Raw genomic sequence first — 57,671 nt, 5'->3', positions numbered from 1 at the left:
AATCAATACCTCACCTGCGCGCTCTGCTCGTCCCGCCCGACCGGCTACCTGCATCACTTGCTGCACCAGGGTTTCGGTACCCCGATAGTCTACCGAGTACAGGCCGGAATCCGCGTTGACTACGCCTACCAGTGTTACGCCCGGGAAGTCATGGCCCTTGGACAGCATTTGTGTGCCGACCAGAACATCCACATCGCCGTTTGCCATATCAGCCAGGCAACGCTCCAGTTCACCGCGTCTGGTCGTGGTATCCCGGTCCAGGCGTCGAACCCGGGCCCCCGGTAAACGTTGCGCCAGGCTGGCTTCCAGTTTTTCCGTACCCTCGCCGATGGGGTTAAGGTTCTTTCCACCGCAACCGGGGCACTGTTCAATCGCCGGCACATCGTGACCGCAATGATGGCATCGTAGACGTAATGAAGACTTGTGAAACACCAGGCGCGCTTCGCATCGCGGGCACTGGCTGATCCAGCCGCAGTCATAACACATGGTTACCGGGGCAAAGCCACGGCGGTTCAGGTAAACAATACACTGGCCACCACCTGTAATGGTTTGTTCCATGCGCTCAACCAACTGCGGCGACAAGCCGTCCGGGGACGAGGTTTTGCGCATATCCAGCAGCCGTATTGCCGGCAAACGGGCATTTCCCGCCCGATCACTCATGGCAAGATAATGATATTGACCGACCTTGCATCGGTGCATGGACTCCATGGACGGCGTTGCTGAACCCAGCACAATCGGAATAGCATCTCTATAGGCGCGCATTACCGCCACATCTCGGGCATGGTAACGCACGCCGTCCTGCTGCTTGAGGGAAGCATCATGCTCTTCATCAACCACGATCAGGCCGAGTCTGGGCAATGGCACAAACACGGCCGAACGTGTGCCGATAACCACATCGACATCACCGGCACGCGCACCCAACCAGGCGTTCATGCGCTCGGTATCGGTCAAGCTTGAATGTAATACCACGATCCTGTCGGGGCCCAGCCGTTGACGAAACCGCTGCATGAGTTGCGGTGTCAGGCCGATTTCGGGCACCAGCACCAGCACCTGCCGATCGGCTGCCCGGAGTCGCTCAATCAATGACAGGTAGACTTCGGTTTTGCCACTACCGGTCACACCATGCAAAACGTGACAATGATAACCATCCAAACGCGAGCCTATGCGGTCCACGGCGACCTGTTGGCCAGGCATTAGCGCCGGCGGCGCCAAGGTGCTGACTATGTCACCGGTTTCAGGCACCGGTTTTAATTCCACTGACTCCAGCAGGCCCAGGGCTTCGAGCCGGGCAATGGCCCCACGCGCGCCGCCACCGATTTCCAGCAGCAGCTGTTGGGCAACAGGACCACCGCGCAGCCTTGCAACGATGGCTGCCTGAACCGGGGCCCGTTTGAATTGGCTGTCTTCCGCTTGCTCTCCAGCAGCGCTCAGGCGCCAGGCGCGCATCGTCGCCAGCAACGGCTCGGCCTCGCGCGGTTGCCGCAACAACCGCGGCAAAGCCGCTTCGTACACCTCGCCGGGCGGCGCCAAATAATACTCGGCAACCCAGTCAAGCAAGGCACGCACTTCACCATCCAGCAGGGTTTCGCTGTCCAACAGGCTGATTACGGCTTTAATTCGGCGCGCATCCACGTCAGGCCGAACATTAGACGCGACAACAACCCCGACGAGTTGTCGACGCCCGAACGGGACCAGCACCCGTGAGCCCGGCTCAGGATCGGGCATGGCGGCTGGCACAGCGTAATCAAAGAGCTGTCGCAACGGTGCCGGCACCGCGACGCGGCAATATCGCTCTAGTGGTACTTCAGACATAAACTACCTTGGTCAGCGTGGAACATATCCCGGATGCGTTCCACATTGAGATGGCAACGAGGTTTACCAGCTAACTGCTTGTTTCGAAACCAATTCAGTAGTTGCCCACAGATGCTGTGGATAACTCTGTGAATGAAATGGCGACAGCTGCCAAAAAAGCCTGTAAACAAGCCAATTTTGTTAAATTGCTGAAAAATTAGGCGAAGTGCTTTCTCTTTTATTTTCAATAAGTTGCACTGTAATTCAAGTATGGGTAATGAATATTTGTGACATTTCATTTGAGTCTTATAGATTCCGGCCGAAAATGTGAATAACTTGGCGCAAAATCAGATTCGTCATTCGCTGTCAAGGCCCACATTGACTCTCTTTTGCGACTGACCCCGAATCAGGTCTCGCGCCCACATGTCGTTAAATTGAGCCAAAAACCAGTCCTGGGCACCACCCAGGCTGCCGCTGCGCCAGATCAGATTCAGAATGACAGGCGACTTTCCTTCCAGCAAGGATTTTTCCACCAGCTCACCGGATTCAATGGCGGGTGCTGCCAAATGCTGCGGCAAATAGCCAACGCCGATTCCGTCCAGCTGGGCGCCAAGCTTTGCCTGCTGGTTGGGCACGGTCAACACATCCTGGCCACCCAATAACCCGGAGCTACGCGGCGGCAAAAATCGGGAACTGTCTGCTGCGGACACGGCCCGGTAGGGTCGAATCTGCTCCGGGGACAACGGTTCGGGCATGTCGGCCAGCGGGTGTCCAGGCGCAACAGCAAAAACAAAATCCACCTCGGTGAGCATGCGCTGGTGAAAACCGATGGATTGCGGGCCTTCTCCGGGCGCACCGACTACGATATCAGCGCGCCCGGACGCCAGGGCATCCCAGCAGCCACCATAAACTTCCTCCAGCAACTGGATCTGGGTCCGGCCACCCTGGGCATAGAACTGCTGGACCAAGGGGTACACCCATGGCAGTGGAATCAGGTCAACTACAGCAATACGTAACCGATTCTCCCAGCCGCTGGCCAGGTAACGCATACGCTCTTCGGTATCGGCCACCTGTTGCAGAATCACGCGCCCCTGGACCAACAGTTCCTTGCCCGCCTCGCTTAACCGCGGCCGGTTACGGCTGCGATCAAATAATGCCAGGCCGAGATCGGACTCCAGCCTGGCCATGGTATAGCTCAAAGCAGAAGGCACACGATGCAGGGATTTCGCTGCAGCGCTGAAACTTCCCTGCCGATCGATGGCATCCAGAACCTGGAGTGCGTCAAGACTCAGTTTCATATTCAAAATATTTGAATGTTATATGCGATATTATTTACTGGATTTTGCCTCAAAATCCAGATTATTGTAGCTATCAATTTCAAATATTTTGACAGAAGCGACCCTAATTCATGGCTATTGAATTACGCCCGGGCGCCGAACGCGGTGAAAGCCGTTACGGTGGCTGGCTACACAGCTATCACACTTTTTCCTTTGCCGACTATGTTGACCCGGCACATGTGCACTTTTCGGTTTTGCGGGTCATCAATGACGACACGGTTCAGGGTGGTGGTGGATTCCCGCCGCATCCGCACCGGGACATGGAAATAATCAGTTACGTTACCCAGGGCGGGCTGGCGCACCGGGACAGTATGGGCAACGGCTCCGTTATCCGGGCTGGCGAGTTTCAGCGCATGACCGCCGGCACCGGTGTCGTGCACAGCGAATACAACGTCTCGGCAGACGAGGCGGTCAAATTTTTCCAGATCTGGATCGTGCCCAACCAGCGCATGTTGCCGCCTTCCTACGATCAGCGGAAATTTGAAGTTTCGGAAAAACAGAACCGGTTATGCCTGGTTGCTTCCGGGAATCCGGATGATGATGCGCTGCATATCCACCAGGATTGCCGGCTGTACCTGTGCCGCCTCGACCGAGGCGCCAGCGTTGTCCACAACCTGGCTCACGGACGCTGTGCCTATATCCAGGTAGTGGAAGGAACGCTGCAACTGAATGATATCGACATGCAGGCCGGGGACGGTGCGCGCGTACACAACACGGATCAATGCCGGTTCTCGGCAACGACTGAAACCGAATTCTTGTTATTTGATCTGCCCTGAACAAACGCAGGACAGTATCAAAACTCACACACAACATATCATTACAGGAGGTTTCAATATGTCTTTTTTATGTCAACTTACAAAGCAGTACGGACCATTGGCAGGCCGGTTTCTGCTGGCACTGATTTTTGTCACGTCCGGATTTGGCAAAATTGCCGGTTTTGCCGGCACCGCCGGTTACATTGCCAGCAAGGGCTTGCCAATGCCGGAAGTGCTTACGGTGCTGACCATTATCATTGAACTGGGTGGCGGCCTGATGATCATGGTCGGCTGGCAGGCACGATGGGCGGCTGCAGCCATCTTCCTGTTCCTGATCCCGGTGACCTTCATCTTTCACGCGTTCTGGAATGTAACGGATCCGCAGGCCCAGTTTGTTGATCGCATCATGTTCATGAAGAACCTTGCCATCATGGGTGGCATGCTGCTGGTAACGGCCTGGGGTTCAGGACCATTGAGCATGAAGAATGATAACTGCTGAGCAATATCGGAATCCGGTTTGGAGATATAATGGGTTTACTGATAGATGGCACGTGGCATAACACATGGTATGAGCCGGATGAAGACGGCAAATTCGTACGACCACAAACTCGTTTTCGCAACCGGGTCAGTGCTGATGGTTCGTCCGGCTTCAAGGCTGAGGCCGGACGCTACCACCTGTATGTATCGCTCGCCTGTCCCTGGGCGCATCGCACCCTCATCATGCGCAAACTCAAGCGACTTGAATCAGCTATCACGGTTTCCGTGGTAAACCCTGACATGCTTGAGAACGGCTGGAGTTTTGATCCAGCTGACGGCGTGATTGCCGACAGCCTCCACAATGCGCGTTACATGCACGAGGTCTACACACGTGCCGATGCACACTACACCGGCAGGGTGACGGTTCCGGTTTTATGGGACAAACGCTCGGATATTATCGTCAGCAACGAATCACGCGAAATCCTGCGCATGCTCGATACGGAGTTCGATGATATTGCAGTCAACCCGGCAAGCTTTTACCCGGATACACTGGCAAAACTCATCGATGAGACCATCGACGCCATTTATGAGCCTGTTAACAATGGCGTCTATCGTGCCGGTTTTGCTGTCAGCCAGGAAGCCTATGAACAGGCTGTAACCGAACTGTTCCAGGCGCTTGATTATTGGGATGCAATACTGGGCAGGCAACGTTTTCTTTGCGGTAATGTTGTCACTGAAGCGGACTGGTGCCTGTTTACCACCCTGTTTCGTTTTGACGCAGTATATTTCGGGCACTTCAAATGCAACCTGAGACGAATTACCGATTACAGCAATCTCTGGCCCTATGTCCGTGACCTGTACCAGCATGAAGGCATTGCCGACACCTGCAATATGGACCACTGCAAGCGTCATTATTATTACAGTCACGACATGATTAATCCGACCCGCATTGTCCCTGCAGGACCGGAACTGGATTTCATGTTGCCCCACGGGCGCGACCAAAAATTCGGCTGCGGCTAACAAGCCGGGTTGACTATAATCACCCGACAGAGGCCAGCTTCCACGCGCCCAGCGCCAGCCAGTGCTCGAATTCATCGATGGGTAATGGTCGCCCGACATGGTACCCCTGGGCGGCATCACAGCCTATTTCACGCAGGCGTCCCAGCACGCGCGCACTCTCGACACCTTCGGCCACTACCTTGAGTCCCATGTAATGGGCCAGGTCGACACTGGCACGCACAATGGCATCATCATTGGCGTCCACGTCCATACCTATTACAAACGACTTGTCGATCTTCATGGCCTTGGCCGGAAATTTTTTCAGGTAAGACAGTGACGAATAGCCGGTACCAAAATCATCAATGGTAATGCTCAAACCGGCCTCGGAAAGTTTTTTCAGCATGGCCAGCGCACGCAATGGATCAGTCATGACCGAGCTTTCTGTAATCTCCAGGTCGAGCACACTGGCGGGCAACTGGTAATAAGTCAGCAAATCAAAAATCACGGTAACGATATCGGATACCTGCAGGTCACGAACTGACAGGTTTACCGATACGGTCAGGGGCTTGCCGGCATCGCGCCACTTCCGCGCCTGCACCAGGGATTGCTCAATCACCCAGCGGCTGAGCTCGGTAACCTGGCCAGTCTGCTCAAGCATGGGAATAAAAATATCCGGTGGTACAGATTTTTTGCTCCCACGCGGCCAGCGTACCAGGGCTTCAACTGACGTAATCATGTTGCTTTTTATGTCGAGCTTCGGCTGGTAGTGCAATATGAACTTGCGATTGATCACCGCGTCGCGCAGATCACCGGCCAACGCCAGTCTTTCCGGGTTGTGCTGGTCAAGCGCCGTATTGTAGACACCGAAACCGGTTTTCGCGCCCTTGGCTGCGTACATGGCCACGTCGGCACGCTGCAGCAGTTCACTCGCTGTTTTTCCGTGCTCCGGAAACAGGGCGATGCCGATACTGGCGCCAAGATAGAAACTGTGATCCTCCACCTTGATTACCTGTTTCAGCTCATTCAGCAGATCACGCGCCATTCGTACGGCGGCTTTCTCATCGGCATGGTGCATCAGTACGGCAAATTCATCGCCACCGAGCCGACCCATGGTATCGCCAAGCTCAAGCCTCGAATTCAGCAGCACGCCGACCTGCTGCAACACCAGGTCACCCATCTGGTGGCCGAGCGTGTCATTAATCTCTTTGAACCGGTCAAGATCGAGAATCATCAGGGCAAACGTCCGCTTGTTCTGGGCCGCGGACAACAAGGTCTGTTCGAGCCGATCGCGCAACAATGCCCGGTTGGGCAAATTGGTTAACGGATCCTTGAAAGCAAGGCGCTCAAGACTTTCGTACATGGTACCAAGCCTTGCTGTCATTTCATTGATATTGCTTGAGAGCTCGGCCACCTCGGCATTACCGGTAATCCTGACATTGTCCCCCAGGTGACGTTGGTCGCCTTTTATCCTGCGGACATGCATGGTCAGCTTCTGCAACGGATCAATAACCGATTTCTGCAATATCGTTAACGCCATGAACAAGGCAATGATCATGATAGCTGCTGCCACCAGGGTAACCATATAGCTGATCTTGTCCATGCTCTCGTAGTAGGTCTTCATATCCTTGGCGACAACCATCTGCAGATCGCTGTCGTAGGGGATTGCCGGAACCATCAGGTCGCTAAGAAGATAGTGTTCAGACTGGCTCCGCGGCCAGCCTGGAGAATGATAAAAGGTTTCGCCGTTTACAAAACCGGCCTTGAGAAAGACACCCAGCTTTTCAGCAACCAGTCCCAATAACTGCATAGGCTCATGAACCACTTGCACGTAGGCTGAAGGTATACCGTCTCCGACTGTTACCGCGGTCATGTAATACACCGCCGCTTCTTCTATACAAAACCCGGACGCCACACCCTTGCCGGACTCAGAACCCGAGTTAACCGCCATGTTCATGATCGGACGGCAATGCCTTATATTGATCTTGCTTGATGACTGAACAAGCAGTGACTGGCTGGCATCACTGACCGCAACAACCAGCGGGTTGCCCGCGCCGTCACGATTCCCTGTACGCTGACCGGCATTTCGTAATGTATTGCCGAGCAGGGTGCGCAGGTAATCAACGTCGGAACTGGCCACAGCCTTGGCAAACATCCTGTCGCCAAGCAGGCTCCCGGCCAACTCGACAGCATTACGCTCATGGCCATCAAGCACCTGATCCATGCGCGCAGCAAAAGCATCGCGAATCAGGCCCTGCTCACGCTGAATCGCATTCTCCCGGAAGATCCTGTCGCTGGCCGTCACCAGGCCAATGGCAAGCACTCCCATAATGACGATTGCCACCACCGGCACAACGCGAATGGATAAATGATCAATTATCAAGCACACCTCTTTCTGGATCTGCAGGCATGCAGACCGCATCCCCGTATTCGACCGCAATCACGGTTCCTTCACCTCAATATCATGGTCGCGTACCCGGACTAAATCTAGTACACATTTTATTTGTATGCTATTTATCCATACCGGCTTATAACTCGGCAACAGATTCACGAACCCCGATTTTTCTCGCCAGGAGACGCCTTGTGAGCCAGACCGATAACGATGCCTGGGCAGCCATTTTTTTCGATATAGAGCAGAAATCCGGGAGCAAACTCGAGCGCCCTCATTGCCGATCGGTCGGCGGCGGCTCCATCAATTCAGCCTGGATCGTCGATTCCGGTGAATTGCAATACTTTGTCAAAACCAATCGCGCGGACCGACTGGAAATGTTTATCGCCGAGTCCGAGGGTCTGAACGAGATGATAGAGAGCCAGAATGGCAATCATCCCGACCGATTGCACATTCCCGCCCCCGTCTGCGTCGGCGTTGCCGGTCACAGCAGCTATATCGCCATGGAGTATCTTGCTGTCGGTAGCGGTAACAGTAACAGCATGGTTCAGCTCGGCCGCGCCCTGGCCAGGATGCATCGGCAATCACAAACACAATTCGGCTGGCATCGCGACAACACCATAGGCTCGACACCGCAACCCAATAACCGGGAATCATCCTGGATCGAATTCTACCGACAACATCGTCTTGGCTTTCAGCTTGAACTGGCCGGAAAAAACGGCGCCGACAGGCGCACCCTTGAGCGCGGCCTAAGGCTATCCGAGGATCTCGACGGATTTTTCCAGCAGTACCAGCCCATGGCATCACTGCTGCACGGTGACTTGTGGTCCGGGAATTACGCCATATTGACTTCCGGCGATCCGGCAATATTCGATCCGGCAGTCTATTATGGGGATCGGGAAGCTGACCTCGCCATGACCGAGCTATTCGGCGGATTCTCCCGGGACTTTTACAGCGCCTATAACGAAGCCTGGCCCATAGACACAGGTTATAAAACCCGGAAAAACCTGTACAACCTGTACCACATTCTCAATCACTTCAATCTATTTGGTGGTGGATACCTGGGACAAGCGACGCACACGATCGACTCCCTGCTCGCCGAATTGAACTAAATCCAAACATGTAATCAATGGACGGGTATTTGCCGGTTATGTTTTTTATTCCAACAAAAACACGTACAAACCTCATGGGCAAACTATTTGCACGATTTTACAAAGTTTTTACATAACCGGATTGCAACGAGGTATGGCATAATGTTTACTGAATACATGGTAATGAGCTGACGGTTTTCACAGAAAACTTTTAAGGAAACATCATGAAAATCTCCACTAAAGCTAGATATGCTGTTATGGCCATGCTGGAACTGGCACTCAATGATAACAGCAGCCCGATCAACCTGACCGACATTTCCCGTGCCCAGGGTATTTCCCTGTCGTACCTGGAACAACTGTTTGCCAACCTTAGAAAAAGTGGGCTGGTGAAAGGTCGTCGCGGTCCTGGCGGTGGATATCGCCTCGCTGCAGCACCTTCGGACATCACGGTTGCCCAGATCGTTTCAGCGGTCAATGACAACACCGCCGCCATGGAGCGCCGCTCGACAAAAGGCGAGTATCTCCCGGCAGACCTGTGGGATCGGCTCAGCGACAAGATCGGTATTTACCTGGAAGGCATCAGCCTCGCCGAATGCATGGAAAACGTGGAAACTCTCGAGAGCCTGGAGCAAAAGGCAGGCTAGCGAGGAAACTTGTTTTTGTCGCCGGAACGCATAGCCATGCCGCCCGGTGGCTCGGACAGGGTGATCACATGATCACTCTGCTCTGGAACTGGTCTCAAAACAAGCTTCACATTCACCCGCATCTGGACGACTCTCGATCGAGCCTGACCGGCAATACCCCGGTCACTGCGATGGCGTTCAGCCGGGGTGGGGCCACTACCGCCATAATCTCCACACCCTCTTTCCGGGCGCGTTTCAAGCCTTCGGCGTAATCTGCATCAACCCAATCTGCCGCGCCAACCCTGGTGACGTCATCGCGCTGAACACAAAAACACAACACCGCCCGATCACCGGCCTGCACTACCTTAATCAGTTCACGCAAATGCTTTTGTCCGCGCATACTGACTGCATCGGGAAAATAGCCTGTCTGTCCCCGAACCAGGGTAACGTTCTTTACCTCGATATAGCAGTCCGGACGAATGCGGCTGCTGAGCTTGAGATCAATACGGCTGGCCTCGTCGCCATAGCGCTGTTCACGCTGCAGCGTTTCATAGCCATTCAACGAGGGCAGCATTTTGCCGGTTATCGCCTCCTCCACCAGCGCATTGGCACGCAAGGTATTGATGCCGATCAGGGCTCCGGTGCCGGTTTCAACCAGTTCCCAGGTATACGGGTACTTGCGTCCGGCCTTATTGGCAATACTCAGCCACACGCGGCTGCCCGGCTCGGCGCAACCGGTCATGGCGCCGGTATTGGCGGTATGCGCCGTTACCTGCACCCCTGTATCCAGCCAGACATCGGCAAGGAATCGCTTGTAGCGGCGAAGCAAGCGCCCGCGCACCAGCGGTTGATCAAACTTCATTATACGACCAGGCGCTTGCGGATAAGTCGTACAGCTACCACGTAGCCGAACACCGTATAGATACACAAAACCGTACAATGCAGAACAAGGTCAGCCGGCCACTGTCCGGCCATCAGTGGTCGCACCAGCTCAACAGCATGGATCAATGGCAATAACTGGATTAACTGTTGCAAAACGAACGGTAGTCCATCAACCGGGAAGAATACACCTGACAGCATGGTCATTGGCATCAATATCAGTGTCTGATAATAATTAAAGAAATCGTAACTGCTGGCATACGCTGTCATGATAAGTGCCGGCCCGGCGAAACACAGGCCAATAAAGAATGTTGCCGGAATCACCCACAATGACAGCCATGAGCTGGCAATACCCAGCGACACCGCAACCAGGAGTATGGCACTGCCGTTAATCAGGCTCTTGGTTGCGCACCAGACCAACTCACCGGCAAGAATATCCGGCACTGACAACGGGGTCGCCATCATGGCATCGTAGGTGCGCTGCGGCACCATGCGTGTATACACCGAATAGTTGGCTTCAAAACTCGCTGCTGTCATGGCTGACGCGGCGACAATACCAGCGGCCAGGAACGACAGATAAGGCATGCCGTTCATGCTTTCAATAAAGCGCCCCAACCCGTAACCCAGGCCTAGCAGATACAGCAAAGGCTCGCCAAAATTCACCAACAGGCTCGGCCCGATCAGCCGTCGCCACACCTTGATGTTGCGGCGCCATACCGCCAGAACACCGGTCAATCCTGTTGGCAACAATGGGTTCAATCGCGCAACTCCCGGCCCGTCAATTTCAGGAATACATCTTCAAGATTCGCCGGTCGATGCACATAATTCACGCTGGCGTATTCGTCTACCCTGGCAAGCAGTGCCTTCACTTCCCGACCATAAACATAAAGTGTATCGCCAATGAGCTCGGCTTCAACATCTGGATATTCTGGGAGCAGGTTCTGCACGGTTTCGTATTCACTCCTGACTTCCACCACTTCCGGCAACACGTGCCGGCCGATCAGTGCTGATGGCGAGCCCTGGGCAATAATGAGACCATTCTCCATAATCGCCAGCTCATCACACAGGCGTTCGGCTTCTTCCATATAGTGCGTAGTCAACAACAGTGTTTTGCCCATAGCCACCAGGTCGCGCAGCTTGCGCCAGATCAGGTGACGCGCCTGCGGGTCGAGACCGGTCGTTGGCTCATCCAGCACAATCAACTCCGGATCATTGACCAGGGCACGGGCTATGGTAAGCCGGCGCTGCATACCGCCGGACAAGGTATGAATGCGTGAGTCCGCCTTGTCACGAAGGTTGACGAAATCAAGCAACGCATCAAGTCTTGGCTGGACTTCATGAACAGGTATGCCGAAAAAACTGGCGTAGACCAGCAGGTTCTCGGCAACGGTGAAATCCGGATCCAGGTTATCCAGTTGTGGAACCACTCCAATACGGCGACGTGCCAATGACGCAGAACCTGGCATGGGCAGATCAAATACTTTGAGCTCACCGCCGGTTGGGGGAGACAGCCCCAGGGTCATTTTCAGGGTTGTGGTTTTGCCGGCGCCATTCGGACCGAGCAAACCAAAACAGCTGCCTGGCGCAACAGCAAAATCAATTCCCTTGACGACAGCATTGCGGCCAAAATTCTTCTTCAGTTCACGGGCAGCAATTACACTCATAGTCGCGCATTAGAGTTTTTCCTGTCCGCCAGGTCAAGCCCGGTCGGTAAACGCGATACGCCGGCAATTTTCAGGTACGCCAAGTTGGGACAACAAAGAAACAACCTCCGACAGTGCTTCGGAGTTTCCGGACAGGTACCAGGTTGCCTCCTTAAATACCAGTGGCTCAGTCGCAGGCAAGGCTCGTAGTTCTGCAAGCCCATCAGCACTGGCAGGCAAGTAGCGATAATCCTCGAAAGCATCTGCCCATGATCGGCAATAATTTTCAAGGTATCGCTCCGAAAGTCTGTTCCTGATCCAGTACAATCTCACCGGGTACGGCCAATCCAGCGCTATAGCATGCTCAATAATACTCTTGGCTGCAGCAAAGCCCTCATCAACACAAACAAATACTGCTGGCCCCGGGTTGTTTTCGTTCAACGTGCATTCGCCGAAAGGGCCCTCCAGGCCAAGGACGAGGCCTTTTTTTGCGCGCTCTGCGAACATGGCATGTGCAGGCTCGTATCCGGGGGACAAATGAAACTGCAGCAACATGCCGTTGCACGGACAACTGGCCACCGTTGCCATCAGTAGCAGGCTGTCCAGATGCAATCGAACTGACTGCCCGGCCAGAAACCACAAGGTTCTGGAGCGCGGTGTACGCAGCTCTATCTGCAATATTTCTTCAGTCAGCTGCTGCACGCGATTGAGTTTCGCGCTGATCTGCTGAACCGGAACGTCAACCGAGCTGCGGGCCCGGCCCACATTCAAAACCACATCCTCTCCGCTATCCGAATTAATACCATTGCAACACATCAGGCATATGCCTGCGGCAGCCTCGTCACCGGATAGTGGCCGGTCAGCCTGGAACAAGGGAACCAGATTACCTGCCAGCAACCGCGCCTTGCACTTGCCACAACTGCCATTGTTGCACTGATAACGGACATTGGCGCCGGCGCGCAACGCAGCATCCAGCAAGCTTTCCTTGGGCAAGATCTCGAAAGTATGATTATCCGGTTCCAGCGTAATATTCATTTGGCAATCCTCACCGGCTTATCGGCCAATTTGTGCCGACGGTTTAACCGCCATTTATCGCCCGAACGCCGCCGAATAATTCGACACAGGCTGCCCGTTTTGGCAGCATAGGCTAGATTACCACTACAATTAATACGAGGAGGAGAACATGGCAGGAATCAACATACCAGCAACAACACTCAAGACCTTTTTCCAGTGGATCCAGGCAATTGGCTACACACTGGGCCCGGCAATCATCACCTACAACCTTGCGCATTTTCAAGTGTCCAAGTCCGGTTATTATTTTGTCAATTATCACAAGTATGGCCTCACTATTGGTGTACTGATGCTTGCCATCGCCATGTATATGCGTCGTAACAACAAGTGACCCGATACGTGGCCACTGCTTTGTCAGCCAGGCCTTCCCGTCAGCCGACGGGATATCCCCGGCTAGATCAATATCGCTCTCTCTGGAGGAACATAATGAAAACGGGTTGCTGTAACACAGGTTTTATGACGGGATTGATGTTTCTGTTCCTGGCCGGAACATCCATGGCAGACGAGACATCGACTGTCATTGCCGATGTCAGCATTGATAATTCGGTGCAAACAGCGTCTGGCTCCGCGCTTGTTCTCAACGGAGCCGGAATTCGCAAAAAAGCATTTTTCAAGGTTTATATAGGCGCACTGTATGTCAAGGAACGAAGCCAGGATGCCGGCAAGATATTGTCCGCCGATATGGAAAACCGCGTACTGATGCATTTTCTCTACAAGGAAGTTTCTGCCAGCAAATTGACCGACGCCTGGCATGACGGTTTCAGCGCCAACCTTCCCGAAAACGATTACAAAACGATGAAGCCGAGAATTGATCAACTGGCCGCAATGTTTCCTGCCATGAAAACCGGTGACCGCGCAGTTCTCGAGTATTCGCCGGACACCGGTACCACGGTCACCATCAACGGTCAGTCTCGAGGCAGTATTGCCGGCGCCGATTTCAACCGGGCATTGCTAAGTGTCTGGATTGGCGAAAAACCCATCACCGGTTCATTGAAAGCTGCCATGCTTGGCGGAAAATAAACGGGGCAATCGCTCGCTCCGGAAATTAATGCTGCAACGGGCCAACATGACCGGTACGACCGGTTATGCGGGCCCATAGTCGCGCCGAATGCAGCCAGTGGACATAGTAGCTTTCAGCCAGCACCTGCCCCAACAGGGTCGGGCCGGGCTCCAGCCTGGGCTCAGCCGCGCACAGTTCATGAGGGATACCAAGACTGTTCGCCAGGCCACGCGCCCTGGCGAGATGGTACCTGCTGGTAACAATCACTACCGGCTTGCGGGTTCTTTCTCCGAGCAAGGTGCGGGCATTCAGCATGTTTTCCAGCGTGTGCAGGGATTCCTGTTCGAGCAATATTCGCGATTCGTCTATTCCCGCATTTAACAGGTAATCTCGGCCGAGCCGGGCCTCGCTGATGGCAACACCTCGCGGCTTGCCACCCAGCACCAGGATACGGCTTTCCGGGTACTGCCGCGCCAGGTCTACGACCTTGTCCAGGCGGCGCTCAAATTCACGGCGCACATGGCGACCCAGCACCATAATCCAGTCAGCCGCTTCGACATGGTCAGGTGCGTTGCGGGCGATGAAATAGACCTCGCGCATACGGACCAGGAGAATCAATCCGCCTGTTAAAAGGACGAGCAGATTGGCTAGAACAAAACTGAAAAATCCTTCACGACCGAGACTGAAGGCACGAGTCCGCTGAAAGCGCGGACGTATAAATGCCTTGTAGAAACCAACCGGGTGCATCAATCTCGACGTCATGCGCCATCCGACCATTATGGTAATTCGCACAATATCCAGCACCGGACGAAAATGGCTTGGCCGCGCATGATCCTTGTAAATGGCTTCGATCGGAATGCTCAGACTGGTAATACCGAGACGCGCGGCTTTTATTAAAATTTCGCTTTCAAACACAAATCCATAGGCGCGGGTCTTCTTGATGGTCAGCTTCTTGAACAAGTCAACCGGGTACAGGCGAAAACCGGACTGGGAATCCTGTATCGGATAGCCAGCGGTCCAGGAAATCCAGAAGCTGGCAATACGGTTGGCATAGTATCGCTTGGCCGGAAATGCCGCCTTGTTGGCCATGCGCGAACCAATAATTATCTTGTCCGGATTGGCCAATGCTGCTTCGATAAATCGCGGGATATCCTCCGGTTCATGCTGACCATCGCCATCAAGGGTGATGACATAATCCAGGCCCTGTTCCAGTGCCCAGACGATACCCCGTGACAATGCCACGGCCTTGCCTTCATTTTCCGGGTTGCGCAACAACACCACGTCCAGCTTCTCGACAAGCTCAACAGTATTATCTGTTGAACCATCATCTATCACGACAACGTGATCACAATACCGGCGCGCCCGTAACGCGATATCGGCGATACTGCCAGACTCATTGTAGGCCGGGATGACAATGCAAAATTTTTTCACAGGATCGACAACTTGATATTGGGTAACAGCTCAGGGAATTCTGCAGTGATTGCTTGCGCGCAGTGTAGCGCATTACGCGACCTTGCCGAAACAAAACAAGTGCTACCCCGCCGGCGCCAGGAACAGGTTCTGACTGTTGCCCCGTTGTTGGGCAAGATACAGGGTTCTGGCCGCGCGTTTCAGCAAACCTTCCGGGTCCTCGCCGGGCACATACATGGTCAACACACTGGAAAACCCCGGTACCCGGTGACTGACCCCGGATATCTCAAACGCGAGTTCAGTCGCACGCTTTTGGAGTTTTGCCAGGGTTTTTTCGGCCCCGGCCCTCTGGGTGTTTGGCAACAGTACGGCGAAACGCTGCTCGTCATAACGCACTGCCACGTCATAGGCCCGCAGCATGGAAAACACTTCGCGGCCATAGGCTCTCAGCACCTCCTCAGCGGCAGCATCACCCAGGTCCCGGGTCAACCGCTCCAGGCCATCAACCCCAAGAATTCCCAGGGCGACGGAAAAACCGTAACGCTGGGCCCGACCCACTTCAGCCCGTAGTTGACGGTACAAGGTATCACGCTGAGGCAGGCCGGTGACCTGGTCCAATGGTGAATGCTGGGCTGCCTGGCGCACATGCTGCTCCAGTTGCTGCTTTTCACGCTCAACCTTCTCCAGCCAGCCCGAGGTTTCTCCCAGCTGCCCACCCAGCTGCCCGGCACCAGCCAGCAGGTCTTCCATGCCCTTGACCAGCAACTCTTTCAAATCCAGCAAGTCTTCTGCACTTTCGGCCAGTTTCAACGCACGCAGATTTGATCGTAACAGGCGGTTAAAACCATCATTGGCTTCAATGGTCTCAGCAATACGGTTCACCAGTTCATGCTTGGCCTGGCTTGAGGCATCGGCGCTATCCGGTTCCGCACTGTCGGCAACAGCATCCGCCGGGGTCCGGCTTTGCACCAGTTCTCCATGCAACGCCGGGCTGGCGCTGGTGGCAGGCTCCTGCCTGGGCAACGGTTGGGTGATGCCTACAGCCGGATGGTCCCGTGGCCCGGAGTCAGCGGCGGGAAGGTGGACCAGGAGATATTGCTGAATCAGTCGCGCCTTGACCCGGGTGACCGGGTTGGATCGCTTGTCGTTTGCGTACCGGCCCAGCACCGTGTGCATGAAACGGATGAAGTTACCGGCCACCGGCCCGTCGGCAACCCCATGCTTGGCCAGGCCGCGCTCAATCATCCGGTACAACAGGTCGCCGTCGACGGTGCGTTTCAGACCCTCGAGATGCACCCGGATATCTTCTAACAATAAGTCGGTGGTCTGATCCATGACCGGACTATAACAACTTTTCAGTGATTATCACTATGAAATCAGGCGGTTTCGGCACGTTCCGGCGACAGGCGCTGCTGTTCGCCGGCGACGATTTCCAGTGCCCCGGAGCCCTTGCGGGACGCACTCCTAAACGCTGTCTCCGCCCGGTGCAATAATTCATCAGGCGCGTCATTAGGATGCATGGTCGCAACACCACCATGAAACGACGGCAACACGATGGCGTCTCCGCCTGACTGGCTGCTTCGTGCTGCCCGATGCTGCGCCTCTTCCAGCGCCCTGAACGCACCTTCGGCCCCGGTTCCCGGCAACAGGATGCCGAACTGCAATTCACCAGTCCTGGCGACAATATCGTAGGCCCGAAATCGACTGATAACATTGTCGGCATAGACAACCAGTGCCTCGACCGCACCATCATCCAGGTGACCTGTCGCACCGAGGTCCAGCCCGATCAAGCACACTGACAAAGGATGCCGGAACCGCCGGGCCCGCTGCATTTCGCCATACATACGCCGCAGAAATGCATCCCGGTTCGGTAACCCTGTTGATTCATCAGTCTGGGTCAGCTCACGAACCTTGTTGATTTCTTCATGCAGCCACACGCTGCCACTGCGAGCGGTATCAAGAAACTCGTTTGCCTCGCTTAACTGTTGCATCAGCGCTTCCTGCCACTCGGTAATCTCGTCTATGGCCGCCAGTAATACCGGCCTTAACTCATCCACATCGTTTCCGGCATTCTTGTCATTAATTGCCAGGCGTACAGTTTTCAGGTTATTCAGGAAATCCCGGTTTTGTCTTTGGCTGTGCTCAAAACTCGCACGCAGATCATCATAATGCCGGTCCAGCTCCCGCCTTCCGGACTGGAGATCGGGCAACATCAGGTTCCGTGCAGACGGGTTATATCGCGCTTGCTCAGCTTCCATTTCGCGGGACTTTTCATTCGCAGCCTGGTTCCACAGTTCGACACTCGCTACCTGCGCTACAACGCCGGCCATGTCCGCACCCAGGCCCTCCAATCCAGGATCAGTTACCCGCCAATTCTGCGCCAGGAAAGGCGCCAGCCTTCGGCGGATCAGGCGCACTATCAGGCGGGTGGACGGTTCCAGGTCTTCACCTTGGCAGGAGCAGGCCAGTTCATGATCGAGATACTGGAGAAATCGTTGCTCAAGCTGCTGGCCAAAGTCCTCGCAAACACGCGAGCCACGCTCGATACGTCGATACACGGACTGGCCATCAGGGGTTTGCAGTAAACGGCGCATCAAGCCCAGCAACTGCTGCAGGCTGGTTCCACTATCTGCAAAGGTTTGTGATTCTGATGCCATAACTCGTTCCCTTGTCCTGGCCTGGTGTCACTTTAACTTCCCGGCAATATCGACACAAGCGCTCAGAACATGGCTACAGTCGCGCCATACACCTTGGTTTCATCTGTATCAAATGCGTAGGCGCAATCGAGGCGCAGATAGGTTTTGACAAAGGACTGTAACTTCCAGCGAAATCCAAGGCCGACGCTGGCCCGAACATCGCCAAGATCAATGTAGCGCGCATTCTTGTAGGCATTGCCGATATCAGTAAACACAACATAACGAAATGCCGGGTATCCCGGCCACGGCGCGAGATACTGGATATTGGCCAGGAAAAACGCGTTTCCGGTTATGCTGCCACGATCATAGCCGCGCAAGCGTGAACTGCCGCCAAGATCATATGTCTTGTTTCCATCAAGACTGGAAACACCAACTCGCCATTGTGTATTGATGTTCCTGTGAGGGGTGTCGGACACGGGCCGATAATCTCGAACAAATATCTCGCTGGTTGTTGCAGTTTCATCAGCACCGATTGTCTCCAGGGACTGCGATACATCATAACCAAACTCATAGCCGAAACGGCTAAACTCGGTTTCATGAAGCTGGTGGTATGACAATGAACCCAGCAGGGATACCATGGTACGATCGACAAGCACATCGGGATCACCGGATATATACTCGTAATCGGATTCGGTACGCGCAGCGCCAAATCCACTCAGCCAGCCCCGAGTCGCTCCGGAACGTGTCCACCAGCGCGAAATGCGAAGCCTGGATTCTGTGGTCTCTTCATCAAAGACAGACAACACGCCCAGGTCGCTGGTCGCCTCCTGCTCGGAATGCTCTATGGAGTACTTTAGATCAACGTTATAGAGCGTCTGCCTGATGCGGGGGTAGTCATAATCTATCCTGAATTCGTCACGATCATTCTGGGTATTATCGGAATACTCGGTTCGATCCAGGGTCATCCTGATCGTCTGGTTCAGGCCGGCTACGTTGTTCCAGCGCAGCTGCGCCCCATACTTGATGTCGCCGTCTGCGTTTCGATTCAACCGTGGTACCGGCAACAGGAACAGCTTTTCCTTGACGTCTATGATCAGCTCAACATCATCATCCACCGACCTGACGTTGACGGTCACGGATGAAAACAGACCGAGATCACGTATCGCCTGGGTCGATCGCTCAATTAACCCGGCATTAGGCGGGTCACCCACGCCCAAGAGCATTTCCTGCAAAATGATTTCTGGCCGGGTGACTTCATTACCCGTTATGACAATGTCGGTAATGATCGCGGAATCGGCAACAGGCGCAGTGTATGCCTCCAGGGCGGAAGCAGGCCAGGACAGGATCAATACGGGCACAAGCAGGATCACTGGCAGCATTCTCATCCCCAATCTCCCTGCCAGGGCTGGGCAGCAGGCTCCAGAAGCTTCGTCTTGCCATCATCCTTTATCAATATTATGGCTAACCGCATCACTTGTCGGCCGCCAATATTTCAGTTTCCTGAGCCCGGGACAAAGCCCGGAAACATGGTATGTACCCCGCACACGCTATTGGCACGCTGGTATATTCATTTCCAGCCAGGGCAGGCCCGATTTCATCGCCGCGCAGACAACGACCGACTCCGCCAGGTGTCTCCTTCATTATGGGATGCCGCCCGGATTTCATAACCGAAATCATAGCCCAGTGCCGACCCCGGTTAAAGCAGGGCGGACCTGGTAATATCGTTCAGATGCTAATGGAAATCAGGTTGTTCTATGGAATGGCGCACTGAATTCGTGCACCGCATCGACCAGCACTTTGACATTATCCGGATCCACGGCCTGATGGATACCGTGGCCAAGGTTGAATACATGACCGGTTCCGTTGCCGTAGCTTGCGAGAACCTGTTTTACTTCGTCACGGATTCGTTCAGGAGATGCGTACAACACAGACGGATCCATATTGCCTTGCAAGGCCACGCGATCGTTCACCATGGCTCGTGCAACGGCCAGGTCAGTAGTCCAGTCCACGCCCAGCGCATCACAACCACTGCCTGCCATATCCGCGAGCCATTGACCACCGTTCTTGGTAAACAGTATTACCGGGACCTTGCGGCCATCGTTTTCACGTGTCAGGCCACTGACAATCTGGCTCATGTAACGAAGCGAAAACTCCTTGTAATCGCGCGGGGTCAGGCTGCCGCCCCAGGTATCGAACACCATGACCGCCTGGGCGCCGGCCGCAACCTGTGCATTCAGGTACGAAGTAACAGATTGTGCAAGCTTGTCGAGCAGTGCGTGCATGAGTCTTGGCTCATCAAACAGCATGCGCTTGACCTGGGCAAAATCCTTGCTGCCACTACCTTCAACCATGTAGGTTGCCAGGGTCCAAGGGCTGCCGGAAAAACCAATCAGTGGCACACGGCCATCAAGTGCTGTACGAATGGTACGCACGGCGTTCATGACATAGCCGAGTTCGTCTTCCGGATCAGGTACAGGCAAACGGTCAATATCCGCCGCGCTGCGTACAGGGCGCTCGAAGTGCGGGCCTTCGCCCTTGGCAAAATACAGGCCCAGGCCCATGGCATCAGGGATGGTCAGGATGTCGGAGAAGAGGATTGCTGCATCAAGATCAAAACGCTCCAACGGCTGCAATGTGACTTCGCAGGCAAGATCGGCATTCTTGCACAAGGACATGAAATCACCGGCTTTTTCGCGTGTAGCCCGGTATTCCGGCAGGTAGCGTCCGGCCTGTCGCATAACCCATATCGGCGTGCGGTCTACAGGCTGCCTGAGCAGTGCACGAAGAAAGCGATCGTTTTTTAGTTCTGTCATTTGTCTTTCTCCGCATCCACACGCCAACTGGAACGATGAATGTTACTGAGCAGCTGGTATTAAACGAACCCCGGTTTTCAGGCCCGGATTGAGGCGGTCATGTCATGAAACCCAATCGACAATGACCCGCCCTTTATAGTGTGTGCAATGCTATCACACCTGGCATGCACTTTTAGCATGCCTTTGAGCGGTTCGTTCCGGAAGCTGGTTATACGCCCAGGTAGTCCAGAATACCTTCGGCTGCCTTGCGCCCCTCGTAGATTGCCGTAACAACCAGGTCGGAACCCCTGACCATATCACCACCGGCGAATACCTTTGGATTGGAGGTCTGGTAGGCGAATTCTCCGCTGGCCGGCGCAACAATACGATCACGATCATCAAGCTCAATCTTGTGTTTACCCAGCCACTCGGGCGGACTGGGCCGAAAACCAAAGGCAATGATCACATGATCGGCAGGAATAACTTCTTCGCTGCCCGCGACCGGCTCCGGGCGACGGCGGCCGCGCTCATCGGGTTCACCCAGTTGCGTGGTAACCACCTTGACGCCCTCAACCTGGCCATCACCAACGATTTCAACCGGTTGGCGGTTCCAAAGGAAATTGACACCCTCTTCCCGGGCATTGGCGACTTCACGTGCCGAACCGGGCATATTGTCTTCATCACGACGGTAGGCACAAGTCACCTTGCTTGCACCCTGGCGAATGGACGTGCGATTGCAATCCATGGCGGTATCACCGCCACCCAGGACAACAACGCGCTTGCCCTGCATATCAATACGATCAACGTCATAACCCATCAGGTAACGGGTATTGGAAACCAGGAACGGCAGCGCATCATAGACACCGTCCTTGTCCTCGCCCGGGAATCCGCCGCGCATGAAGTTGTACGTGCCCATACCAAGGAACACGGCATCATGCTTCTTGATCAGATCAGCCATGGAAATATCGGCGCCGATTTCCGTGTTCAGTACAAATTCCACGCCCATGCCTTCAAGCACTTCACGGCGACGCTTGATCACTTCCTTCTCCAGCTTGAATGCCGGTATACCAAATGTCAGCAGACCACCAATTTCCGGGTGCCGGTCATACACTACCGGTTTTACACCGTTGCGAACCAGGATATCTGCACAACCGAGTCCGGCCGGACCGGCGCCGACAATGGCAACCGTCTTGCCGACTGGTTGCACCGCTGACATGTCCGGACGCCAGCCGGAATCCAGCGCGGTATCGGTGATATATTTCTCCACCGCGCCAATGGTCACCGCACCAAACCCATCGTTCAGGGTGCACGCCCCTTCACACAACCTGTCCTGGGGACAGACACGACCGCAAATCTCGGGCAAGCTGTTGGTCCGGGCCGACAGTTCGGCCGCTTCATTGATATTTCCACGCGCAACCATCTCCAGCCAGTCAGGAATATAGTTGTGCACCGGGCAGCGCCACTGGCAATACGGGTTACCACAGGCAAGACAGCGTGCCGCTTGCGCTGCCGCGGATTGAACATCGAAGCCTTCATAAATCTCGGCAAATTCACGCTTGCGCGAGTCGGCTGGTTTCTTGTCCGGGTCCCGTCGTGGAATTTCCACGAACTGCATTACATTGACTCTACCCATAACTGATTTCCTAAACCCTTATGCAGCTTCACGACGCAAACATGCAAGCAACGTATCAAGATCCGCTGCTTTTGGCTTGATCAGCCAGAACTGGCTTACACGATCCTGAAAGTTTTCCAGGATTTCCCGGCCTCGTTCGCTCCCGGTATCGGCAACATATTCCTCGATCAATTCACGAAGGTGTGCACGATAGGCTTCCGTGTTTTCTGTGGTAATACGATGGATATCTACATCGACATTATGTCGGTCAACAAAAACATTGTTCTCGTCCAGCACAAAGGCAAATCCACCGGTCATACCGGCGCCAAAATTAACACCGGTTTCGCCCAGCACTGTAACAACACCACCGGTCATGTATTCACAACCATGATCACCAACGCCTTCAACAATAGCGGTTGCGCCGGAGTTTCTTACGGCAAAACGCTCACCGGCCCGGCCACTGGCATACAATCGGCCTCCGGTTGCACCGTATAAACAGGTGTTGCCGATTATGGCTGCTTCGTGACTGACAAAAGCACTGTTCTTGGGCGGACGGACCACCAGCTTGCCGCCGGTCATGCCCTTGCCAACATAATCGTTGGCATCGCCTTCGAGATACATGTGCAGACCACCGGCATTCCAGACTCCAAAACTCTGGCCGGCGGTACCGACAAAGTGCACGGTTACCGGTGTATTGGCCATGCCCTGGTTGCCATGATGCTTGGCAATTTCACCGGAAATGCGCGCACCAATAGAACGATGGGTATTCCGTATCCTGTAGCCAAATTCGCCACCGGTCTTGGTCTTGATCGCGGTACGCATATCGGCAAGCATTTGTTCAGCCAGCTCACCCTTGTCAAAGGGTTCGTTGCGAGGCTCAGTGCAGGTATGGGGCAACGAAGGATCCAGCCCGGCATCGGAAATAATGGCATCAAGGTTCAATCGCTTCTGGCGCGCAGTCTGGCCTTCAACAACACGAAGAAGGTCAACGCGGCCAACCAGTTCTTCCATGGTGCGTACACCCAGCTGCGCCAGGTATTCCCGCACCTCTTCCGCGATGAAACGGAAATAGTTCATTACCATTTCAGCCTCGCCACGGAAGTGCTTGCGGCGCAACACATCATCCTGCGTGGCAATACCGGTTGCACAATTGTTCAGATGGCAGATTCGAAGATACTTGCATCCCAATGCGACCATCGGGCCGGTACCAAATCCAAAACTTTCTGCACCGAGTATGGCGGCCTTGATCACATCCAGCCCGGTTTTGAGACCGCCATCAGTTTGCAGCCGCACCTTGTTGCGAAGGTTATTGGCCCGCAATACCTGGTGGGTTTCGGTCAAGCCCAGCTCCCACGGACCGCCGGCATACTTGACCGACGTCAGCGGACTGGCGCCGGTACCACCGTCGTAACCGGAGATTGTAATCAAATCGGCATAAGCCTTGGCAACGCCTGCGGCAATAGTGCCAACACCGGCTTCAGCAACCAGTTTCACGGACACCAGCGCGTCGGGATTGACCTGCTTGAGATCGAAAATCAGCTGTGCCAGGTCTTCAATAGAATAAATGTCATGATGCGGTGGCGGTGAAATCAATGCCACACCGGGAACGCTGTAGCGCAGCTCGGCGATCAACTGGTTCACCTTGTGTCCTGGTAACTGTCCACCTTCACCCGGCTTGGCACCCTGGGCAATCTTGATCTGCAAGACTTCGGCACTGCTCAGGTAGTGCGGTGTGACGCCAAAACGACCTGAGGCAATCTGCTTGATCTTTGAACGGCGATTGGTGCCATAACGATCAACCGCTTCACCACCTTCACCGGAGTTGGATCGACCGCCCAGTGTATTCATGGCCACGGCCAGCGCCTCGTGAGCTTCGGGTGACAGTGCACCGAGTGACATCGCTGCCGTATCAAATCGCTTGAACAACTGTTCTGCCGGTTCTACTTCATCGATACTGACGGCCTTGACGTCATCGCGCAGGGCGAGCAAGTCACGCAATACCATGGCCGGCCTGTTGTTCACGGTTGCGGCGTATTGTTTGTAGCGGGCGTAATCACCGGTGCGCACGGCTTCCTGCAACTCGCTCACCACGTCCGGGTTATAGGCGTGGTATTCACCATCGTGCACATACTTCAGCAAGCCACCGTGACCGGTCTGCTTGCGTGGATTCCAGGCATCACGGGCCAGTCGTGCCTGGTCTTCGTTGATATCTTCGAAGTTGGCACCTTCAACACGATTTGTCGTGCCGCGGAAACACAGGTCAATTACGTCACTACTGAGACCAACGGATTCGAACAGCTGGGCACCACGATAGCTGGCGACGGCTGAAATGCCCATCTTGGAAATAACCTTGTACAGACCCTTGCTGATACCTTTACGGTAATTATGCATGATCCGGGCAACGCCATCCTTGCTGCTGCACAGGCCGGCGGAAATCATGTGGCACAGCGTGTTGTAGGCCAGGTACGGGTATACCGCAGTTGCACCATACCCAATCAGGCAGGCAAAGTGGTGCGGATCGCGTGCTGTGGCTGTTTCAACAATAATATTGGCATCACAACGCAAACCGGCGTTGATAAGATGGTGATGAACGGCACCGGTAGCCAGCAAGGCATGAATCGGAAGCCTGCCCTTGGCAACATCACGATCAGACAGGATGATCAGCGTCTTGCCGGCACGCACAGCGTTTTCTGCCGCTTCACGCACGGCAATAATAGCGTCGCGCAGGCTGGCGCCTTCTTCATAATTCAAATCAATTCGTACCGATGCATAACGTGGATCCTTGAGATCCAGCAACTGGTGGAACTTGGTAGCAGACAGTACCGGTGAGTCCACGATTATGCGCTGCGCATGGGCAGCTGAATCCTGGAACAGGTTCAGTTCCCGACCGAAGCAGGTTTCCAGCGACATGACAATCTGTTCACGTAACGGATCAATCGGCGGGTTGGTTACCTGTGCAAACTGCTGGCGGAAATTGTCGTAAACGGAGCGCACTCGCCTCGACAATACCGGAAACGGAGTATCATCACCCATGGAGCCGACGGCTTCCTGGCCGCTCTCGGCAAGCACACGCAATACCTGGTCACGCTCTTCGTGCGTAACCATGAACATTTTTTCATAAATCGAAAGCAGCTCCGGGTTCATGGTCGCACTGCAGGTTTCTTCGTCCTGCAGTTGCGACTCTATCCGGTACACGCTTTCCTTCAGCCACTGTTTGTACGGTCGACGCGATTTCAGGTCATCATCCACGTCCTGCGGCAGAATCAGCTTGCCGGTTTCCGTATCTGCGGCCAGCATCTGGCCTGGCTTCAAACGGCCCTTGGTGACGACGTCTTCCGGCTTGTAGTCATAAACACCGATTTCCGATGCCAGGGTAATATGCCGGTCCCTGGTGATAACATAGCGCGCCGGGCGCAGGCCATTACGGTCAAGTGTACACGCGGCATAGCGTCCATCCGTCAAAACAATTCCGGCCGGTCCATCCCACGGTTCCATGTGCATGGAATTGTATTCATAAAAAGCGCGCAGGTCGGTGTCCATGGTTTCGACATTTTGCCACGCAGGCGGGATCAGCAAACGCATGGCGCGGAAGATATCCATCCCGCCTTCGAGTAATGCTTCAAGCATATTGTCCAGGCTTGATGAGTCGGAACCGGTCATGGAGACCAGCGGCCTGACCTGGTCCATGTCCGGAATCATCGGCGTTTCAAACTTGTGCGCCCGGGCGACGGCCCAGTTACGGTTACCCTGGATGGTATTGATTTCACCGTTATGCGCCAGGTAACGGAATGGTTGCGCCAGGCGCCACTGCGGCAGAGTATTGGTGGAAAAACGCTGGTGGAATACAGCCAGGGCCGATTCCATGCGCACATCACCCAGGTCCTGGTAAAACACCGGCAGGTTGGCCGGCATCACCAGCCCCTTGTAGGAGATCACGCGCGCCGACAGGCTAGGCACATAAAACGTGTTATCTTTTCCCTGGAGCTGTTTTTCGGCAACACGCCTGGCAATGAACAGGCGGCGCTCAAAAATGGCTTCTTCCATGTCGGCAGGCGCGTTGACAAACACCTGCTCGATAACCGGCATGCTGGCAAGCGCCTCTTCACCACAAGCCGATGGATCAACAGGTACTTCACGCCAACCACACACAACCAGGCCCTGCTCCACCAGTGCCTGGTCAAGTATCTTTCGGGCATGAATTGCCAGCTTGCTGTCCCTGGACAGGAACACCATGCCAACGGCGTAAAGCTCGTTCATAGTCCAGCCAGACTCTGAAGCAATTGCACGCAGGTAGGAATCCGGCTTGCCCAGCAACAACCCGCAGCCGTCACCGCTCTTGCCGTCAGCGGCAACAGCGCCACGATGTGTCATACGCCCAAGCGCATCAATGGATGTCTGCACCAGCCAATGGCTTGGCTTGCCATCCATCTGGGCCATAAGACCAAATCCACAACTGTCTTTTTCGAATTCCGGTCGGTACAAACCGCCGCAGAACTGTTCTGCCTTCTTCACGTACTTCACCCGATGCTTGTTCATTCAGATTTGTTGTGCCCAGGCTTCGTGCCTGATCTGGGCCCGGCTCTCGTGCCACCCCGGGGCTGCTGATTTCAGCGATAGCGTAACGGCGCCCTGTCGCCAGGCACCCGTGGCCAGGACAAAGGGCGGGGCATTATACAGCCCGATTCCAGGCTATTCAAACCAGCAAAGGCGAAGGGAAATGCAAAGTCGATTGTCAAAAGTATCGAAAAAACAGAAGGTTATGGAACAGGGGATGCTTTAGCTGTCCGCGGACGGATCAAAAACCCGCTGGTATTCTCGAATTGCGTAGCGATCGGTCATGCCGGCGATGTAATCAGCGACGACGCGGGCGCGCTGAACAGCGCCGGATTCAGCAGCACGCCCCGGGGTTTCCCTGTGCAAGGCCTCCTGGTATTGCGGCGGCATAATTTTCGGGTCTTCAAAAAAGGCGGCAAATAACTGCTCAATCACACCAACAGATTTTTGTGTCATTCTTCGGACACGAAAATGGTTGTACAGGTTGGCACGCAAGAACCGCTTGAGCACAGTCATTTCCTCGCGCACCTCATCACTGAACGCCATTAATGGTCCGGGCGCACTACGCACATCATCAATACTGTTTGCACCTGACTGGCTTATACGCTGCTTGCTTGTCTCAACAAGATCGACAACAACATGATTAATCATGCGACGAATGATTTCATGCACCATTCGCCTTGAGGAGATCTGCGGATAGCGTTCATTTACCTCACGGTAATGACGGTCGAACAATGCCACTTCGCGCAACTGTTCAATGGTAATCAGGCCATAGCGCAGGCCATCATCGACATCATGATTGTTGTAGGCGATTTCATCGGCCAGGTTGGCCAGTTGCGCTTCCAGTGATGGCTGCTGTTTATTGAGGAAGCGCTCACCGATATCGCCAAGCAACCTCGCATTGGCCAGGGAACAATGCTTGAGTATGCCCTCGCGTGATTCAAACGTCAGGTTCAGTCCGGGAAAATCAGCATAGCGTTCTTCCAAAACATCCACCACCCGCAATGACTGCAGGTTGTGCTCGAAGCCACCGTAATCCTTCATGCAGGCGTTCAGGGCATCCTGGCCGGCATGCCCGAAAGGTGTGTGGCCAAGATCATGTGCCAGGGAAATTGCCTCGACCAGGTCTTCATTCAGGCGCAACGCCCGGGCCACGGATCGGGCGATCTGGGCAACCTCGATAGAGTGGGTCAAGCGGGTTCGAAACAGGTCACCTTCGTGGTTTACAAACACCTGGGTCTTGTATTCCAGTCGTCGAAACGCGGCGCTGTGAACGATGCGGTCACGATCACGCTGGTACTGGCTGCGATAAGATGGATCGGGTTCAGCATGCTGGCGACCACGACAGTTGGCATCAGTTGCAGCACAGCAATGGAGCTCGCGATCACTCATAAATCAGACCCGCATATCCTCTAGTGTCTGGCGCAGGTACTGCTCATCGTATTCATGCGTCAGCACTGCGTTGGCCAGCCCCTTCAGCAAGACCAGCTTGATCTGGCCGGCTTCCACTTTTTTGTCCACCGCCATTAATTCAAGCATGCGCTCGGCTGACAACGCCGTCGGTGCGCGCACCGGCAAACCGGCTTCGGCAATCAAGGCCTCGGCACGATCGCAGTCGGCATCAGTCAACCAGCCCATTCTCCTGGACAGGTCATTGGCCATCACCATGCCTGCGGCCACGGCTTCGCCATGGAGCCATGCGCCATACCCCATTCCGGCTTCAATGGCATGACCAAAGGTATGCCCGTAGTTCAGTAAAGCGCGATTTCCTGATTCCCGCTCATCTGCTGCCACTACTCGCGCCTTGTTGTCACAAGATCGGTAGACAGCCTCAATAACCGAGTCACTCTGGCGATTCATCAGCCCGGACATGTTGACCTCAAGCCATTCAAGGAAATTCAGGTCACGGATCAGGCCATACTTGATAACTTCCGCCAACCCTGCGGACAACTCGTTGTCAGGCAACGTCTTGAGGGTTTCTGTGTCGATAACAACGCAAGCAGGCTGGTAAAACGCGCCGATCATATTCTTTCCAAGCGGATGGTTCACACCGGTCTTGCCACCTACTGACGAGTCCACCTGGGACAACAACGTTGTTGGTACCTGGATAAACGGCACGCCACGCATGTAACTGGCTGCGGCAAACCCGGTGATGTCACCAATAACACCGCCACCCAGCGCTACCAGTGTCACCTTTCGATCACAGCGATTTTTCAGCAGCGCATCAAAGACAAGATTCAGCGTGTCGAGATTTTTATACTGCTCACCATCGGGCAAGACGATGGACAGGGGGTTCCACGGCGCCAGGGTTTCCAGCAACCGGTTGAGGTAAAGCGGGGCCACTGTGTCATTGGTGACAATAGCGACCCGCGTTCCCTTGACGTGCGGGCTGAACAGTTCTCGCTGATTGAGCAGGCCGACACCAATGTTGATGGGGTAGCTTCTTGGACCAAGATCCAGGCTTAGTGTCTTTGTATTGGCCGCTGTCATGAGTCCGCGCCTTGTTCCAGCTGTTTGACAATCTCCCTGGCCACGGATTGTGGAGATCGGTTGTCGGTATCAATAATATAATCCGCCTCTTGCCTGTATAGAGGATCGCGCACCGCCATTAGTTCCTCAAATTTCTTGCGCCTGTCCGTGTTCTGCAATAAAGGTCTGTTTTTGTCGTGGCGCGTACGCTCTACCAGGGTATCGATGGAAGCGGCGAGGTAGACAACAGTGCCGCGACTATGCAACATGCGGCGATTGTCTTCGGCCAGCACGGCGCCGCCGCCCGTGGCCAGCACCAGGTCTTTCAGCCGGGTTAATTCGTCAATTATGCCGGTTTCCCGCTTGCGAAACCCGTCTTCGCCTTCGATTTCAAAAATCAACGGAATCGAGGCACCGGTTCGGGATTCCAGTTCCTTGTCAGCATCAAGAAAGGTTTTCCGGGTCATCCCGGCCAAGTGGCGGCCAATGGTGGACTTGCCCGCCCCCATTGGTCCAATCAGAAATATATTGCCCGGCATATTCATGCCGGGCAGATATGCCAGTAACCGCCGATGAAATCAAGCGCAGCGATTATTGGGCGCCGGCCATATCGGACAGGATTTTCGGAGTCAAAAATATTAAGAGCTCCGTCTTTCTGTCAATAAGATCTTTGCTCTTGAACAACCAACCCAGCAGTGGCAAATCGCCGAAAAACGGGACCTTGGTATCGGTCGCATTCTTGTCCAGCTCGTAGATTCCGCCAATGACCACGGTCTCGCCATTATCTAACAAGACCTGTGTTTCGATATCCTTGATATTCAGCAAACCCTGCTCGGCGTCAGCAAAATTGTCCTTGCTGACGTTGACATCCATGATGACACGGTCGTCCGGGGTAATGCGTGGTGTTACTTCCAGCTTCAGCACGGCTTTTTTGGTCACTGTCGTGCCAACACCCAGGACACTTGTGGTAAAGACGAGTTCCTGGCCTTGTTCAATTTTCGCCTTTTGCCCATTGGCGGTGACAATGCGTGGACTGGAAATAATCTTGCCCTGGCCTTCCTGCTCCAGCGCCGACAGTTCCAGTGACAACAGGCTGCCGGTTCCGAGCTTGGCCAGAGTCAACGCAATGGAACCGGCTGCGGCCGGCCCAATACCGGCGGACGGGAGATTAACGTTCAACCCGTCGTCAAGCCCAAGCATCGATTGCTGGTTCACGGTCGTACCGCCACCAGTATTGTTACTCTTGACGCCGAACCTGGCGCCCAGCGTCTTACTGAAAGTATCAGTCGCTTCTACCAGTCGACTCTCAATGAGCACTTGTCGCACCGGCTGGTCCAGCTTGGCAATTAGTTTACGAATCTCCCGGATCTTGGCCGGCGTATCCTGAACCAGTACCGAATTGGTGCGCTTGTCCGTAGTAACCTGTCCGCGCGGCGACAGCAATGAATTACTGTCCGTGCTCTCCTTGGTGATCGTAACACTACCACCCCCAAAAGCCGGGTGTCCGCCGCTGCCGCCCGTCGCGATCGCTTTTACTGATTTCAGCAGTTTGGCGATGTCCTCCGCCTTGGCATAGTTGACCTGGATGAGCTCGGATTGCAGTGGCTCCAGTTCCACAGCGGCCTTGGCGGCCTCATACTTGGCCTTGTCCTTGGAGGCGATTTCTTCCGCTGGGGCAATGGAAATAACATTTCCGGTCTTGCGCATACCCAGGCCCTTCGCATCCAGGATCAGGTCCAGCGCCTGGTCCCAAGGCACATCTTTCAGGCGTAAGGTCAATTCACCCTGAACGCTGTCAGCAACGACAAAATTCAGTCCGGTGAAATCAGCGAGCACCTGCAGCGCGGCGCGTGCCTGGATATTCTGGAAATTAAGAGACAGCTTCTCGCCACTGTAGCCAAATTCATCTTTTTTCTTGTCTGCCTTTTCAAGTATTGGCTTCACGTTCAGCGTGAACACGTTACCGGTCTGGTAGGCGAGATGCTCAAACTTGCCGGTAGGCATGACTACCATGCGCGTATTCGTGCCTCGGGAAAACACATCAACCGTCTGGACCGGTGTAGCGAAATCTACTACGTCCAGTCGACGCTCCAGTCCGGGGGGCAAGGAAGTGTTCAGAAAGTCCAGAACGATATCACCGGACTGTTCCTTGATATCAACTCCGGCAGTAGGATCGGACAGGGTGACAATCAACTTGGCATCGCCCAGTTCGCCGCGGCGAAAATCAATATTCTGAACCTGGTAACGGCCCGGTGCAGCACTGGTGAAATGACGAGACGTATTGTCCGTAGCCGAAGCAATCTTGCTGGTCGGGCTATCCAGCGTAATAACCAGCGTGTTATCGACAATATCCTGCTCATAACCGACCGGGTTGACCAGATTCAGTACGACACGTGTACGGTTATCAGCCTCAATAGCCTTGACACTCACCAGGGCGCCGACGCCCACCTTGAGGCTGCTTTTCCCTGGCGCAACACCGGTGCCCGGAAAATCCAGGGCAAGGCGCGCCGGGTTGGTAATTTTAAACGCGCGCGGCACGACCGGCTTGCCAGACATTTTCATCCGCAGCTGAACGCGTGATCCGGGCAATGTTGTAAAGCTCATATCCTCGATGGTCAGCGTCTCTGCCCGGGCAGATAGTGAAATACCCATTGCCAGTAGCAAAGCAATCAGGCGCACAATCCTGAAGCCGAAAAACCCAAGCATATTGTCTGCTGTCTGTATCGCCATGGCGTTACCCCTTTGATTATTCCTCTATACTCAGATTGGCTTTACGCTTGATCCAGTCACCCAGCGGATCCTGCACTGTTTCGATCAGGTCCACCTTGCCTTCGCTAATGCGAACGATTTTTCCGAAATTTTCACCCAGATAATTTCCCACCTGCGCCTTGTGTACGGTACCGTCAGGCGCCTGGACGATGACCCACGATTGACTTCGACGCTGCATGGTACCGACCATTTTTAACGCATCCAGCGGGTACTCTTCCAGGGGCTCGCGACGGCGATTTCGATCGGGACCACCTTCCTTGGGTTTCATATTTCCGCGCGGCCGCAGATTAAACGCTGCAAAAGGATCCACCTTGTCCTGGGCGGCATAGGCAAAAACTTCGTGGGTTTTCACTTCAGGTATTGGTTCTACGCGTGGTTTGCGATCCTTGTGTGCATCACGAACAAACACACGCAAGTCATCCATACCATCGCTGCTGCAGCCTGCCAGCATGGTAACAAACAAAATAAATCCTATGCGGCGCATTATTGCTGTCATTTGCGCGCCCCTCGTCTGCCTTTGCCCTTGGTATCTTTCGCTTTCTGTGCGGCAATTTCACCCTGATCCATATAGCGATAAGTTTTGGCCTTGGCTTCCATTATCAACTTTTCGTCTTTGTCGGCCCTGATGGCGATATTGCCAAACGTCACAATACGGGGCAGGGCCGCTACATCACTGACAAATGACGCCAGTTCATGGTAGGTGCCACGAACCTTGATACTGATTGGCAGTTCCGCATAAAACTCGACCGGCCGCTCGCCCTCGGGCTTGAATAATACAAACTCCAGGCCACGACCAAGACCGGCCTGGGTGATATCCACCAGCAAATCCGGCACTTCTGCGGAATCAGGCAGCTGCCGCAACAGAGAGCCGAAGGTCAGTTCCATTTCCTGCATTTGTTGCTTGTAAGCCGGCAAGTTAATAGCCAGGGCCTTTTTGTTCAAATACTGGGTCTTTAGGTCCTGTTCCTGGCGCTCAATCTGCTCCAGTTGCTCGATTTCACCCTGGATCAGGAAGTACCAGCCCAGAAACAAAATCAGGATGCCGATAGCTGCAATACCTACCATCTTCACCGGCAACGGCCAGCTGGACGGATCGTTGGGATCAATATTTTGCAGATCTTGCAGATTCATTATCGCTTACCCTTTTGTGGTGTTTGGGGTTTTGCGTCTTCTTCTGCACCGAGCTCTTTGGCTGACTTGTCAGTCTGAACCACGGTCAAATCGAATTCACTGATCCTGTCGGCATTCTGCTTTTTGACGTTGATTATCTTGAGAATCGGCTGGGTGAACCAGTTGGATTCATCCAGGTTACGCATCAATGCCGACACGCGGGCATTGGATTGGGCCACTCCCTTCAGCGTGAAATTCTTGTCTTTTTGGACGACGGAACTGAAATACACACCTTCAGGCAACTTCCGGACAAATTCATCGAATACACGAACAATTTGCGTACGCGCGCCCTGCAACTGGTAAATAATATTCATACGCGAAATGAGTGCCTGACGCTGTTGTTTCAGCTCCTTGATCTCGGCAATTTGCTTGTCGACCTTGGTAATCTCATCTGTAAGGTACTTGTTACGCATCTGCTGGTTTTCAATCAGGCCGCTTACATGCAGGTGTGCATAAAATACCAATGCGGCCATCAATATTGATACAAACGCCAGCACGCTCAGGAGCTGGCGATCCATCTCCTTGCGACGTATTTCACGCCATGGTAACAGGTTAAGAGTGGTCCTCGTCGCCATAACTATTCGTCAAAGCTCCTCATCGCCAGTCCGCACGCAATCATCAGTGACGGTGCATCATTACTCAGACTTTCAGCCTTGACCTTGCCTCCCACTGCCATGTTGGTAAACGGGTTGGCAATCATGGCCGGACAACCGATGCGCGCCGCCATCAACTCATCAATACCCGGAATCTGGGCACAACCGCCGGCCAGCATAATCTGGTCCACGGAATTGAACGGGCTCGATGAATAAAAAAACTGCAGCGCACGCATGCTTTCCTGGCAAGTGGCTTCCATGAACGGACGTAATACGTCAGTCTGGTAATTGTCAGGCAGGCCGCCCTGCTTTTTCGCCAGCCCGGCTTCTTCGTAAGACAGGCCATAACGACGCTGAATTTCCTCGGTTAACTGGCGTCCGCCAAAAGAATGGTCACGCGTATAGACTGAATGATTATTATGGATAACATTAATATTGGTAGACATGGCGCCAATATCCAGAATGGCGACTGTCTTGTCAGTACCGCCACCGGGCATATGCTCGGCAATCAACTGGTAGGCGTTTTCCATGGCATAGGTTTCGATATCGATAACCTGCGGCGTCAGCCCGGCGGTTTCGATTACCGCGATGTAGTCATCGACGATTTCCTTGCGGCAGGCAGCCAGGAGAATATTGTTCTCGTCCGGGTTCTCCTCGGCCGGGCCAATAATCTGGTAGTCGAGATTTACCTCATCCAGTGGATACGGAATATAGTGATCCGCTTCCATTTCAATCTGGGTCTGCAGCTCCTGGTCCTTCAGCGACGCCGGCATCCTGATGGACTTGGTAATGACGTGGGTACCGGCTACGGCTACGGCGCAATGTTTCAGTTTTGTACCGGCGCGCTTGACCGCCCGACTGACGGCTTCCGAAACCTGCTCCACTTCGGCGATAGCGTGTTCTACTACGGCATTCTGTGGCACCGGCTCGACGCCAAAGCGTTCGACCCGGAACTGTTTTCCGGACTTGGAGAATTCCAGCACCTTGACGGCGGACGAACTGATATCGATTCCGACCATCGGCTGACGCTTTTTAGCGAATAATGACTCCAGTGATGCCACTTACGAAACCTTTAATTTCAATGAGTTATACGTTGTTCGTGCAACTTTGGATTAAATATTACATCCAAATATAGACCAATACAAACAGAATTGACAAATAATCTTACCAATACAAGGATTTAGCTATATACTGGCGCGCCCCGGGGTCACCCCGATTTTTTCAAGCGCCCGTTAGTTGCCCGAATGATGATTGACCACTCGACAAATCCAGGCCTGATTTCCAAGTTTCGTCGATATTTGCCCGGCAAACGCTGGCAACTCGTATTGCTCGGACTGGCCAGCCTGGGCTTTCTGGGGGCTGTCGCGCTGGTCGTCGCGTCGCTGATTCTGACACCGACACTGCCGTCATTGGATGCGATCAAAGAAGGCAAACTCAAGGTGCCGATGCGGGTTTACACCGCGGACAAGGTGTTGATCGGCGAGTTTGGTGAAGAGCGCCGAATTCCCATTGAAATCAGCAGCACACCCAAAGCACTGATTGATGCGGTCTTGTCCGCCGAAGATGCGGACTTCTACAGCCACTATGGAGTCGATTTTCTCGGCATTGCCCGAGCTGCCTGGACAAATTTTGCCCTGGGCGGTCGCCGCCAGGGGGCCAGCACCATCACAATGCAGGTGGCGCGAAACTTTTTTCTCAGCCCGGAACGCACCTATATTCGCAAACTGAAAGAAGTCCTGCTGTCTTTCAAGCTGGAGCGGGAACTGAGCAAGGATGAAATTCTCGAGCTGTACCTGAACAAGATTTTTCTCGGCCACCGGGCTTACGGTTTTGGCGCCGCGGCACGCATTTATTATGGTCGCAATCTTGACCAACTGACGCTACCGGAACTGGCCATGCTCGCCGGCCTGCCCAAGGCGCCGTCGGCCAACAATCCGCTTGGCAACAAGGAAAAGGCTTTTGCCCGGCGCAATTACGTTCTCGGCCGCATGAAACAGCTGGGCTATATAGACGAAGCCATCTACCGGGATGCCATCATCGCGCCGGTTTCAGCCAGGCGCCATTCCCTGCGCTATGACGTGGAAGCACCCTACATTTCCGAAATGGTTCGTCGCTACATGCTCGACAAATACAGCGACAAAACCTATGCCGGCGGTTTCCATGTTTACACCACCATTCATTCGGACTATCAAAAGGCTGCCAATGACGCCGTGCGCAACCGACTCATGGAATATGACCGTCGTCACGGCTGGCGCGGTCCACTGGTCAAACGGGCGCGGGTAAAAAGCGAAAAGATCGACGAGCAAACCGATATCGCCGACCTGGACAAACTGCTAGAAGAGCACGGCAGTCTTGGCAACCTTGTGCCGGCGGTAGTCAGGTCCATTGATGAAAAAACGGCATTGGTTTACGCCAAAGACGGTTTCAATGCGACCATCCCATGGGCAGGCATGAATTGGGCCGCAACATATCTCAATGCCGATGCGCGCGGCGCCAGCCCCAAGCAGGCACGCGATGTAGTATTGCCTGGCGACGTTGTCTATATCCAGGATATGGGCGACGGCACCTGGTACCTGGCACAGGCACCGCAAGCAGCGGCAGCGCTGATATCACTTCGTTCGACCGACGGCGCCATCCTGGCCTTGACCGGCGGGTTCGATTTCCACGAGAGCAAGTTCAACCGCGTCACCCAGGCACAACGGCAGCCAGGCTCCAATATCAAACCGTTCATTTACTCAGCCGCCCTGGAAAAAGGCTTTACTGCGGCCACCACGGTCAGCGGAGCACCAATTACCATTGAAGACAAGAACCTGGAAGATGTCTGGCGCCCGGAAAACTACAGCGGTGAATTTTTCGGTCATACCCGGTTCAGGGAAGCGCTGATCAAGTCCATGAACCTGGTATCCGTGCGCATCCTGCGCGCCATTGGTCCGGACTACGCCGTGGATTACCTGACACGGTTTGGACTGCGCGAAGACTGGTTGCCACGTAACCTGGCGCTGGCGCTTGGTTCTGCTTCAGCTACGCCTATCGATATGGTTACGGCGTTCTCCGTTTTTAATAACGGTGGATTCAAGGTAGCGCCGTATTTTATTTCCCGCATTGAAGACGGCGAGCACAATGTCATTGAGCAAGCCAATCCTGCCATCGTCTGTCACAGTTGCCCGGAAACCCGGTTGACAGAATTCGAAAAGCTGGCACAACAAACGGCTGAAACGCCCGGCAACAAAGCAGCTGTACCCTCGACACCTGATAACCAGGTCATGCGCGTCGCCACGAAAGAAGACAACACGACCCATACGGTACCGTTGGATCAAAACATGCCAACACAAACTTTGTTGGCGCCTCGGGTCATTTCGCCACAAAATAACTTTATCATGACCAGCATTCTGCGTGACGTGGTGAACAAGGGCACGGGAAGACGCGCCCTGGTGCTGGAGCGCAATGACCTGGCCGGCAAAACCGGCACCACCAACGAATTCAAGGACGCGTGGTTCTCAGGTTTCGGGGCCGACGTTACCACCACCGCATGGATCGGCTTTGACCAGCCCGAGACACTTGGCCGGGGAGAGGCCGGCGCCAGCGCGGCACTGCCGATCTGGATAGACTACATGCGCGTCGCCCTGGCAGATCGCACACAATCTGAATTGCTCGTACCCGAAGGCATTGAAATGCGCTGGATCGACAAGGAAACAGGCGATCTTTCCGCTGAAGGTAACGAAAACGCCATGGAAGAGTATTTCATCCTCGGCGCCGAAGATGCGGGCAAGCTGCTGGATGACACATCTACAGGCGATATTCCGGTTAACCCGGGCTCTGCCGAGTCCGGACAGGACGGCGGAGTGGAAAAACCGGTTGATTCCGCGCCGAAAAAAGTCAAACCTTCAGATCTGGACAAACTGTTCTAGTTACCAAGATTACGCCGTGGGCCACAAACCTGCTCAACGCCTGAAACTGACTGCAGCCATTGCCTCGGAAGCCGGGCGCATCATGGCCAATGAAACAGTCGATGACTTTCATACCGCCAAGCTCAAGGCGCGGGATCGGCTCGGTCTGGGCAAAGACGCGCCACTGCCATCCAACCGTGAAGTGCAACAGGCGCGAGACCAACACTTGCAACTATTCACGCCCCACGACCAACTGGTCGATTTCAGCGAAACCAAGCTACGCAACGCGGTCGAAGCGCTCGAGTTTTTCTCCCAATTCCAGGCGAAACTGGTCGCCGATTTTCTCGACCACCCGGTGTCCAGCACGGAAACCCTGAAATTGCATCTTCAATCAGACAATGTCGAATCTGTAGCACTGTTACTCGATGACCACGCCCTACTCTACGAACAAGCACTCACATCAGTCCGGCTGGGCCAACACAATTTCGCTTCGGTGCCGGTATTCAGCCTGACTGTCAACGGTCAGGATTACAGCATCCTGGTCTTCTCTTCTATCCAGATACGCCAGGCGCCACGCGACCCGGTTACGGGCGGCGGCCAAACCCGAATCGGCCTGGACGAGGCAAAATTGCGACTCAGTCAATTTGCCAATTGAGCCCGGCGAACCCGTCAGCACTCGCTATACTGGAGAGTAAATCCCGGCGTGCAGAGTTGACACTCACTAGGCAATTACCTATATAATCTCAATAACTTAGCGTTTTTATATACTGAGAATATTAATTAGATAGCCTATCTATTTGAATTAAAAGGATTAATATGAACACTCAGCGCAAACTCAGTAGATGGATATTGATCCTTTTTAGCTTGGGTTTCCTGTCAGCCTGTGGAAATAACAGTGAAGCCCCGCCTGATGGATCAATATTAATAAACCCATCTTCCATCAAATGGGATGTTGTGGGTGATCCCAATGTGTGTGTCTCTGGCACAATAAGCCATATTCACCCAGTATTGATCACGGTAAAAGACGGGCTAGGACAGCCCTTGGGTAACATTGATATTTATGTCTCATTAACATGGGGCGGAAATAATTCTTGGGGTGATTTTTTGTTTTTATTTGATGATTTCAACGGTGATGGTCTGATTACAGCTGATGAGCTGGTAAATACAGTGGGTGACCCACATGAATATGTCACAACTACTGAACCCAATGGATCGAAAACATTTTATCTCGGTATGTCGACAAGGTGCGCTTACAAAGGGTGGCTGCAGGTTTATAGCGGGTCGGTTTTTGCAACCGCGGAACTTGAGGTGACGATCACAGAACCCACCGGACCATAGATGAATATTACATATTAAAAATTGTTTAACTTAGTCACGATGCGGCCATCTGGCTATCCCAAGAAATCCGGGGGCTCTAATTGATCAGGCAGACGAAATGCCTGCATGAGTAACGTACCCCCCCGATTTTTTCTTCCAATGTTTTGGTCCACACGCATCGTGGCAATACTTCTTCTCTTACCCTCTGTTTATTGAGTAGAATCAATACCCCCGAGTCTTCCGTTATATAGGTGAGGAAACAATTTGAAAGACAAGCTTAGACAGCTGATTGGTTGCGCTATTCACAGTTGTGTCCACGCAAATATATCCACTTCGAACGATTTTGAACTTAACATTGCTATTGATCGCACCCGCGATAAATCTCACGGTGACTTTGCCTGCAATATTGCCCTGGCATTGGCCAAATCGATGCAAATGAAGCCGCGCGACCTGGCGCAGAAAATTGTCGATGCCCTTCCGGTCGATGCCGCGATTGCCAAGGTGGAAATTGCCGGCCCCGGGTTCATCAATTTCTTTCTCAGCCCGCATGCCTACCATGACATGGTCTGCGAAATCCTGGACAAGACTGATCAATGGGGCCGTAGCGCCGTCGGTGCCGGCAAAAAGGTGATGGTGGAATTTGTTTCCGCCAATCCCACCGGGCCGCTGCACGTGGGTCATGGTCGCGGTGCCGCGTACGGTGCAACGCTGGCTAATCTTCTCGAAGCCGCCGGTTACGATGTGCACCGCGAATATTACGTCAACGATGCCGGCAGGCAGATGGACATACTCGCCACCAGTGTCTGGTTACGTTACCTGGAATTGTGTGGTGAAGAATTTCCGTTCCCGGCCAACGGCTACAAGGGCGACTATATCTGGGATATCGGTGCCAGCATGCACCGCGCGCACGGCGACAAGTATCAATTCAACACTGCCGATGTATTCGACAATGTCCCGGCCGATGAGCCGGCCGGCGGCGACAAGGAAGATCACATTGACGGCCTGATCGACAAGGCCAGGTCCCTGCTGGGCAAGGAAGGCTACGCACTGTTTCACAAGCAGGCCCTGGACGAGATCCTGGACAACATTCGTCGCGACCTCGACGAGTTTGGCGTTGTCTACAACGAATGGTTTTCCGAGGCATCACTGGTTGGCGACGGCGCCCTGCAACATGGCATCGATCGCCTGAAGGCAACCGGCAAGACCTATGAAAAGGATGGCGCGCTGTGGTTTGCCTCGTCTGATTTCGGCGATGAAAAGGATCGCGTTGTCGTGCGTGACAACGGCCAGGCCACCTACTTCGCGTCCGATATTGCCTACCACGTCAACAAGCTGGAACGTGGGTTCGATCAGCTGATCAACATCTGGGGCGCCGACCACCATGGCTACATCGCCCGGGTCAAGGCAGTGCTGGAAGCACTGGGCGAAGATGCCAACAAGCTGGACGTGCTGCTGGTGCAATTTGCCGTGCTCTATCGTGGCGGCGAAAAAGTGCAAATGTCCACGCGCTCCGGCGAGTTTGTCACCTTACGCGAATTACGCTCCGAAGTCGGCAACGATGCGGCGCGCTTTTTCTACGCGCTGCGCAAGTCTGACCAGCACATGGACTTCGACCTGGACCTGGCCAAGTCACAGAGCAATGACAACCCGGTGTATTACATCCAGTACGCCCATGCGCGAATTTGCAGTGTATTCCGTCAGCTCACCGAGAAACAGCTCAAGCATGACCCGGCCCATGGCCGTAACCAACTCGAGTTGCTGCAGGAACAGCATGAAGTCGATCTCATGAACGCACTGTCACACTTCCCGGAAGTTGTCGAAGTGGCGGCACGCAACCATGATCCGCATCATATTGCCCACTACCTGCGCGAACTGTCGCAGCACTTCCACACCTATTATAATGCGCACAAGTTCCTCGAAGGTAACGACGCCCTGCGGGATGCACGTCTCGTGCTGATTGCGGCAACACGACAGGTGATTGTCAACGGATTGTCGATTCTGGGCGTAACCGCGCCGGAATCCATGTAGGTCATGGCCACCAGTAAACGCAGCAAGAAAAAAACCGTACGACGTCGCCCATCCGCAACGCGTCGGGGCGGCAAGAAAGGGTTTCCTACCTGGGCACTGGTCGGCGGCGGATTGCTGGCCGGCGTGTGCATCGTGCTGCTGGTCCAGTTCATGATTGAACGTACCGGCCAGCCGGACAGCGGCCTGCGTACCCTGGTCAAGCGCGCGCAACAACCCAAGCCGCAACCCAGGCCCGCACCGGCCCCGGCACCCAAACCGGCGGAAAAGCCTAAATACGATTTCTATACCATACTCACCGAGTCCGAAACCGTGATTCCGGAATCGGTCACGACAAAACAGATCAAGACCGAAAGGAATGTCAGCTACGTTCTGCAGGTCGGCTCGTTCGCCGATTACGCCGACGCCGACACCCTCAAGGCCAAGCTCGCCTTCAACGGCCTGGTCGCCCACATCCAGAAGATTGATGTCAAAGACAAGGGCACGTTCCACCGTGTACGCCTTGGCCCCTACTCCGACCCGCAAAAACTCGACGAAACCCACCGCAATCTGAAGACTCTCGGCATCCCGGCACTGCGGTTGAAGGTCAAGGATTGAAGACTCGCGTTGCCGCACCGGGCTAAAAGAACATCCTTCGCGGTATAACCTGTTTCACTGCCTGCCGGAATTTTCCAATACCTGGTCTACGAGCTTTAGAAACGAGGGCACATTTACCGGCTTGGTCAGGTAGTCCACAAAACCGGCAACCTTGCTGCGACTGATATCTCCCGGCATGGCATTGGCGCTGATCGCCACCACCGGGATTTCTCGCGTCGCCCGGCTCGCCTGCAAATAGCGCATCACCTCATAGCCATCCATTTCCGGCAGATTAATATCCAGCAATATCAAGTCCGGGCAATGCTTGTGTGCCAATTCGATACCAAGCTTCGGATTGTCCGCGGTTATCAATTCGACTCCTGCCAGACTCTTTTCAATAATTTTCTGTATGAGCCTGGTATTGGCATAATTATCTTCAATATATAGTATTCGATGGCTGTTATCTCCCGGGCCTTCAATCCCGGCAACGCCGTCTCCGGAAATGGCCTGGTTCATTTCAAGTACCGAGGACTTGCCCAGCTCTACCCAGAACGTACTTCCCGAACCTTCGCTGCTTTCCACATCAATGATTCCGTCCATGCAAGCAACCAGTTTTTTGCTCAGTGCCAGGCCGATACCCGTTCCCTCAATTTTCGTCTTGTCCGCACCCAGCCGGTCAAACGGGACAAATAACCGGTTTTTCTGCTCTTCATTCAGGCCCGGACCAGTGTCGATGATGCTAATACGCCACATGTCTCCGGAATCGGATATCCGGATAACGACCTTGCCATCCTGGCTGTTGTACTTGACCGCGTTGGACAAGAGGTTCAACAACACCTGCTTGATCCTGGTTCGGTCCGCCAACACATAATTCTCCCTTTCTGCTTCTTTTAGCTCGACTGTAACTCCCCTGTCAGCCGCCAACGTTACAATCAATGACATGCATTCCCTCAATATTTCCTGAACACAAACCGGCTCCATATTGACAACCATCTTTCCGGCTTCGATCCTCGACAAGTCAAGCACTTCGTTGATCAATTCAAGCAAATGATGCCCGGCGTTCAGTATCTCGGTGACGGATTCTTTCTGCTCACCGGTCAAGGGGCTGTCCCCACTGACTTCCAGTAACTGTGCAAATCCGAGTATGGCATTCATCGGTGTTCTCAATTCATGACTCATTCTCGACAGGAATTCCGACTTCGCCGAGTTCGCGCGCTCCGCTTCATTCTTGGCATCCAGGAGCTCAATGGTTCTTTGATGAACGCGGTCTTCCAGCTCACTGTTCAGACGACGAATCTTGTCCTCGTTTTGTATGCGCTCCGTCAGATCAACATGCGTTCCCGCCATTCGCACTGCCCGCCCGTTTTCATCGCGCACCAGGTAGCCACGATCCAGAACATGGACCCAATGACCATCTTTGTGTTTCATGCGAAACTCAACGCGATAGCTGTCACTCTCACCGGAGATATAGTTGTTAATGGCATTTTTGGTCTTGTCCAGGTCATCCGGATGAACCAGGCGATCCCACGCCCCGAGTTCGTTTTCCAGTTCATCATCACGATAGCCAATCATCTCCTTCCACCGTGGCGACAGGTAAACTTCGTTAGTGAGTAGATTTCGATCCCACAAGCCGTCGCTGGACCCTCTCATTGCAAGATCAAAGCGCAACTGGCTTTCTGCAAGCTCTGCTTGTGAAGCAGCAATCGAATCCAGCATGCTGTCAAAGTTTGTAGCCAATCGGCCAATCTCATCATGCCTTTGCAATTCCGCGCGACTGCCACTTTCGCCCCGGCTTACCCGGCCGGTTAATTCCACCAGCTTGTGCAGGGCCTGCGTGAGACCTTTTGCCATGACTAACGCAAAAATCACTCCAACAAGTATGGCAATCACGGTATATATCAGGCCATTTCTTGTTATCGTCCTCAGGCCCGCAAGAGTATTTTGCTGGCCAAGGCCGACCCGGGTCCAGCCTATCTGTTTGCCATTGGCATAGACCGGTGCCGCAACGTCAATCAGGGTTGGCGTATTGACAAGAATATTCACTTCGGAGGGTATTGTTTGAAACCCGGAGCCTGAATCATCCTCTATATACATTCCTATATACTGCCTGTCCGTATGGCCCAACACCTTGCCTTCCATGTTCAGAACCATGGCGTATTCAAGCCCGGGATATTTTGACTGTGAGCTGACAACCTCTTCAATACCGATAATATCGTTTGCCAGCACCCATGAAGTACTGTTGGCTGCCAGGGTCTCAGACAGACTGGTCGTTTGTTCTATGGCCTGGTCATGAAGAAATTTCTTTTGCCGCTCCAGCATGTCCACAACAAATATGGACATCAGGACCGCGTGTACAGCGGCGATTCCCAAAATCAACTGACGTCTTATGGATTTTGTCCAAAACCTTTCAATCGCATGAACGCCCCGGACCAAGTGCTGTTGCCTTTATTTTTCACTTGCCGGATCACGCACGGCCTTTTTGAATACTGCCAAAAACTCCCTTACTGGCTGATAGGTGGCATCAGTTGCCGGCTCAAATCTGGTTAATTCCATACGCTCGAGGATAGCCCGTCCGCCCTCATGCTTGTGTAGCTCAAACATCAGCCTCGATACTTTTTGTACCAGGTATCCCGGCATGTCCTGGCGAACAACCAGCCCGTTGTTGGGTAACGGTTTTGTCTGCCACTTGATTTCCAGCTCCCTTGCCAGCTCGGGCCGCTCTTTTGAAAGGGCCCGCCACGGCGGCGGCCAGGTAGCTCCTGCTACTGTATCGCCAAGAAAAACGTTCATAATCGACGATTCCTGGGAACCTACATAGCGATTATCCACATCCTTCATTACATCCAGCCCATGGGTGTGGATGTAGTATTGCGGCATCATGGTGGCCGCCAGCGCGGTCGGCGCAGGATAACTGACCGGCTTGCCTTTCAGGTCCGAAATCGATTTTATATTGCTGTCCTTGCGAACAAGGATGATGCCCCTGAAGTTGTCATCATCACCCATTTTTCCGAATACTTTATAGCCATGTTCCAGTGACCTGACGGTCTGGTAGGGATTAGGCAGGGAAAAATGAAACTCCCCGGCGAAGAGCTTCTTGTCGTAAGCCGCGTAGTTTCTCGATGCCTCGACCCTGAACTCGACATCATCAATATTCTGGTTCAGATAACTCATAAGCGGCGAGAATATTTCGTGCAGCCGTGCGGGATTATGCAAAGGGTGAATACCAAACCTGTAAACCTGCTTCTCGCCTTCACTCCCGGCACTGAATTTCGGTGCTGGTGGCGCTGTATTTTCTTGGCATCCGACTACACCAATAATGATGATAAAGCTTAGGATGGTGCCAAATACTTTCCTGAATCTGAAAAGGCTCATTATTTGTACTCCCACTCAACTACTTGGAATATAGCTTCAAACAAAATGACAATACATATAATGATTGTAAATCATCGTCAGAATTGAAACATTTTCAGTCACTTAAGATACGGCTTATAACAAGGCTCCAATTGATTGACAGCGACATTGCGAAAGCTGGAAAACAGTTGTAAAAGCAGGCTATTGCCTCGCTATTTCTCGCGACCCTCGACCTCTTCAAAGCGGATGCAAGACTTGAACAATTCAGCGCGCCTTAAATCAAAACAGCAGAGGAAGTTTTTAGGTGCAAACTACCAAAACCCATGACAAATTACTCCAAATTATCTGACTGCAATCGTAGCGTGTAACTATTAATTAGTTCGACGTGTCCGGATTCGGCAGAATATTGACACGCCGGCTAGCGACTCAAAGCAAACATACTATGTTAGTAGTGGTGCGGCCATATTCGGGTCTATGCAGAAATATTTAGTAAGACATTTAGGCAAATAGAACGTAGCCCAATGATTTAATTCAAATCAAGGATGTATACCCAAAAAGGACGAGCAAAATACCCTTTTTCTGCCATCAAATATAATTCATGGTTAAACAAGGTTTCGAGGCAATGAATAGAAACGAGATGGATGCTTTCGAAAATCACCTAAAGCAATGGAAGCAAAAATCCAAGCAATTACATGGGCGGTTAGATCCAATTCTGGAAGCACAGAGGGCGATAGAAAAAGCCTTGCGCCCAATTATTGAAACTCAGAATGGGATCAAATCACAACTAGAACCCTTCCTGGAACAACAAAGAAAACTACAAAAAGCTCTTGAGTGTATGAGCTATAAACATCGGTAACACAATAGTGCAGGTACACAGGTAACGCCTATGCGCCATGGACATAGTGAGACAGGAGGTGCCTATGCCCTGGAAAGACGTGAGACCGATGTTTATAGCTCGTTCACGTCGTTTTCTTTCGTCCATTTCTTTTGGACGAGCAAAAGAAACGGGGCCCCGCGCGGGTAGCACATAATAGCTTGCCAAGCTCGTCGGCGCAGCCGACGCACATCAAAAAAGATTTCTCCCGTTAGTCGAAATGACAAGCGAGATCGGAATAACGGCCAAGGCCGGAATGACAATCCAGGCGAAGCCTGCGCGTCACTCCTCCAGGTACGTATACCCGGATAACCCTTCAACCAGCTCATCAAGATACTGCTTGCGCTGATCATTGTTCAACGTTGAGCCTTCAACCTGCTTCACGTAACTGGCCTTGAGCTGTTCCGGCTCAAAGTGTACAAATCGCAATACGTAATCCACGGTATCACCGTGCAGGGTGTGATCGATGCGGTAGCTGCCATCATCATTGAGCTCGATATGGGCCGAGTGGGTATCGCCGAACAGGTTGTGCATGTCGCCAAGGATTTCCTGGTAGGCGCCGACCAGGAATATACCCAGCAGGTAGCGTTCGTCCGGCTGCACTTCATGCAACGGCAACGTTGACTCAACACCATTGGCATCAACATAGGTATCGATACGACCATCGGAGTCACAGGTGACATCGACGATGACGCCGCGACGCTCTGGCGCTTCGTCGAGCCTGGCCAGCGGCACGATGGGAAATATCTGGTTAATAGCCCAGACATCGGGCAATGACTGGAACACGGACAGGTTGCAGAAATACTTGTCGGCCAGCTGTTCGTTCAGCTCATCGAGTATCTGCCGATGTTCGCGCTTGTCGCTATTCAGCGCATCACGGGTTTGCATGCACACGGAACGGTACAGGTTCTCCGCCAGCGCCCGATCCTTCAGTCCCAGCTTGCCCTCGGTAAACAGGCTGCGCACTTCGTCCATGGCCTGGGCGGCATTGTGATAGTGCTCGATGGCGGTGCGCATATTGACCGTGCTGTGCGCCTGCCACAACTCGCGCAATACCGGCGCGGCGCTGTCATCCGGCTCAACCAGGCCACGCGGGCGATTCATATGTTCCACGTCGAGCACGTTGCTGATCAACACGGCGTGGTGCGCTGTCATGGCGCGACCGGATTCGGTGACCACATGCGGATCCGGCATGCCATGTTGCCGACTGGTTTCGGCAAAGGCCTTGACCACGGCGGAGGCATACTGCTCTACGGAATAGTTGGCGGAGAAATAACTGCGTGATGAGGTGCCGTCATAATCAATACCGAGGCCGCCACCAACATTGACGTATTTGACATCGGCACCGAACTGCCTGATCTCGGCGTAATAACGTGCTGCTTCGGCAACGCCGGACTGCACGTGGCGAATATTGGCGATCTGTGAACCCATGTGGCAATGCAGCATGGACAAGCAATCGAGCCAGCCAATTTGCTGCAGTCGATGCAAGGCGGTCTGCACCTGGTCGGCTGACAGGCCGAACTTGGATTTCTCACCACCGGTGTTTTGCCAATGACCTTCACCGATGGACGCCAGGCGCAGGCGCAGGCCCAGCAACGGCCGGATAGTCAGCGTGTTCGCCTGCTCAATGACCAGTTCCAGCTCGGACAGGCGCTCAATAACAATATGTACCTTGTGGCCAAGCGCCTGGCCAATCAGCGCCAGGCGAATGAATTCGCGATCCTTGTGACCGTTGCATACCACCAGGCCGCCATCAGGATCAGAGTGCGCCAGCACCGCCAGCAATTCCGGCTTGCTGCCGGCCTCGAGACCGACACTGCCCGGCCGGGCACCGACAATCTCCTCGACGACGCTGCGCTGCTGGTTCACCTTGATCGGATACACCGCAGTGTATCCGCCAGTAAACTTGTGTTCGTTCGTGGCGGCAACAAATGCATCGCACAATACATTCACCCGGTGACGCAGGATGCCGGAGAACCGCACCAATGTCGGCAGGCCAAGGCCTTGCTGGTGCAGGCTGTCGGCAACGGCCTGCATATCAATGCCGGGGCCGCTGGCACCACCAGGATGCGCCACCAGGTGGCCATTGTCGGCGACATCAAAATAACCGCCACTCCAGTGGGAAATGTTATAGGTGTCGCGTGCGTTCTGGATTTTCCAACTCATGGGTGGTTCACTGCTCCTGCCAGGATTCACTGGCTAAAAGATTCGTTGGCAAGCTAACAGCGCTTGGCTACACTCCCCGCTTTCCGGCCATTCGCCCGGCGTCTTCATTGCTGAGGAGCAGGTATTATGACACTCGACAACAACTGGTACACCGAAATTCACGCAGACTGCGGCTCGGCATTTTCGCTTGAGCTGGGCGAGAAGGTACACGAAGAACAAACCCCGTACCAACTGTTGACGATCTACAACACCCGGCAATGGGGCTACCTGATGACGCTCGACGGCCTGGTGATGCTGACCACGCGCGACAACTTTCTGTACCACGAGATGATGACGCACCCGGCGCTGCTCACGCACCCGGACCCGAAGCGCGTGCTCATTATCGGTGGCGGTGATTGCGGCACCCTGCGCGAAGTACTCAAGCACCCCGGTGTCGAAAAGGCGGTGCAGGCCGAGCTGGACGAGCGCGTTACCCGCGTGTCAGAAGAATACTTCCCTGAATTGTGCGAATCCAACGGCGATGCGCGGGCGCAGCTGGAGTTTGTCGACGGCATCAAGTGGATCGAAGACGCTGAACCCGGCAGTTACGACATCATTATTATTGATTCCACCGACCCGGTCGGCCAGGCCGCGCGACTGTTCTCGGCGGAGTTCTACACCGACTGCCACAAGGCGCTGTCGGCCAACGGCATCCTGATTGCGCAAAGCGAATCACCGCTGCTGCACAGCGACATTATCAAGAGCATGCGCAACAACATGCGCACCGCTGGCTTTGCCGATCTTGCCACCCTGGGCTTCCCGCAACCGGTATACCCGTCCGGCTGGTGGTCGTCCACCATGGCGGTGAAATCGGGATCAGCGAAGGATTTCCGCAAAATTGACGCCGCCAAGCTCAATACCAGGTACTACACATCGGAGCTGCACCAGGGCCTGCTGACCCTGCCGCCGTTCCTCGCTGCCGCGACCTTGTGACGATTTTCGCACCGGCGATCATGACCACCGCGGGCGTCTATAGCGGCCAAAACACCTCCAATCCCGTCCGGATTACAGGTCTTTTGACCGCTGATTTTCTCGTTCTTTCATCTATAGTGGAAACTGCTACGCTTTATTAACACCTGGCCAACCAGGACTAATTGGCAATGTAAGAAAGGAACAACGAGGAATGAGTGACATAATCAAATCACCCAAAATGATCGAACTGCAGCCGGGAAAATACTACTGGTGCAGCTGCGGCAAATCCGCTAACCAGCCGTTTTGCGATGGTTCACACAAGGGCACAGAGCACAGCCCGCTCGAATTTGAAATCACGGAAAAACAGTACATCAGCCTGTGCCGCTGCAAGGCGACCAAGCGGCCACCCTATTGTGACGGCAGTCACTACAAACTCTGATCACCGGTACAAAAAAGAGGCGCCTGTAAAGGCGCCTTGAATTTTGAGACTAACACACTCAATCAGGAGATGATTTACAAATCTACTTGGTCCCGGTGGTAAATTCCGGGTAGGCCTCCAGCCCGCATTCGGCCAGGTCCACGCCCATATGCTCTTCTTCTTCGCTGACTCGAAGACCGATGATGCCTTTCAGTATTACCCAAACGACCAAAGAGACGCCGAATGACCACGCGAAGATGGAGCCAATGCCCAGCAACTGCGAGCTGATCTTGGCATCACCATTGGACAATACGACTGCGAGCAGGCCCCAGATACCGACAACACCGTGAACCGAAATGGCGCCGACCGGGTCATCCAGCTTGAAAAAACGATCCATCACCAGGATGGAGATCACCACCAGCACACCACCGACTGCACCAATAGTAGTAGCCAGCCCGGGTGTTGGCGTTAACGGTTCGGCGGTAATAGCTACCAACCCGGCCAGGGCGCCGTTAAGTCCCATGGTCAGATCAGCCTTGCCAAACAGCAAGCGCGCAACAATCAGTGCCGCAACCACGCCACCAGCAGCAGCCATGTTGGTATTCACAAATACCCTGGCAACGTTATTGGCCTCGGTAACGTTGGACAGAATCAATTCCGACCCGCCGTTGAAACCAAACCAGCCCATCCACAGGATGAACGTTCCGAGCGTTGCCAGTGGCATGTTTGCACCCGGAATCGCGTTTACCTGGCCATCAGGGCCGTACTTGCCCTTGCGCGGACCCAGCACCAGCACGCCGGCAACGGCTGCAGCCGCGCCACACATGTGAACCACGCCGGAACCGGCAAAATCCAGGAAACCGGCCGCGTCCAGGAAACCGCCGCCCCATTTCCAGAAACCCTGGATCGGGTAGATGACACCGGTCATAACCACGGCAAAGGCAAAGAACGTCCACAACTTCATGCGCTCGGCAACGGCACCGGAGACAATGGACATGGCCGTAGCCACGAACACCATCTGGAAGAAGAAGTCAGACATCTTCGAGTAGTAGTTGCCGTCGTACCACTTGTCCATACCCTGTGCCAATACCGCTTCGGGCGCGTGATCTACACCAAGCATGAACTTCAGCCCGGGCAACAGTTGTCCCGCATAGTCGCCACCTGGGTACATCAGGTTATAACCGACGAACATGTACATGATACAGGCGATGGCGAACAAGCCGACATTCTTGGTCAGGATCTCTGCCGTATTTTTTGAACGAACCAGTCCTGCTTCAAGCATGGCAAAGCCTGCAGCCATCCACATGACCAGTGCACCGGTCACCAGAAAATAAAAGGTGTCCAGTGCATAGCTTAAATCTTTCACACCGTTTAATGCTTCCACTGTTTAATCCTCGCTATGTTGGTGACGTGTTACAGCGCATCCTTGCCGGTTTCACCGGTACGGATACGAACCACCTGCTCCAGGTCGGAGACAAATATCTTGCCGTCACCGATCTTGTCAGTACGCGCTGCATTAACGATGGCTTCTACCACCTGGTCGAGCATGGAAACATCAATGGCAGCTTCCAGCTTCACCTTGGGAAGAAAATCGACAACATATTCCGCGCCGCGATACAACTCGGTATGACCTTTCTGGCGACCGAAGCCTTTCACCTCGGTCACGGTAATGCCTTGCACACCCACTTCTGACAGGGCATCACGAACATCATCCAGCTTGAATGGCTTGATGATTGCGGTAACCATTTTCATGGCATGAACCTCCTGAACTCGTTCAGTGATACTGCTTATTTCAGCAGCGTGAATGATTTTGAATAGGTAACAAAAACCTTGTAACCGTCATCTGCCGCGTAAAAATCGTTGCTACCGTAGGCAACAGCATCAGCGACCGTGTCATCAGGCAGATCGGTATCACTGTAAGTGATGGAAAAGTCACCAGCAGACAGGCTTATACTGTAGTCGATGTAATCATCCCAGACAAAACCGGCGACATTGACATCATCATTTTCAAAGTCATAGCGACCCACATGCAGTGCCAGGGTCAGATCCTTGGCCACTTCGAAGCTTGCGCCGAGATCAACATAGGAACTCTTTGTTCCGGTATTGAAGGTATCGTTGGAGAAGTTGTAGGTCAGGCTCAGCATCTTCCAGCCGAAACCAACCGACGCTTCGGTCCAGTCCAGATCATTGGCTTCATTGGTATCCGCTGTTGCCGGATCATCCTCGGTGCCGGGATACAGGTAACCGATATAACCAGCACTGATGCTGAAATCACCAAATGACTTGCTGTATCCGGCATACAAGTCCAGCTCCGGTGAGCCAAACGCTGTATTGGATGTCCACATACCTGCGGACAAGCCAAATGGCGAATTGTAATCCATGCCACCGGATACGGCGGCATCACCGGCAGTCTGGGTCAGGCCGCGCCAGACATAGTCACTGGATGCGCCAATATTGCCGGTAAGCTCGGCGCTGGCTACAGCGGGCAGCCCGGCAATGGCAACAGCAATTGCAAACATCTTTTTACTCATCATGGTTCTACTCCCCTAAGGTTCAGATTTTCGGATTAACCGGGTTGATCAATTACTGCCTGGTGCATGCCTGTCCGGCGGCACGACAACAGCTTTCATGCTTGTTATTGCATGTGTCGTGCCAAAAATGTTTTTTACAGTTAATCAATCAGTTAGAGACAATCGATGAATAAAACAGGGAATTGCTGCACCAAAATGATCAGCAACAAAAAACGAATGCACTTGAACGGTGCGTTTTCACGCACATCAACGAGGTGGGGGCAGCCCTGCACGCTGATGGCGCAGGTCAATGGCAGCAAAAGAATGAAACATTATCGCCGCTACCGGGCTCACTACCGGCAATAACAGGGCAATGAACCGAAAAGAAAACCCGAATGTCTGCTAGAAATGTGCGGTAACGGACAAGTACCACAAGTCGTGAACACGGTCTTCATTCCGATCATTGATAACGCCATAGGGACTGGCATCGCCACGCTTGAGGCTGGTATCACTGTAAGCAAGCTCGATATCTATGGTACGAATACCGGCACTGTTCACATCCACGGACTTGCTGGCTGCTACCTTGACATACTTGTAGTCATTGTTGTCGGTGGTGCGGTCATCCACGTGCCCGGGCTGCAGCTTCACGAACAGGCCACTGCCGGCATCCAGGGTTACCAGGCCTTCACCTACCACCTGGTCACCCTCGGTTTCATACGAACCCTTGATAGTGGCCTTCAACCGGCGCGGCACCAGGTCAAAAGACAGTGACAGGTAAGCTTCGTCATACCTGGGCGGCGTCTGGTTGTAGCGGTAAAGAATGTAGCCAAGATCCCAGCCGAGGTTGCCGAGGGAACGGATTTCACCGGCGATGCCGCCGTAGATATCCAGCTCGGCATCGGCGCGGCCGTCGACGGTGGGAAAGTTGACCCGCGATGTCCATAACCCGAAGTAGGGGCCAGAGCTGTGACTGTAATCAAACCCGGCATAACCGGCCGCCTTGTTGTCGGTCTGCGAAATGCCACGAAACACGTAGTTGGTTGTCGCGCCGAGCATCAGGTCCAGGCTGTCACTGGCGACGACCACCCGGGCGGACAGCAGCTGAGCTGCCATGAATAAAACGCTGACCAGGGAAATTCGCTTTGTGTTCACCTTTGCCTCCTGACTGTTTGATCCTTGTCGCCGCCGTCAATGGCGTGCCTGCTCAGCAACATTGCGGGCACGCGAGGACAACGTTATAGTGGCGGCGATTTTACGCAAATTATCCCGAAAAATCAGGCTTATGATTCCGAACGCCATTATTGACCAGATTACCGACGCCATCAGCAAGGCCATGCCCAAGGGCATCGCCGACGATGCGCGTAAACAAATCAACGCTGTCCTGGCTACACGACTGGAACAACTCGGGTTGGTCAGTCGTGAAGAATTTGACGTTCAGGCCGCGCTATTGGAAAAGTTACGCGCGCGCGTTGATACACTGGAATCCGAGCTGGCCCAGCTGGAGCAGAACAAGAAAGCCGGCTGATACCACCAGGGAAAACACTGCCGGCTATCCAAGGAAGGAAACGCCCATGTCACTCGCTGTTATCCACAGTCGCGCCCAGGTGGGTGTCGACGCCCCTGCCGTCACCGTCGAGGTGCACCTGGCCAACGGTTTACCCGGTCTGTCGGTAGTTGGCCTCCCCGAGCTCGCCGTACGCGAAGCCAAGGACCGCGTCCGCAGTGCCCTGCAAACCCTCGGTTTTGAGTTCCCGGCCCGCCGCATCACCATTAACCTCGCCCCGGCCGATCTGCCCAAGGACGGTGGCCGCTTCGACCTGCCCATGGCACTCGGAATACTTGCCGCCAACGGGCAGCTGCCCCGGGAACCTTTAGCGGATTTCGAATTCATCGGTGAATTGGCCCTGGGTGGTGACATTCGGCCGGTCCGCGGCGTATTGAGCGCCGCCTTGGCCGCCCATGATGCCGGTCGCCGCCTGGTTGTGCCCGCCGCCAATGGCGAAGAGGCATCGCTGGCGTCCCGGTCCCGGGTGTTGTGCGCCGGCAACCTGCTCGCCGTCACCGGTCATTTTCTGCAAGACCAGCCGCTGCCCGAGGCCTGCGCCACCCGCGCCGACCACCCGGCCGAGACTTTGCCTGACTTGCGCGATATTCGCGGCCAGCACCAGGCCAAGCGCGCCCTCGAAGTGGCCGCATCCGCAGGCCATTCGCTGCTGATGATGGGACCACCGGGGTCCGGCAAAACCATGCTGGCGCAACGGCTGCCGTCCATCCTTCCGCCCATGACCGAGGCCGAAGCCCTGGAGTCAGCGGCCATTCACTCCATTTCTGATGGCGGCTTTGACGCCCGGCGCTGGGGTCAACGACCGTTCCGACGCCCTCACCACACGGCGTCGGCGGTGGCCCTGGTCGGCGGCGGCAGCCATCCGCGGCCGGGCGAGATCTCGCTGGCCCATCACGGCGTGTTGTTCCTGGATGAACTGCCCGAGTTTCAGCGCGCGGTACTGGAGGTGCTGCGGGAACCACTGGAAAGCGGCGAAGTGATGATCTCACGCGCGGCGCGGCAAGCCCGGTTCCCGGCCCGGTTTCAGCTGGTCGCGGCCATGAATCCCTGTCCCTGCGGCTACGAAGGCGATATTTCCGGCCGTTGCCGTTGCACGCCCGATCAAATCCAGCGTTACCGCCAGAAGCTGTCAGGGCCACTGATGGACCGCATCGATCTCCACGTCATCGTACCGGCGGTGCCAACCGATATGCTGATGAATGCAAAGCCTGATGGCCAATACTCGGCCGAGGTACGTGAGCGCATACTTCGCTGCCGCGATCGCCAGCTTGGTCGACAAGGGAAGCTAAACAGCGCGCTTGGCAACAAGGAGCTGGACGAGTGCTGTGAACTGGATGCTGACGCCGACGCCCTGATCAGGCGCGCCATCCAGGCACTGGGACTCAGCGCCCGGGGTTACCACCGAATCCTGCGCGTGGCCCGCACCCTGGCCGACCTTGCCGGTGAATCCCGGGTCAGCTCCCGTCACCTCGCTGAGGCCATCCAGTTCCGGCAACTGGACCGCAAACCGGCCCGGGCCATGGCCACCAGTATTTAGCCTCCACAAAAGAAAAGGCCGCACCCCGAAGGGTGCGGCCTCTGGTAATTCGTGACTGAAAGTCCCGATTACTTGCTGCCAGCTACCATGTGGTCAACGGCGGCTTTAACAGCGTCGTCAGCCAACTGGGCCTGACCACCCTTGGCCGGCATGAAACCGGTCTTGCCCTGGTAGCCCTTGATGGCGTGATCGTACAGGGTAGCGTTGCCCTGCTTGATGCGCGGAGCCCAGGCAGCCTTGTCGCCCACCTTCGGAGCGCCAGCAGCGCCGGTACCATGACAAGCAGCGCAGGCAGCGTTGTAGGTGCCGGCACCATCAGCGGCTTGGGCAGTGGCAACAGCAGAACCGGCAACAGCGCCGGCCAGGTGCAGCTTGCCAACCGGCTGGATACGCTCAGCAACGGCAGAAGCATCAGCGGTCTTGGTCGCAGTATGCGCACCGCCAATAGAATTGGCGAAGATGTAGATGACGATGGTCAACAGCACCAGCGCGCCGATCATGATGGAGAAATTGCGAACGAAATCGCCGTCTTTCATATTGCTATCACTCATTGGAGAATACCCTTATATAAGTAATTACTAAAATCCACCCTCTGGCGGAGCCTCAAAAATGAACGCGCAGTATACCGCAAAATTCCTGCCCCAGTGCAAGCTTAATAGACGCGGAGCGGCCACCCGGGTATGCTTGCGCCCCCGGCTCCAGCGGTAGATTTGGCGCCGAAAACCGTCTCAAACCAACACATCCGCCCGTAGCTCAGCTGGATAGAGCGCTGCCCTCCGGAGGCAGAGGTCAGGGGTTCGAATCCCTTCGGGCGGGCCACTTAAACAAAGACCCGCCTTGCGCGGGTTTTTGTTTAAGTGCTTGTTGGCTGGATTCGAATCCCTGACGTCATCATAAATGTTCGACAATTTCGTGCAGCGAAATTGGACGCGCTTTAGCGCGCCCGTCAGGGTGAGGCCGCCAGCCCGAATCAATCCCTTCGGTGCCGTAAATGCTCTCCGAGCATTATTCGGCACTTCCTCGCATAGCTCGGTCGCGCTGTAAAACCACCTGCAGTGTTTTGTTCAGCACTTCCTCGCATAGCTCGGTCGCGCTCCACTTAAACAAAGACCCGCCTTGCACGGGTTTTTGTTTACAGAGAGAAACCAAAAGGGTCAGACTCGATTGCAACTAACTAAAGCTTAGGACAGTTCTTTTTTGAATCCAACACTACGATGATCGCCCCCTCGTGACAATGGCCGGGTACGACGCTGAACCAGCTGCTCCACTTTATCCTTGAATCGATCACTGCCTAATGCCCATCCTTTCTGGGTAGCCTGTCGAATATCTTCCAGGGTCTTGTTGTCAATATGGGCGCTGAACAGGTCTCGATAAACCGCCTGCCGCTTATCTGCCTGACTGCCTAACGCCAAATACCGTTCATGGGGATCAATAAGGCTATCTGCCTTGCCCAAGGCATTATAGTGATAACTGGACCAACGATATTCACCGGGGTGACTGACCATGTTGGCACGTACAGGATTCAGCTCGATATACCGATAACAGGTGAATAAATACTGCTCGGTATCAATCAATGTGGCTTTGTAACGGCCCTCCCACAAGGTACCGGTACGCTGGTAGGTGGTGTTGAAATACTGCACATAACGCCTGCCCACAGACTGCATGGTTTTGCCGATACTGTTTTCTCCGTCCGGCGTGACCAACAGGTGAATATGATTGGTCATGAAAACCCAGGCATGGATGTGACAACCTTGACGCTGACTGGCTTCCCGCAGGTAATGGCGGAAACAGCCATAGTCTTCATCGGCCACAAAGATGGGGCATCGGTTATTACCACGCTGGATCACATGTTGAGGCTGTCCGGGCAGGACATAACGGGGTAACCGGGGCATGGGCCTACCTCCTTGTAGGAAAACTGCGTTTCAAGATCAAACTATCAGGCAGTCCTTGCCTGATCAGATGATCAGTGTAACAAGGGGATGAGTTTCAATCGAGTCTGACCCTTTTGGTTTTTTGAGCAGATGTTTAATACTGATCCGCAGAATGCAAGGCGAGCTGTATCAGCTATTAGTGCGATACAAGCAGCGGTAACTCAAGGTCAAAGGGTTTATGAGATTACATCAGCCAATGTAGATACTGTGCTGCCTAAATTAAATATAAGCAATCTGGCTAAACAGGAGATCGCTATAGGCCTGAGCGCTGGTAAGCATGTGATTACTCATGACAATCAAATACCTGGAAGGTGAACTGGCGCTTGTGTTCATTATCCCCTTTCAATGAACCAAACTGTGCTCCCACATACATGTTCACCGCTACCCCGCCCGTGGTGACATATCTAGGGAAACCAAAAAACGTGGTGACATTGGGTTCATAGCCAATACTGCCAAAGCCATTTGTTAATCCATGAGCCGCCTGGCTACCCAAAGCCTGCAAGTAGC

Annotated in this window: 49 protein-coding genes and 1 tRNA gene (1 of these 50 running past the window's edge); 18 read left to right on the top strand and 32 right to left on the bottom strand. The window is 54.1% G+C overall.

Annotation, left to right across the window (positions count from 1 at the left end):
• Both OEZ10_05625 and OEZ10_05620 read right to left on the bottom strand, forming a co-directional pair.
• On the bottom strand, positions 1-1,812 hold the 5' portion of the coding sequence (locus OEZ10_05625) for a primosomal protein N' (GenBank protein MDH5632459.1). The gene continues 408 nt to the left of window position 1, outside the view; the window shows 1,812 of its 2,220 coding nt (coding positions 1-1,812); its start codon is at positions 1,810-1,812; its stop codon lies off the left edge, out of view.
• A 335-nt stretch (positions 1,813-2,147) separates the two neighbouring features.
• On the bottom strand, positions 2,148-3,089 hold the full coding sequence (locus tag OEZ10_05620) for a LysR family transcriptional regulator (protein MDH5632458.1): 942 nt from the start codon (positions 3,087-3,089) through the stop codon (positions 2,148-2,150).
• Between the two features lie 110 nt (positions 3,090-3,199).
• Here OEZ10_05620 and OEZ10_05615 point away from each other — a divergent pair, with 110 nt between their 5' ends.
• From OEZ10_05615 to OEZ10_05605, 3 genes are read left to right on the top strand one after another with little or no spacing between them, the layout of a single operon-like run.
• A complete protein-coding gene (locus tag OEZ10_05615) occupies positions 3,200-3,904 on the top strand; it encodes a pirin family protein (protein ID MDH5632457.1) in 705 nt (234 codons plus the stop codon).
• A 58-nt stretch (positions 3,905-3,962) separates the two neighbouring features.
• Positions 3,963-4,382 carry a DoxX family protein gene (locus OEZ10_05610; GenBank protein ID MDH5632456.1) on the top strand — a complete coding sequence of 140 codons (420 nt, stop codon included), beginning with the start codon at positions 3,963-3,965 and terminating at the stop codon, positions 4,380-4,382.
• Positions 4,383-4,411: 29 nt separating this feature from the next.
• Positions 4,412-5,380, top strand: a complete 969-nt coding sequence (locus OEZ10_05605) for a glutathione S-transferase family protein (GenBank protein MDH5632455.1) — start codon at positions 4,412-4,414, stop codon at positions 5,378-5,380.
• A gap of 19 nt (positions 5,381-5,399) precedes the next feature.
• On the opposite strand, the gene OEZ10_05600 is transcribed toward OEZ10_05605, so the two are convergent.
• Positions 5,400-7,778: an EAL domain-containing protein gene (locus OEZ10_05600; GenBank protein MDH5632454.1), complete on the bottom strand. Its 2,379-nt coding sequence runs from the start codon at positions 7,776-7,778 to the stop codon at positions 5,400-5,402.
• 161 nt (positions 7,779-7,939) lie between these two features.
• Here OEZ10_05600 and OEZ10_05595 point away from each other — a divergent pair, with 161 nt between their 5' ends.
• A complete protein-coding gene (locus OEZ10_05595) occupies positions 7,940-8,857 on the top strand; it encodes a fructosamine kinase family protein (protein MDH5632453.1) in 918 nt (305 codons plus the stop codon).
• 203 nt (positions 8,858-9,060) lie between these two features.
• Entirely contained in the window at positions 9,061-9,480 is a 420-nt protein-coding gene (locus OEZ10_05590) for an Rrf2 family transcriptional regulator (GenBank protein ID MDH5632452.1), read from the top strand.
• 112 nt (positions 9,481-9,592) lie between these two features.
• Here OEZ10_05590 and sfsA read toward each other — a convergent pair whose 3' ends face one another.
• Genes sfsA through OEZ10_05570 form a run of 4 tightly spaced genes read right to left on the bottom strand, consistent with a single transcriptional unit; the run spans position 9,593 to position 13,016 of the window.
• Positions 9,593-10,321, bottom strand: coding sequence for a DNA/RNA nuclease SfsA (gene sfsA / locus OEZ10_05585; GenBank protein ID MDH5632451.1), 729 nt, complete (start codon positions 10,319-10,321; stop codon positions 9,593-9,595).
• Positions 10,321-11,097 carry an ABC transporter permease gene (locus tag OEZ10_05580; protein MDH5632450.1) on the bottom strand — a complete coding sequence of 259 codons (777 nt, stop codon included), beginning with the start codon at positions 11,095-11,097 and terminating at the stop codon, positions 10,321-10,323. The genes sfsA and OEZ10_05580 overlap by 1 nt, the downstream gene beginning before the upstream one ends.
• Positions 11,094-12,002 carry an ATP-binding cassette domain-containing protein gene (locus OEZ10_05575; GenBank protein ID MDH5632449.1) on the bottom strand — a complete coding sequence of 303 codons (909 nt, stop codon included), beginning with the start codon at positions 12,000-12,002 and terminating at the stop codon, positions 11,094-11,096. Before OEZ10_05575 ends, OEZ10_05580 begins: the two co-directional genes overlap by 4 nt.
• 33 nt (positions 12,003-12,035) lie before the next feature.
• Positions 12,036-13,016, bottom strand: coding sequence for a 2Fe-2S iron-sulfur cluster-binding protein (locus OEZ10_05570; GenBank protein ID MDH5632448.1), 981 nt, complete (start codon positions 13,014-13,016; stop codon positions 12,036-12,038).
• A gap of 148 nt (positions 13,017-13,164) precedes the next feature.
• Here OEZ10_05570 and OEZ10_05565 point away from each other — a divergent pair, with 148 nt between their 5' ends.
• Together OEZ10_05565 and OEZ10_05560 are read left to right on the top strand one after the other, a co-directional pair.
• Entirely contained in the window at positions 13,165-13,383 is a 219-nt protein-coding gene (locus OEZ10_05565) for a hypothetical protein (protein ID MDH5632447.1), read from the top strand.
• A gap of 125 nt (positions 13,384-13,508) precedes the next feature.
• The gene (locus OEZ10_05560; GenBank protein MDH5632446.1) at positions 13,509-14,072 is read left to right on the top strand and encodes a chalcone isomerase family protein; all 564 of its coding nucleotides are present in this window, start codon (positions 13,509-13,511) and stop codon (positions 14,070-14,072) included.
• A 25-nt stretch (positions 14,073-14,097) separates the two neighbouring features.
• Here OEZ10_05560 and OEZ10_05555 read toward each other — a convergent pair whose 3' ends face one another.
• The 15 genes from OEZ10_05555 to OEZ10_05485 form a co-directional block, all read right to left on the bottom strand.
• On the bottom strand, positions 14,098-15,483 hold the full coding sequence (locus tag OEZ10_05555) for a glycosyltransferase (GenBank protein MDH5632445.1): 1,386 nt from the start codon (positions 15,481-15,483) through the stop codon (positions 14,098-14,100).
• Positions 15,484-15,585: 102 nt separating this feature from the next.
• Positions 15,586-16,797 carry a diguanylate cyclase gene (locus OEZ10_05550; GenBank protein ID MDH5632444.1) on the bottom strand — a complete coding sequence of 404 codons (1,212 nt, stop codon included), beginning with the start codon at positions 16,795-16,797 and terminating at the stop codon, positions 15,586-15,588.
• Between the two features lie 41 nt (positions 16,798-16,838).
• On the bottom strand, positions 16,839-18,119 hold the full coding sequence (locus OEZ10_05545; GenBank protein ID MDH5632443.1) for a GGDEF domain-containing protein: 1,281 nt from the start codon (positions 18,117-18,119) through the stop codon (positions 16,839-16,841).
• Between the two features lie 62 nt (positions 18,120-18,181).
• The gene (locus tag OEZ10_05540) at positions 18,182-19,483 is read right to left on the bottom strand and encodes a BamA/TamA family outer membrane protein (protein MDH5632442.1); all 1,302 of its coding nucleotides are present in this window, start codon (positions 19,481-19,483) and stop codon (positions 18,182-18,184) included.
• 357 nt (positions 19,484-19,840) lie between these two features.
• Positions 19,841-20,911, bottom strand: coding sequence for a uroporphyrinogen decarboxylase (gene hemE / locus OEZ10_05535; GenBank protein MDH5632441.1), 1,071 nt, complete (start codon positions 20,909-20,911; stop codon positions 19,841-19,843).
• A gap of 208 nt (positions 20,912-21,119) precedes the next feature.
• Positions 21,120-22,523 carry an FAD-dependent oxidoreductase gene (locus OEZ10_05530; protein MDH5632440.1) on the bottom strand — a complete coding sequence of 468 codons (1,404 nt, stop codon included), beginning with the start codon at positions 22,521-22,523 and terminating at the stop codon, positions 21,120-21,122.
• A gap of 18 nt (positions 22,524-22,541) precedes the next feature.
• Positions 22,542-27,014 carry a glutamate synthase large subunit gene (gene gltB, locus OEZ10_05525; GenBank protein ID MDH5632439.1) on the bottom strand — a complete coding sequence of 1,491 codons (4,473 nt, stop codon included), beginning with the start codon at positions 27,012-27,014 and terminating at the stop codon, positions 22,542-22,544.
• A 264-nt stretch (positions 27,015-27,278) separates the two neighbouring features.
• The gene (locus OEZ10_05520) at positions 27,279-28,448 is read right to left on the bottom strand and encodes a deoxyguanosinetriphosphate triphosphohydrolase (GenBank protein MDH5632438.1); all 1,170 of its coding nucleotides are present in this window, start codon (positions 28,446-28,448) and stop codon (positions 27,279-27,281) included.
• Positions 28,449-28,451: 3 nt separating this feature from the next.
• The gene (gene aroB, locus OEZ10_05515) at positions 28,452-29,546 is read right to left on the bottom strand and encodes a 3-dehydroquinate synthase (protein ID MDH5632437.1); all 1,095 of its coding nucleotides are present in this window, start codon (positions 29,544-29,546) and stop codon (positions 28,452-28,454) included.
• Entirely contained in the window at positions 29,543-30,070 is a 528-nt protein-coding gene (gene aroK / locus OEZ10_05510; protein ID MDH5632436.1) for a shikimate kinase AroK, read from the bottom strand. Before aroK ends, aroB begins: the two co-directional genes overlap by 4 nt.
• 46 nt (positions 30,071-30,116) lie before the next feature.
• Positions 30,117-32,255: a type IV pilus secretin PilQ gene (gene pilQ, locus OEZ10_05505; GenBank protein MDH5632435.1), complete on the bottom strand. Its 2,139-nt coding sequence runs from the start codon at positions 32,253-32,255 to the stop codon at positions 30,117-30,119.
• Between the two features lie 16 nt (positions 32,256-32,271).
• Positions 32,272-32,790 (bottom strand): pilus assembly protein PilP, encoded by a 519-nt coding sequence (locus OEZ10_05500; protein ID MDH5632434.1) that lies wholly within the window; start codon positions 32,788-32,790, stop codon positions 32,272-32,274.
• A complete protein-coding gene (locus OEZ10_05495; GenBank protein ID MDH5632433.1) occupies positions 32,787-33,425 on the bottom strand; it encodes a type 4a pilus biogenesis protein PilO in 639 nt (212 codons plus the stop codon). Before OEZ10_05495 ends, OEZ10_05500 begins: the two co-directional genes overlap by 4 nt.
• Positions 33,425-34,039 (bottom strand): PilN domain-containing protein, encoded by a 615-nt coding sequence (locus OEZ10_05490; GenBank protein ID MDH5632432.1) that lies wholly within the window; start codon positions 34,037-34,039, stop codon positions 33,425-33,427. Before OEZ10_05490 ends, OEZ10_05495 begins: the two co-directional genes overlap by 1 nt.
• Before the next feature lie 2 nt (positions 34,040-34,041).
• Positions 34,042-35,109 (bottom strand): pilus assembly protein PilM, encoded by a 1,068-nt coding sequence (locus OEZ10_05485; GenBank protein ID MDH5632431.1) that lies wholly within the window; start codon positions 35,107-35,109, stop codon positions 34,042-34,044.
• A 192-nt stretch (positions 35,110-35,301) separates the two neighbouring features.
• Here OEZ10_05485 and OEZ10_05480 point away from each other — a divergent pair, with 192 nt between their 5' ends.
• The 5 genes from OEZ10_05480 (at position 35,302) to OEZ10_05460 (ending at position 41,883) form a co-directional block, all read left to right on the top strand.
• Positions 35,302-37,965 (top strand): penicillin-binding protein 1A, encoded by a 2,664-nt coding sequence (locus OEZ10_05480; protein ID MDH5632430.1) that lies wholly within the window; start codon positions 35,302-35,304, stop codon positions 37,963-37,965.
• Positions 37,966-37,981: 16 nt separating this feature from the next.
• Entirely contained in the window at positions 37,982-38,599 is a 618-nt protein-coding gene (locus OEZ10_05475; protein ID MDH5632429.1) for a hypothetical protein, read from the top strand.
• 161 nt (positions 38,600-38,760) lie between these two features.
• Entirely contained in the window at positions 38,761-39,282 is a 522-nt protein-coding gene (locus tag OEZ10_05470) for a hypothetical protein (protein ID MDH5632428.1), read from the top strand.
• Between the two features lie 243 nt (positions 39,283-39,525).
• Positions 39,526-41,289, top strand: coding sequence for an arginine--tRNA ligase (argS, locus tag OEZ10_05465; GenBank protein MDH5632427.1), 1,764 nt, complete (start codon positions 39,526-39,528; stop codon positions 41,287-41,289).
• A 3-nt stretch (positions 41,290-41,292) separates the two neighbouring features.
• A complete protein-coding gene (locus OEZ10_05460; GenBank protein ID MDH5632426.1) occupies positions 41,293-41,883 on the top strand; it encodes an SPOR domain-containing protein in 591 nt (196 codons plus the stop codon).
• A 54-nt stretch (positions 41,884-41,937) separates the two neighbouring features.
• Here OEZ10_05460 and OEZ10_05455 read toward each other — a convergent pair whose 3' ends face one another.
• Both OEZ10_05455 and OEZ10_05450 read right to left on the bottom strand, forming a co-directional pair.
• Complete coding sequence (locus OEZ10_05455) at positions 41,938-44,202, bottom strand: PAS domain-containing protein (protein MDH5632425.1); 2,265 nt, start codon at positions 44,200-44,202, stop codon at positions 41,938-41,940.
• Between the two features lie 105 nt (positions 44,203-44,307).
• Positions 44,308-45,234, bottom strand: a complete 927-nt coding sequence (locus OEZ10_05450) for a phosphate/phosphite/phosphonate ABC transporter substrate-binding protein (protein ID MDH5632424.1) — start codon at positions 45,232-45,234, stop codon at positions 44,308-44,310.
• Positions 45,235-45,835: 601 nt separating this feature from the next.
• Between OEZ10_05450 and OEZ10_05445 the strand changes: the two genes are divergently transcribed.
• Positions 45,836-46,069, top strand: a complete 234-nt coding sequence (locus tag OEZ10_05445) for a hypothetical protein (GenBank protein ID MDH5632423.1) — start codon at positions 45,836-45,838, stop codon at positions 46,067-46,069.
• A 300-nt stretch (positions 46,070-46,369) separates the two neighbouring features.
• Here OEZ10_05445 and speA read toward each other — a convergent pair whose 3' ends face one another.
• Positions 46,370-48,253, bottom strand: a complete 1,884-nt coding sequence (speA, locus tag OEZ10_05440; protein MDH5632422.1) for a biosynthetic arginine decarboxylase — start codon at positions 48,251-48,253, stop codon at positions 46,370-46,372.
• 123 nt (positions 48,254-48,376) lie between these two features.
• Between speA and speE the strand changes: the two genes are divergently transcribed.
• Both speE and OEZ10_05430 read left to right on the top strand, forming a co-directional pair.
• On the top strand, positions 48,377-49,225 hold the full coding sequence (gene speE, locus OEZ10_05435) for a polyamine aminopropyltransferase (protein ID MDH5632421.1): 849 nt from the start codon (positions 48,377-48,379) through the stop codon (positions 49,223-49,225).
• 190 nt (positions 49,226-49,415) lie between these two features.
• A complete protein-coding gene (locus OEZ10_05430) occupies positions 49,416-49,643 on the top strand; it encodes a CDGSH iron-sulfur domain-containing protein (GenBank protein MDH5632420.1) in 228 nt (75 codons plus the stop codon).
• Positions 49,644-49,725: 82 nt separating this feature from the next.
• Here the strand turns inward: OEZ10_05430 and OEZ10_05425 are convergent, their stop codons facing one another.
• The 4 genes from OEZ10_05425 to OEZ10_05410 all read right to left on the bottom strand — a co-directional run bounded on the left by OEZ10_05425 (position 49,726) and on the right by OEZ10_05410 (position 53,284).
• Positions 49,726-51,006 (bottom strand): ammonium transporter, encoded by a 1,281-nt coding sequence (locus tag OEZ10_05425; protein ID MDH5632419.1) that lies wholly within the window; start codon positions 51,004-51,006, stop codon positions 49,726-49,728.
• 29 nt (positions 51,007-51,035) lie between these two features.
• The gene (locus OEZ10_05420) at positions 51,036-51,374 is read right to left on the bottom strand and encodes a P-II family nitrogen regulator (GenBank protein MDH5632418.1); all 339 of its coding nucleotides are present in this window, start codon (positions 51,372-51,374) and stop codon (positions 51,036-51,038) included.
• 35 nt (positions 51,375-51,409) lie between these two features.
• A complete protein-coding gene (locus tag OEZ10_05415; GenBank protein ID MDH5632417.1) occupies positions 51,410-52,156 on the bottom strand; it encodes a TorF family putative porin in 747 nt (248 codons plus the stop codon).
• 378 nt (positions 52,157-52,534) lie between these two features.
• On the bottom strand, positions 52,535-53,284 hold the full coding sequence (locus tag OEZ10_05410) for a TorF family putative porin (protein ID MDH5632416.1): 750 nt from the start codon (positions 53,282-53,284) through the stop codon (positions 52,535-52,537).
• Between the two features lie 130 nt (positions 53,285-53,414).
• On the opposite strand from OEZ10_05410, the gene OEZ10_05405 reads away from it, so the two are divergent.
• Positions 53,415-53,657, top strand: coding sequence for an accessory factor UbiK family protein (locus tag OEZ10_05405; GenBank protein MDH5632415.1), 243 nt, complete (start codon positions 53,415-53,417; stop codon positions 53,655-53,657).
• Positions 53,658-53,703: 46 nt separating this feature from the next.
• Positions 53,704-55,233: a YifB family Mg chelatase-like AAA ATPase gene (locus OEZ10_05400; protein ID MDH5632414.1), complete on the top strand. Its 1,530-nt coding sequence runs from the start codon at positions 53,704-53,706 to the stop codon at positions 55,231-55,233.
• Between the two features lie 68 nt (positions 55,234-55,301).
• Here OEZ10_05400 and OEZ10_05395 read toward each other — a convergent pair whose 3' ends face one another.
• Positions 55,302-55,784 carry a c-type cytochrome gene (locus OEZ10_05395; protein ID MDH5632413.1) on the bottom strand — a complete coding sequence of 161 codons (483 nt, stop codon included), beginning with the start codon at positions 55,782-55,784 and terminating at the stop codon, positions 55,302-55,304.
• Between the two features lie 191 nt (positions 55,785-55,975).
• Between OEZ10_05395 and OEZ10_05390 the strand changes: the two genes are divergently transcribed.
• Positions 55,976-56,052: transfer RNA gene (locus OEZ10_05390), tRNA-Arg, on the top strand.
• Positions 56,053-56,414: 362 nt separating this feature from the next.
• Here the strand turns inward: OEZ10_05390 and OEZ10_05385 are convergent.
• Positions 56,415-57,125 carry a transposase gene (locus OEZ10_05385; protein MDH5632412.1) on the bottom strand — a complete coding sequence of 237 codons (711 nt, stop codon included), beginning with the start codon at positions 57,123-57,125 and terminating at the stop codon, positions 56,415-56,417.
• A 322-nt stretch (positions 57,126-57,447) separates the two neighbouring features.
• On the bottom strand, positions 57,448-57,671 hold a 224-nt coding region (locus OEZ10_05380), incomplete at its 5' end, for a hypothetical protein (GenBank protein ID MDH5632411.1).

Source organism: Gammaproteobacteria bacterium, from assembly GCA_029880545.1.
Lineage (GTDB): Bacteria > Pseudomonadota > Gammaproteobacteria > Acidiferrobacterales > SZUA-150 > JAOUOD01.
Note: the sequence above shows the minus strand (reverse complement) of the source record. Positions and strands in the feature narration are given on the sequence as shown.

What these genes read in the sequence shown, in the direction of transcription:
- OEZ10_05620 (MDH5632458.1), bottom strand. Translation starts at nt 3,089, where the DNA reads ATGAAACTGAGTCTTGACGCACTCCAGGTTCTGGATGCCATCGATCGG.
- OEZ10_05615 (MDH5632457.1), top strand. Translation starts at nt 3,200, where the DNA reads ATGGCTATTGAATTACGCCCGGGCGCCGAACGCGGTGAAAGCCGTTAC.
- OEZ10_05610 (MDH5632456.1), top strand. Translation starts at nt 3,963, where the DNA reads ATGTCTTTTTTATGTCAACTTACAAAGCAGTACGGACCATTGGCAGGC.
- OEZ10_05605 (MDH5632455.1), top strand. Translation starts at nt 4,412, where the DNA reads ATGGGTTTACTGATAGATGGCACGTGGCATAACACATGGTATGAGCCG.
- OEZ10_05600 (MDH5632454.1), bottom strand. Translation starts at nt 7,778, where the DNA reads ATGCGGTCTGCATGCCTGCAGATCCAGAAAGAGGTGTGCTTGATAATT.
- OEZ10_05590 (MDH5632452.1), top strand. Translation starts at nt 9,061, where the DNA reads ATGAAAATCTCCACTAAAGCTAGATATGCTGTTATGGCCATGCTGGAA.
- sfsA (MDH5632451.1), bottom strand. Translation starts at nt 10,321, where the DNA reads ATGAAGTTTGATCAACCGCTGGTGCGCGGGCGCTTGCTTCGCCGCTAC.
- OEZ10_05575 (MDH5632449.1), bottom strand. Translation starts at nt 12,002, where the DNA reads ATGAGTGTAATTGCTGCCCGTGAACTGAAGAAGAATTTTGGCCGCAAT.
- OEZ10_05570 (MDH5632448.1), bottom strand. Translation starts at nt 13,016, where the DNA reads ATGAATATTACGCTGGAACCGGATAATCATACTTTCGAGATCTTGCCC.
- OEZ10_05565 (MDH5632447.1), top strand. Translation starts at nt 13,165, where the DNA reads ATGGCAGGAATCAACATACCAGCAACAACACTCAAGACCTTTTTCCAG.
- OEZ10_05560 (MDH5632446.1), top strand. Translation starts at nt 13,509, where the DNA reads ATGACGGGATTGATGTTTCTGTTCCTGGCCGGAACATCCATGGCAGAC.
- OEZ10_05550 (MDH5632444.1), bottom strand. Translation starts at nt 16,797, where the DNA reads ATGGATCAGACCACCGACTTATTGTTAGAAGATATCCGGGTGCATCTC.
- OEZ10_05545 (MDH5632443.1), bottom strand. Translation starts at nt 18,119, where the DNA reads ATGGCATCAGAATCACAAACCTTTGCAGATAGTGGAACCAGCCTGCAG.
- OEZ10_05540 (MDH5632442.1), bottom strand. Translation starts at nt 19,483, where the DNA reads ATGAGAATGCTGCCAGTGATCCTGCTTGTGCCCGTATTGATCCTGTCC.
- hemE (MDH5632441.1), bottom strand. Translation starts at nt 20,911, where the DNA reads ATGACAGAACTAAAAAACGATCGCTTTCTTCGTGCACTGCTCAGGCAG.
- OEZ10_05530 (MDH5632440.1), bottom strand. Translation starts at nt 22,523, where the DNA reads ATGGGTAGAGTCAATGTAATGCAGTTCGTGGAAATTCCACGACGGGAC.
- OEZ10_05520 (MDH5632438.1), bottom strand. Translation starts at nt 28,448, where the DNA reads ATGAGTGATCGCGAGCTCCATTGCTGTGCTGCAACTGATGCCAACTGT.
- aroB (MDH5632437.1), bottom strand. Translation starts at nt 29,546, where the DNA reads ATGACAGCGGCCAATACAAAGACACTAAGCCTGGATCTTGGTCCAAGA.
- aroK (MDH5632436.1), bottom strand. Translation starts at nt 30,070, where the DNA reads ATGAATATGCCGGGCAATATATTTCTGATTGGACCAATGGGGGCGGGC.
- pilQ (MDH5632435.1), bottom strand. Translation starts at nt 32,255, where the DNA reads ATGGCGATACAGACAGCAGACAATATGCTTGGGTTTTTCGGCTTCAGG.
- OEZ10_05500 (MDH5632434.1), bottom strand. Translation starts at nt 32,790, where the DNA reads ATGACAGCAATAATGCGCCGCATAGGATTTATTTTGTTTGTTACCATG.
- OEZ10_05495 (MDH5632433.1), bottom strand. Translation starts at nt 33,425, where the DNA reads ATGAATCTGCAAGATCTGCAAAATATTGATCCCAACGATCCGTCCAGC.
- OEZ10_05490 (MDH5632432.1), bottom strand. Translation starts at nt 34,039, where the DNA reads ATGGCGACGAGGACCACTCTTAACCTGTTACCATGGCGTGAAATACGT.
- OEZ10_05480 (MDH5632430.1), top strand. Translation starts at nt 35,302, where the DNA reads ATGATGATTGACCACTCGACAAATCCAGGCCTGATTTCCAAGTTTCGT.
- OEZ10_05470 (MDH5632428.1), top strand. Translation starts at nt 38,761, where the DNA reads ATGAACACTCAGCGCAAACTCAGTAGATGGATATTGATCCTTTTTAGC.
- OEZ10_05460 (MDH5632426.1), top strand. Translation starts at nt 41,293, where the DNA reads ATGGCCACCAGTAAACGCAGCAAGAAAAAAACCGTACGACGTCGCCCA.
- OEZ10_05455 (MDH5632425.1), bottom strand. Translation starts at nt 44,202, where the DNA reads ATGTCCATATTTGTTGTGGACATGCTGGAGCGGCAAAAGAAATTTCTT.
- OEZ10_05450 (MDH5632424.1), bottom strand. Translation starts at nt 45,234, where the DNA reads ATGAGCCTTTTCAGATTCAGGAAAGTATTTGGCACCATCCTAAGCTTT.
- OEZ10_05445 (MDH5632423.1), top strand. Translation starts at nt 45,836, where the DNA reads ATGAATAGAAACGAGATGGATGCTTTCGAAAATCACCTAAAGCAATGG.
- speA (MDH5632422.1), bottom strand. Translation starts at nt 48,253, where the DNA reads ATGAGTTGGAAAATCCAGAACGCACGCGACACCTATAACATTTCCCAC.
- OEZ10_05430 (MDH5632420.1), top strand. Translation starts at nt 49,416, where the DNA reads ATGAGTGACATAATCAAATCACCCAAAATGATCGAACTGCAGCCGGGA.
- OEZ10_05420 (MDH5632418.1), bottom strand. Translation starts at nt 51,374, where the DNA reads ATGAAAATGGTTACCGCAATCATCAAGCCATTCAAGCTGGATGATGTT.
- OEZ10_05415 (MDH5632417.1), bottom strand. Translation starts at nt 52,156, where the DNA reads ATGATGAGTAAAAAGATGTTTGCAATTGCTGTTGCCATTGCCGGGCTG.
- OEZ10_05405 (MDH5632415.1), top strand. Translation starts at nt 53,415, where the DNA reads ATGATTCCGAACGCCATTATTGACCAGATTACCGACGCCATCAGCAAG.
- OEZ10_05400 (MDH5632414.1), top strand. Translation starts at nt 53,704, where the DNA reads ATGTCACTCGCTGTTATCCACAGTCGCGCCCAGGTGGGTGTCGACGCC.
- OEZ10_05395 (MDH5632413.1), bottom strand. Translation starts at nt 55,784, where the DNA reads ATGAGTGATAGCAATATGAAAGACGGCGATTTCGTTCGCAATTTCTCC.
- OEZ10_05385 (MDH5632412.1), bottom strand. Translation starts at nt 57,125, where the DNA reads ATGCCCCGGTTACCCCGTTATGTCCTGCCCGGACAGCCTCAACATGTG.